The following is a 54,494-nucleotide window of genomic DNA, read 5'->3' as shown; positions in this document are numbered from 1 at the left end:
GTGGGCAGACTTCAGCGCGGCAAACACGGTGTGGTTGGGGTTCAGTTCCAGCACCTTGGTGCTTTCCACGCCCTCGCCGTTGGGCATACGGCGCAGCACCTTTTCCATCTCCATCGAGATGCCGCCCTCGCTGGACAGCGTAACGGGATGCTCCTTCAGCGTCGGGTTGACCTTGACATCCTTGATCTTGCCCTTCAGCGCCGTCTTGATTTCCTCAAACAGATCCTTGTTCTCGGTGGCGGTCTCCTCGGCGGCCTTCTTTTCGTCCTCGGTTTCCAGACCCAGATCGCCGGAGTTGATGTTCTTGAATTCCTTTTCCTTGTAGTTCTGCATCATCTGCAGGCAAAATTCATCCACGTCCTCGGTGCAAAGCAGCAGGTCGTAGCCCTTGCTCAACACCAGCTGGGCGTTGGGCAGCTTGCCCAGGCGGTCGGTGTCGTCACCGGCGGCAAAGTAGATGCACTTCTGATCTTCGGGCATCTTCTCGATATATTCGTCCAGCGTGACCAGCTTCTGCTCCTTGGCAGAGAAGAACATCAGCAAATCGCCCAGCAGATCCTTGTGCATACCGTAATCGCCGTAGATGCCGAACTTGATCTGGCGACCAAAGCTCTTCCAGAAGGTTTCGTACTTTTCACGGTCATTGACCAGCATGGCGTGCAGCTCGTTCTTGATCTTCTTTTCCAGAGAGTTGCGGATCAGCTTGAGCTGGCTGTCCTTCTGCAGGGTTTCACGGCTGATGTTCAGGCTCAGATCCTCGCTGTCCACAACGCCCTTGATAAAGCTGAAATAGTCCGGCAGCAGGTCGGCGCATTTTTCCATGATCATAACGCCGGAGGCATACAGCGCCAGACCCTTCTCGTACTCCTTGGTGTAGTAGTCGTAGGGGGTGCGGCCGGGTACAAACAGCAGGGCGGTGTAGGTTGCGGTACCCTCGGTGCGGCTGGTGATGACGCGCAGCGGGTCGGAGTAATCCATAAACTTATTCTTGTAGAACTCGTTGTAGTCCTCGTCCTTGACCTCGCTCTTGGCGCGCTTCCAGATAGGCACCATGCTGTTCAGGGTCTCCAGCTCGGTGTAGGTCTCGTATTCGGGCTTGTAGTCGTCGCCGGCGTCCTCAGGCTTGGGCTTCTGGCGGGATTTTTCACGGTACATCGTGATGGGGAAGCGGATATAGTCGCTGTATTTCTTGACAAGGTTTGCCAGCGTGTAGTCGTCCAGATACTCGCTGTAATTCTCGGTGTCGGTGTCGTCCTTGAGCACCAGCGTGATTTCCGTGCCGACGTCCTCCTTGTCGGCGGCGGTCAGGGTGTAGCCCTCTACACCCTTGGATTCCCACTGCCAGGCCTCGTCAGCGCCCTGTGCGCGGGAAATAACAGTGACTTTTTGGGCAACCATAAAGGCAGAGTAGAAGCCCACGCCGAACTGACCGATGATGTCGATGTTGTCGCTCTGGTTTTCGGTCTTGAAATCCAGCGAGCCGGACCTGGCGATGGTGCCAAGGTTCTTTTCCAGCTCATCCTTGGTCATGCCGATGCCGTTATCGGTGATGGTCAGGGTGCGGGCGTCCTTGTCGACGGACAGGTGGATGTTCAGATCTGCCTTGGTGATGCCCATCTCGGTATCGGTCAGGCTCTTGAAATAGCGCTTGTCGCAGGCATCGGACGCATTGGAAATCAGCTCACGCAGGAAAATCTCACGGTTGGTATAGATGGAGTTGATCATTAAGTCCATCAGTTTTTTGCTTTCGGCTTTGAATTGACGCATTGCCATAGAATATGACCTCGCTTTTATTGTAATGTTAGCACTCTGTTATTTTAACTGCTAATTGTAGTTTAGCACTCTTTGCAGCAAAGTGCAACTGTTTCGGCACATTTTAACAAAAAATTAAAAAAGCCTTTTCCTTAGCATCGCTTTGTGGTATGATGACAATATTACAAGGCACGGCATGCCGCCCGATCGTGTGCTATAACGCGGCATCGTCCAGAGAAACGAAGGGAATCACATGTCTATCTATGGCGACAAAGCCTACGAAACCTTTTTTAAGGGCTACAACTGCGCCCAGTGTGTGGCGATAGCCTTTGCCCCCGTTATGCATATGACCGAATCCCAGGCCGCGCGGATGTCCTCCGGCTTCGGCGGCGGATTCGGACGCCTACGGGAGGTCTGCGGTGCGTTTTCCGGCATCACGTTTGTGCTAAGCACCCTGTATGGCAGCGATGACCCCGCCCAAAAGACCGCCACCTACACCGAGGTGCAGGCCCTTGCCGCCGAATATCGCCGCCGCAACGGCAAAAACACCATCGTCTGCCGCGAGCTGCTGGGGCTGCAAAAGGCCGAGGGCAGCCCCGTGGCCAGCCCCCGCACCGCCGAATACTATAAAAAGCGCCCCTGCCCGGAGCTGGTGCGCATGGCCGCTGACATTATGGCAGAGTACATCGAAACGCACCCTCTGCCCCCAACCAACGAGGTATAACCTATGGAAATTTTGCATGAAACCTTGTCCACCGGCGCAAAGCTGGTCGGCTACCTGCGCGAGCCTGCCGCCGAAATGCCCGCCTTCATAACCCGCCCCGCCATGCTGATTTTCCCCGGCGGCGGCTACGGCTATTGCAGCAAGCGCGAGGCTGACCCCGTCGCCATGCAGTTTTTGCAGGCGGGCTACCAGACCTTTATTTTGTACTACCACTGTGCCGACGAAAACCCGGTGCCTCTGCAATATCAGCCGCTGCTGGACGCCGTCGCTGCTGTTTTGTATCTGCGCCGCAACGCCGATGCCCTGCATCTGGACCCCGAAAAAATCGCCGTCTGCGGGTTTTCCGCCGGCGGGCATCTGGCGGCCTCGTCTGCCGTTTTGGCGCACACGCCCGCCGTGCAAAAGGCGCTGGGCATCACGGGCGACGAAGCCCGCCCCAACGCCGTGGTTTTGGGCTACCCCGTTGTGACCACCTCCACATTGGGCCACCAAGGCTCCACCGAGAACCTGTGCGGCAGCGACGCCGCACTGCGCGCCGAAATGAGCCTGGAAAATCAAATTCAGCCGGGCCTGCCGCCGTTTTTCGTCTGGCATACTGTCACTGATGAATCCGTGCCCGTGCAGAACTCGCTGCTGCTGGCAAACGCGCTGGAGGAGTGCGATGTTCCGTATGAGCTGCATCTCTTTGCCAAGGGTCAGCACGGCATGAGTACCTGCACCAATGAGGTCAACACCCCCAGCGCTGAAAACAGCGCATGGGTGCAGCTTTGCACCCGCTGGCTTGCCAACGTGCTGGACTTCCGCCTGTGAAAGGAGTGCCCGCTATGACACCCGAACCGGGCCGTATGACCGAAACATGGGGCGACTGCCGGACCCTTGCCGCAGGGGAGAGCTTCGCCTTTGTCTGTGCAGGTTGCGGGGATTGCTGCCGTGAACGGCGCGACTTGGTTCTGTCGGGCTATGATTTATACCGTATTGCCCGGCGGCTGAGCCTTTCGCCCCGCATTGTGGCGGGTGCCTTCTGCAAAAGCTATGTTGCACCGCAAAGCTGCCTGCCCACGCTGCGGCTTACGCCCGACCCCAAAACAGGCAACTGCCGCTTTTTTGAAGGCTCTGCCTGTGCCATCCACGCGGCGCGTCCGCTGGCGTGTGCGCTCTACCCGCTGGGGCAGAGCATTGACACCGTGACCGCCCAAACCGCCTATTTTGCCCAGCTGCCCCTGTGCGGGGCAAGCGCCGGGGCAGGGCAGACGCTGCAGGACTACCTGCAAAATTCCGGTGTGCAGGAACGTGCCGGTGCCGATGCCCGCTGGGCAATCGTCTGTACACAAATTTCGGAACAGCTGTTGGCCGCCGGTGGGGCAGAACACCCGCATTTTGCGGCAGCCGTCAAGCGCATCGAACGCGCACTGTACTACGATTACGCGCTGGGTGATGAATTTTACCCCCAGTTCCAACAAAACATTGCCGTATTGCAGCCCATTTTGGACAGGCTGCTGGCATAAAAAACGGAGTGGCTCCCCATACGGGAGTCACTCCGTTTTTTGCAATAAAATCAGAACAGACCTGTGATCTTGCCCTCGCCGTCCACGTCAATGTCCATGGCGGCGGGGTGCTTGGGCAGACCCGGCATCGTCATAATGTTGCCGCAGATGACCACCACGAACCCGGCACCGGCGCTCAGGCGAACCTCGCGCACGTTCATGGCAAAGCCCTCGGGTGCGCCGATCAGCTTGGCGTCATCGCTGAAGGAATACTGCGTCTTGGCAATGCAAACGGGCAGATTGCCGTAGCCCAGCGCCGTCAGCTCGTCCAGCGTCTTTTTGGCGGCGGCGGTGTAGTTTACCCCGTCGGCGCGGTAGATCTTCTTGGCAACGGCTTCGATCTTCTCGGTCAGAGAAGCCTCCGGCGGGTAGGTGTACTGCACGCGGGCGGTGTCGTCCATAATGGAAAGCACCGTTTCCGCCAGTGCCTTGCCGCCCTCGCCGCCCTTGGCAAAGACCTCGCTCAGGGCGCAGGGGACGCCGACCTTGGCGCAGATTTCGTGAATGACCTCCATTTCCTCCGCCGTGTCGGTGGGGAAGGCGTTGATCGCCACGCAAACCGGCAAGCCGAAGCCCTGCAGGTTCTCGATATGGCGGGTCAGGTTGGCGGCACCGGCGCGCACAGCCGCCGCATTGGGCTTATTCAGGTCAGCCTTTGCCACGCCGCCGTGGGATTTCAGCGCGCGCACGGTGGCAACCAGCACCACGGCAGCGGGGTTCAGCCCCGCATAGCGGCACTTGATGTCCAAGAACTTTTCCGCGCCCAAATCCGCGCCGAAGCCCGCCTCGGTCACAACATAGTCTGCCAGTTTCAGGCTCAGCTTGGTGGCAATGGCGCTGTTGCAGCCGTGGGCAATGTTGGCAAAGGGACCGCCGTGGATGATGGCGGGGTTGTTTTCCAGCGTCTGCACAAGGTTCGGGTCCAGCGCGTCCTTCAGCAGGGCGGTCATCGCGCCGGCGGCGCCGATCTGCCCGGCGGTAACGGGCTTGCCGTCGTAGGTGTAGGCGCAGACAATGCGGGACAGGCGCTCTTTCAGATCCGTCAAGTCCTTGGCAAGGCAGAACACCGCCATAATCTCGCTGGCCACGGTAATGTCAAAGCCGTCCTCGCGGGGGGTGCCGTTGATCTTGCCGCCCAGACCGTCCACAATAAAGCGCAGCTGGCGGTCGTTCATATCCATGCAGCGCTTCCAGGTGATGCGGCGGGCATCAATGTTCAGGGGGTTGCCCTGCTGGATGGAGTTGTCGATCATCGCCGCCAGCAGGTTGTTGGCAGCGCCGATGGCGTGGATATCGCCGGTAAAATGCAGGTTGATATCCTCCATCGGCACGACCTGCGCATAGCCGCCGCCGGCTGCGCCGCCCTTAATGCCGAACACAGGCCCCAGGGACGGCTCGCGCAGGCAGAGCATCGTCTTTTTGCCCATGGCGTTCATGGCATCCGCCAGGCCCACGCTGGTGGTGGTCTTGCCCTCACCGGCGGGGGTGGGGCTGATGGCTGTGACCAAAATCAGCTTGCCCTCGGGGCGGTCACTTTTGGCCAGCAGATGGTTCAGCTTTGCCTTGTAGTGGCCGTAGGGGATAACATCCTGCCCCTGCAGACCCAGCTCGGCGGCAATTTCGGTGATGGGACGCATCTTGGCGGCCTGTGCAATTTGGATATCACTCAGCATGGTACAATTCCTCCGTTTTTGTAAAAACAATAAAGGGCCGCACACACTGGCGTGTGTGCAGCCCAGACGGTCGGCTTAAAACAAGGTTTTGCCCGCCTCCCCTGTGGTGTACCCCACATAATTCCGTCGGTCAGCGGCCTCGTATAGTGTTACTGTACCACACCGTCACCGGGTTTGTCAAGTCTGACTTTTTTATTGCAGCGGCAGCGTGACGGCACGGCTTTCGTCCGCATGGTATCCGCCGTCGAACAGATACCGGAACTCGCTGATCTTCGCCACCTGCGCGGGGTCAGCGGTGTAGTAGTCGATGCGGCAGCTGATGATGCCGGTGGTCGGGTCCACCGTGCTGCTGCGCAAAGCATAGGAATTGGTGTTTGTGTCGATATATTCTTCATCCTGCGGCATCAGCTCAGTATTCTGCACAAAGCCGTAGGGGATCATCTGCCACGTCAGCGCCTGCCCCTGCACGGCAAAGTTCTGCAGGGTGTAGCCGCCCGCATCGCTGGTAGCAATTTTTACGCCCTGCTGCATTTCCTCCACGGTCACGGTGCGTTCCTCGTGTTCGTACACACCGCTGTAGTACACAGGGGTAAAGGTGATGCTTTGGGCGTTTTCGTCCGGCACGGTATAGGCAACAGCATCCACGGATACGCCGTGGGGGTAGCTGGGCAGAAGCTCGCGCCCCGTATCGTCGGTCAGGATCATTCCGCCGTTGAAGATCACGGGGTTGTCCGCATCCTCGCCGCGCAGCTTCTTTTCCTCATCCTCGCTTACCACACCATTGGGATGCGTTTCGGCGAATTTTTCGGACGCCTCGGAATGTTTCACAAGGCTGCCGCTGCCGGTGCCGAAGCACAGGCTGTCCAGCGTGATGGGGTTATCGCCCAGCAGGGCATCGGCAATGCCGAAATCCAGCACCGTCGGCGCAATGCGGCGCGCACCGGCGCGCACCTGCTCGCCGTTCAGCTCCATCGTGTAGCTAAGCCCCGGTTCGCCCACTGCCGCGTAGGGGTCGAGCAGGCGCAGCATAACGGTATCGCCCTGCGGCTCCTCCGGCAGCTGATAGTGCAGCCACAGCCGGAAGGTATCGTCGCCCTGCCGGTAAAAATCGCTTTGCATCTTGTAAATTTCCTCGCCCCCGTTGATTTGCGCCGCTATCCACGGCGTATTGCTGCTGAGCTGATCCCATTCGGGGTAGATGCTGTCGGCGTCCAGGAATTTCGACACCACATTTTCGCCGCTTACGGTAAAGAAGCAATCCAGCGTAGCGGCGTCCATGGACACGGTGTCCAGCGTGTAGTTGACGCCGTCCAGCGTCTGCGTCTGGCCGATTTCGGTATTGTGGCCTTCCGTATCGGTCTGCTGCCCGCCGTACTCGCCGCGCGGAGCATCCAGCACGTTCTGCACCTGCGCCTGCGATTTGGCGTCGGTGAAAAAGCCGATTTTCCCGCCGGTCAGCTCCTTGATATACGGCGCCGCCGCAATGCCCACCGAAAGCACACAGGTTGCCGCCACGGCAGCGGCCACGCACACGGGTACACGGCGGTGCCTTTTCAGCTTAGGCGGCGTATAGCTGCCCGCCTTCTCTATTTTTTTCAGCGCCATGTCATAGATGCGCTTTTCTTCCTGCTTGCTCAGCGGTTCGGTTTTTGTGGGATACTGTTCCAGCAAAGAATCCGTGGTGTCTGTATAGTTACGCATAAGTTGCAGCCCCCTTTTTTAATAAGTATTGCGCAGTGCGGTAAACTGCTTGCGCAGCTTTTCGCGCCCGCGGGAAAGTCGTACATTGACGGTATGTTCCTGCATTTGCAGCCTGCGCCCGATTTCGCGGCAGGACTCCCTGTAATAATAGCGGCGGAAAAATATCTCCCTGTCCGGCTCCGGTAGTTCGGTCAGCAGCTGGGCAATCAGCTCCTCCGCCTCGGTGGAACGGCGCTCGGTCATCCAATCCTGCGCCAGTTCGTCGTTCAGCTCACATTCCTGTTGTCGGGGCCGCAGCGCCCTCCAACGGTCGATAGCCGCATTGCGCGCCGTCACGCACAGCCAGGCGCGCAGCGGACGGTTTTGGTGCCGCAACTCGGCGGCGTGCTTCCATGCCGCCACCAGCACGTCCGCAGCACATTCCTCGGCATCCTGCGGGTTGTTGGGCAAAATACGGCAAATGACGGTATGGATCAGCCCGCCGTACTGTGTCAGCAAAAACTGCAGCCCCGTTTCCGGCTCTGCCAGCAGGGCATCTATGATTTTGTTATCCTCCATAGCGTTGTGTTTTCCTTTCTGATTCAAGGCCTTGTACCCACTAAACGGTCAAACCGCAGGAAAAGTCACAAAAGCCGCATAAAAAGCTGCAGCCACCCGCAAAACGGGTGGCTGCACAGTTTTCCTTTGTTTTGCAGGGTTAGCATCAAACCTTGCCTTTGCCGCAGCCCCACTTTTTGAAATACCGCCCCATGCTGACCAGCTGCATTTTGAACTTTCCCGCGTCACGCATCGGCGCGCGGTGCCAGGCATGGATGGCGGTAAACTGCGGGGCCAGCCAGACCGTGCCCTCGCGCAGAACCTTTTGGGTCAGGTCGGCATCCTCCACATACATAAAATATGCGGGGTCAAAGCCGCCGATTTTTTTGTACACATCGGTGCGCACCGCCATAAAGCTGCCTGTGCAGAATTCGATTTTACGCGGCCGGGTCAGGTCTTCGTCCTGCATGGTGTAGTGGTCGTCCGCCTTGCGGAACACACCGCCGAATTTCGGTGCCAGCTGGCGTGCCAGCAGCAGCCACGGCGTGGGCTTGCGGCGGGGCAGGTGCTGCAGTTTTCCGTCCGGGTAGCGCAGCTGCGGCGTTGCCATGGCAGCGCCCGGCGTGGCCAGCAGCCAGTCTGCCATGGCAGGCAGGATGTCCTGCGTCAGCAAAATATCGGGGTTCAGGATAAAATGCACGTCGCTGTGCAGTTTATCCAGCACATAGTTATGCCCCTTGCCAAAGCCCAGGTTTTCGGGCAGGCAGAGGATCTGCACCCGCGCATCGCCGAAATTCGTTTCCGCCAGCTGCTTTCCGCAGCCGTCGGGGCTGGCGTTATCCACGACATACAGCACAAAATCGGCGGTTTGGGTGTAGTGCAGGATGCTGCGCACGGCGGCGCAGACTTCCTCGTAATCACAGTACGCTACGATGCAGGCACTGATTTTTGCCATAATTATTTCTCCAATGCTTCCAGATGTGTCAGGTCGTAGGGGGTGTCCTGGTAGACGTAGTAGTTCAGCCAGTTGGTATACAGCAGGTATCCGTGGGCGCGCCAGCGGAACAACGGGTCCCGCGCGGGGTCGTCGTCGGGGTAGTAGTTGCAGGGGACATGGATGGGCTTGCCCGCGCCGATATCCCGCTTGTACTCCTTGTCCAGCGTATACTTGTCGTATTCAGGATGGCCGATGACAAAGATCTGCCGTCCCGATTCGGTCGAAAGCAGCATCGGCCCCGCGACATCGCTTTCCGCCAAAATGCGCAGATCATCGCAGGCGTCGATAGCTTGGCGGTCCAGCCCTGCCCAACGGCTGTGGGGGGCGTAAAAACGCTCGTCAAAGCCGCGCACCAGCGGATTGGAGGGGCGGGTCACGCGGTGCTCAAACACGCCGAACATCTTTTGCTCCAGATGCACCTTGGGGATGCCGAAATGATAGTACAGCCCCGCCAGTGCACCCCAGCACAGGTGAATGGTCGAGTAGACGTTTTCTTTTGTGTAATCCATAATGGTGCACAGCTCGTCCCAATAATCCACCTGCTCATACGCCATATCCTCCAGCGGCGCACCCGTTATGATCATGCCGTCAAAGCGCTCGTTTTTGATTTCGTCAAAGGTCTTGTAAAACGCCTTCATGTGCTCGGGCGCGGTGTGGGTGGTGTTGTGGGTGGCCGTCTGCAAAAAGGTCACCTGCACCTGCAGCGGGCTGTTGGCCAGAAGTCGCGCCAGCTGGGTCTCTGTGACGATCTTGGTGGGCATCAGATTCAAAATCAGGATGCGCAGCGGGCGAATATGCTGGCTGCGTGCGCGTTCCCGATGCATAACAAACACATTTTCTTGCGAAAGCTCGTCATACGCGGGCAGCTCGCGGGGGATAATCAATGGCATAGGAACCTCTCCTTACATCTGCATTTCAAATTACCAGGCCACCGTTCTGGCCGATGACCTGCCCGGTGATATAGCCGCTTTGCTCGTCGGCCAAAAACACCATCGTGCGGGCAATTTCCTGCGCGGTACCCAGGCGGCAGACGGGGGTTTCCTCTGCCAGGGCGGCACGATCCTCTGCGGTAAAACTTGCCATCATATCGGTGTCAATGACACCGGGCGCGATAACATTTACCGTGATGCCGCTGGGGCCTTCCTCCTTGGCAAGCGCCTTGCCAAGGCCGATCAGCCCTGCCTTGGCGGCACTGTACGCCACCTCACAGCTGCCGCCGGTCTGCCCCCACATGCTGCTGACCAGCAAAATGCGGCCGTATTTTTGGTGTATCATACCGGGCAAAACCGCGCGGCTGGCGTAAAACGCACCGTCCAGGTCAACGGCCATCAGCCGACGCCAGTCCTCGTCGGTGGTGTCGGTAAACAGCTTTTGCTGCGCAATGCCCGCATTGCAGACAAGCACCTGCAGGCTGCCCAGTTCATACTCCGCCTTGCTTACAGCGGTCTTGACCTGTGCGGCATTCCCGGCATCGGCTTGTATGGCAACCACGCGGCGGCTCGGTGCCGCACAGCTTGCCGCCTGCACCACGGCATGGGCAGCAGCCTCACTGCTGTGCCAGGTGAACGCCACATTATATCCGGCTTTTGCAAACGCCAGCACAGCCGCCGCGCCGATGCCTCGGCTGCCGCCGGTAATCAGAACATTTTGTTCCATATCATTTCTTCTTTCTTTTTTCCCGCAGACGGGCAAAAAATTCCTGCATCAGCTGCTGGCTTTCCGCCTCCAAAAGTCCCTGCTCCATCACGGGGTGATGGTTGAAGGGCAAAGCAAACAGGTCGGTCATACCGCCGCAGCAGCCCGCCTTGGGGTCCCCGGCACCGTACACAACGCGCTTTATCCGGCTGTTGATGATAGCGCCGCTGCACATCGGGCATGGCTCCAGCGTCACAAACAGCTCGCACTGCCACAGCCGCCAGCCGCCCAGTGCCTTGCAGGCCGCATCAATGGCCAGCATCTCGGCGTGGTATACGGCGTTTTTGCCGGTTTCCCGCAGATTGTGCGCGCGGGAAATGATCTCGCCGTCCTTGGCAACGACCGCCCCCACAGGCACTTCACCCAATTCGGCGGCTATGCGTGCCTCGTCCAAGGCGGCGCGCATCAGTTCTTCATCGGTCATACATTCTCCCTTACACCAGTGCGGCATAGGCCACCAAAAAAAGGACCGTTGCCGAATACGCCGGGCTGGTGAACACATTCAGCGCGTCCACACCGGGGCGCAGCCCTGCCGAAAAGCGGAACCCCTGCCCGCGGGCATGCCGAATCAGCCATGCCGCAAACACAGGGAAAAACAGCAAAATGAACAGTTCCACCGCCGCGGCTGCCGCAGCCGGGGCATACAAGCGCAGGTACAGCGTCAGAAATGCCAGCGTATTGTTGATAAAATGTAAGAGCATACCCGGCAGAATACTGCCCGAACGCTCGGCCAGCCACCCCAGAAACACCGCGCAGATAAACGCCGTAAGCCCCTGCGCCAGGTCCAGATGCAGCAGCCCAAACAGCAGCGCCGTGCCGAAAATTGCCGCCGCACTGCCGCTGGGGCGCAAAAGCCCCTGCAGCGCCCCGCGGAAAAACAGTTCCTCCGTCACGGCGGGCACCAGGCACAGCGACAAAAACTGGACAAACAGCTCCATACCGCCGGCGGCCAGCAGGGCACCGGGCTGCTCGATGCCGAAAACGCGGCACAAAAGCCCGCCCAGCAGGTTGCCGAAGTTTGCCAGCCCCAAAAATACCGGCAGACAGAATCCGGGGCTCCACGCCGTGGGGATCATGATGCGCATGTCCTTGGTCTGCAATCGCGTGGTGCACAGCAGCCACCACAGCGGCAGCACCAGCGCGCCGATGCCCACCAGCGTCTGCAGCAAAACCACACTTACCTCGCCAAAACCCGCCGCATGGGCCAGGCTGGCGCCGGGCTGCAGCAGCCCCATTATGCCGCTGACCAGCAGTGTCAACACACTTCTTGCCAGCAAATACAATATCGCCGCCAGCGCACACACCCCGGCGGCACCGCGCACCCCGCGAACCCTTGCCATAGCCTTCCATCCTTAATTTGTAAACTTTCTTATCATCATACCACAAGCTGCGAATTTTCGCAATAAAAAAAGCCCCGCCGTTGTGCGCCGGCAGGGCCATAGAGGGAAAAGAGGGAGGTCATGTACACTTGCAATGTGCGTTGCAAGCATTGACTTTCTGTCTAAATCATAGTACATTATGGATAAGAAGTAAAGCTTAACTTTTTCACACAGATGATGAACTCAATTCATCATGAAGGAGCATCCCATGACACTTACCGATTGCCAGATTTTTTCCATGGTGGCGCAACTGGGCACCTTTGCCGCCGCTGCCGAGCAGCTGCACCTGACCCCCTCCGCCATCAGCCATGCGGTCTCCGGTATGGAGGCCGAGTGCGGCTTTCTGTTGTTCACCCGCACCAAAAGCGGCGTCAAGATGACCGCCGCCGGCGAGGCGATTTTGCCTGCCATCCGCCAGATGACCGCCAGCAGCGAATCGCTGAACCAGTCCATTGCGCAGGTCAACGGCACCCACAAGGGCGTTTTGCGGGTAGGCGTGTTCAATTCGGCCTGTGTCACCTGGATGCCCCAGCTGCTGCCGCCCTTCCGCAAGGAATTTTCCGGCATTGATGTGCAGATCTACCAAGGCTCCTACGCCGACATTGCCAACTGGCTCAAGACCGGCGCGGTCGAGATGGGCTTTTTGTCCAATTCCAGCGCCATCGGCTTTGACTTTGAACCGCTGTACGATGACACGCTGATCTGCTTAGCCCCCGCCGACTACCAACCCAAACGTCCCGGCTGCATCCACGCAAACGAGCTGCAGGGTCAGCCCTTTGTCAGCCAGCTTTCGGACGTGGACGCCGATATACAAAGCTACTTCCGCATCAACGCCTTGCAGGTCAACAGCCGCTGCTACATTGCCGACGACCAAAGCATGATCTCCATGGTTTCCTGCGGGCAGGGGCTGGCCATCATGCCGGAATTGATGTTCAAGCACGGTGCCGACTACTGCGGCTGCCAGGTGCTGCGCCTGGAGCCTGTGGCCAAGCGCAGCATCGGTGTGGCTTGCCTTGCAAAAAGCGGGCTGTCCCCGGCGGGCAAGCAGTTTTTGAACCACCTGCGCCGCTATTCCAAAACCATGGCCATGGTCGAATAAATACCCTTTTCAAATTCCCTGATTTGTGGTATAATAAATAATTTGAAAGGGGAGTTTGCCATGCGCGGTGATCTGCACACCCATACCATATATTCGGACGGTTCGACACCTGTGGAAAAGCTGCCGTTCCTTGCCCGATGCGCGGGTCTTGACTGGCTCGCTATATCCGACCACGACAGCATCCGCAGTGTGCGGTATGCCTACGACCACCCGCAGCAGGAGGGGGTAAACCTCATTCCCGCCACCGAGCTGACCGCCTATGACTTTGCCCGCGAGCATCGGGTACATCTCTTGTGCTACTACCCTGATGACTGCAAAGAGCTGGCGGATTTTTCCGCCATGATGGCTGCCCGGCGCAGGCAGGCGGTTTTGCAAAGCTGCGCTGAGCTGGAGCAGCTTTGCCCGCAGTTCCGCACCGAGGAGGCGCTGGCGCTTTGTAAAAACAGCGACACCTTATATAAGACCCACGTCATGCAGGTGCTTTTGCAGTATGCGTTGGCCGACAGCATGTACGGCGACACCTACCGTGCGCTGTTCGGCCTGAAACCCGTGCGCGGCAAAATTTTGCACAACCCCGCCTACGAGTCCGTCGACACCGTACTGGCGCTTGCCAAGCAATGCCGCGCTGTTGTCGTGCTGGCGCACCCCAGTGTTTACCACAGCATGGAACTGGCTGAGGAGCTTATCAAAGCAGGGCGCATCGACGGTGTGGAGATCGACCACCCGCGCAACACGCCGGAGGACAAGGCCCGGCTTACCGCCTGGGCGCAGCAGTATAATTTGATCGTCACCGGCGGCACCGACTACCACGGCATGAACAGCGCCCATCCCCGCCCGGTGGGCACCTGCACCACAGCAGAGGAACAAATTTTGCGCATCCGTGATTTGGCGCAGAAACGTAAACAATAAAGGAGACACAACCATGACTTTCACCTACCAGAACAAGGGCGTCTGCTCCCGCAGCACCGAAATCGAACTGAATCCCGACCACACCATCGCTTCCGTCAAGGTGGAGGGCGGCTGCAACGGCAACCTCAAGGGCATTTCCCGGTTGCTCGTCGGCATGAAGGCCGAGGACGCCATTGCCCGTATGCAGGGCACCGTGTGCGGCAGCAAGCCCACCAGCTGCCCCGACCAGATCGCCCGCGCCCTGCAGGCCGCCCTGGAGCAGATGTAAAAAAGGGGAGGGCACCATGGATTGTTTCCACTATCCCTTGGACACCGAAACCCTGCTGCGCAAAAAGCGCCGCCTGCGCCGCGAGCTGCTGGCGCAGAACCCCCACGCACTGCACAAGAAAATTGCCATTTTGGGCGGCTCCACCACCAATGAGGTAGCCGACCAGCTGGGTCTTTTTTTGCTGCAATACGGCATTGAGGCCGAATTTTACCAAAGCGAATACGGTCAGTATTGGCAGGATGCCATGTTCGGCAGCCCCGAACTGGACGAGTTCCACCCGGATATCATTTATATCCACACCACCTGGCGCAACCTGACCGACCTGCCCACCACCGCAGACAGCGCCGCCGACATCGACGCGATGCTGGACGCCCAGTACAGCCACTTTGAAACGATGTGGCAGGCACTGGCGCAAAAGTTCGGCTGTCCTGTTATCCAAAACAACTTTGACCGTCCCAACTACCGCCTGATGGGCAACCGCGATATCTGGGATATCCACGGCCGCTCCAACTTTATCAGCCGCCTGAACCAGCGGTTCTACGCCTACGCCGCCACGCACGAGAATTTCTATATCAACGATATTGACTACCTGTCCGCCGATTACGGCCTGACCGCCTGGGGCGATGCTTTCTTCTGGCACATGTACAAATATGCCATGTGTCTCGACGCTATTCCCTCGCTGGCCAACAGCGTGGCCAACATTGTCAAATCCATCTACGGCCGCAACAAAAAGGCGCTGGTGCTCGATCTGGACAACACCCTGTGGGGCGGCATCGTGGGCGACGACGGTGTGGACGGCCTGGCCATCGGCCCCGAAGTTCCCGAGGGGCAGGTCTATGCCGAATTCCAAAGCTATTGCAAGGCGCTGAAATCCATCGGCGTGATTCTGGCTGTCGACTCCAAAAACGATGAAGAAAACGCGCTGGCGGGCCTCAACCATCCGGACGGCGTACTGCGTCCCGACGACTTTGTTGCCATCAAGGCCAACTGGGAGCCGAAGGACCGCAACCTGCTGGCGATGGCGTCCGAGCTGAGCCTTGGCGCCGACAGCTTTGTCTTTGCGGACGACAACCCCGCCGAGCGCGCCATTGTGGCCGCGCAGGTACCCGGCGCTGCCGTGCCTGCCATGGACGGTGCCGAAAATTACATCAAGACGTTGGATCACGGCGGCTATTTTGAGGTGACCGCCCTGTCGAAAGAGGACCTTAAAAAAACCGAGCTGTACCACCAGAATGCCGAGCGCGCCAAGGCGCAGGCAGCCTTTGCCGACTACGGCCAGTATCTGGACAGCCTGGAAATGACCGCAACGATCCAGGGCTTTGCCCCGCTGTACATCCAGCGTATTGCCCAGCTGACCAACAAGTCCAACCAGTTCAACCTGACCACGCTGCGCTGCTCCGAGGACGACATCCGCACCATGGCTGAGGACGCCGACCATCTGTGCCTGTGCGGCAAGCTGGTGGATAAATTCGGTGACAACGGCATTGTCACCGTTGTGGCGGGGCAGCAGCAGGGAAGTGCGCTGCATATGCGCCTTTGGCTGATGAGCTGCCGCGTGCTCAAGCGCGGTATGGAGGATGCCATGATGGACACCCTGATGCGCCATGCCGCCGCCCGCGGGGTGGAAAAGGTGGTCGGTTACTATTATCCCACCGCCAAAAACGCCATGGTACGCGAATTTTACGCGCAGTTCGGCTTTGCCAAAACGCAGGAGTCCGAGGAGGGCACGGTTTGGGAGCTGAACGTTGCCGATTATGTTCCCCGCAACCCCCATATGAAAATCGAGGAAGCGTAAAGCCCCGATAAAACAGCAACCGCCCTGCCGCAAAAATGCGGCAGGGCGGTTTTTTGTGTTATGCGGTTCAGGCTTTCTTAAAGCCGACGCTGTTCATAAAGCGTACAAAGGCTTCCTGACCGTCCTTGTCCTGCTTAAAGACACCGGCATTCTCCAAAACGTGGCTGAACACAACGCCGATTTCCTCCTTGACGACCTTGTTGGCCTCGCTCTCGGACAGAGCGGTGCCGTACTTGGCGATCAGGCTGTCGATCCAGTCGGCGTGAACTGCCAGATCCGAGCCTTCGCTGCGGCTGGTGTTGGCGGCCTTGCCGCACAGGATATCGGCAATCTCCGCGCCCTGGGTCTTGAGGCGTGCGGGCAGGATCGCCAGACCCATGACCTCGATCAGGCCGATGTTTTCTTTCTTGATATTGTGGTATTCCTTGTGCGGGTGGAAGATACCGTCGGGAAATTCCTCGCTGGTGCGGTTGTTGCGCAGCGCCAGGTCCAGAATAAAGCCGTCCTTCTCGTCATAATGCAGGATGGGTGTCACGGTGTTGTGGGGGGTGTCGCCGGTGCGGGCAAGGATGCCCACGCTCTCGTCGCTGTAGTTGCGCCATGCGGTCAGGATGTTGTTGGCAACATTCTGCAGTTGCTGGCTGCTGCGGCCCACCAGACGCACCGCGGAAACCGGCCAGTTCAGGATACCGGCGCGCACACCGGGGTAACGCACATCGGTCATAGGCACGGCGACGTCGGCCTTCTGCATGGGGAATACATACCGACCGCCCTGGAAGTGGCTGTGGCTCAGGATGCTGCCGCCGACAATGGGCAGGTCTGCGTTGGAGCCGCAGGTGTAGTGGGGGAACTGCGCCACAAAGTCAAAGATTTCTGCCAGCGTCTGGCGATCCATCTCCATGGGCTTGTGGCTTTCATGCAGCATAATGCAATGCTCGTGGAAGTAAGCGTAGGGGCTGTACTGCAAATAGAACTGCTGGCCTGCCAGATTGACAGGCACAATGCGGTGGGTCTGGCGGGCAGGGAAGTTGATACGCCCGGCGTAGCCGATGTTTTCCTTGCACAGCATGCAGGCAGGGTAACCACTCTTGGGCTGCAGACGCTCCAGCGCAATGGTCTTGGGGTCTTTTTCGGGCTTGGTCAGGTTGATGGTGATCTCCAGCTCGCCGTAGGGGGTATCGGTGTTCCACTGGATGTTTTTGGCGATCTGCGCCGTGCGGATATAGTTGGTCACTACGCACAGGTCATAGAACCAGTCGGTAGCCGCCTTGGCGCCCTTTTTGTCGTACAGCTTCTTAAACTTTTTGCAGACCTCGCTCTCGCGCGGCATCAGGGCACCCATCAGGCGGGTCTCAAAGTTGATGCGGTACTGATCCACGCTGCCGTCCAAAAGTCCCTTTTGCGCAGAAAGCTCGACCATCTCGTCCAGCAGGGCGGCCGGGGTTTCGGGGTTTTCCTTGGGCAGCTTTTCCTCACTGGGTGCGGGCAGAGCCAGCAGGTCCAGCAGCGTATTGCGCGCCACGATCTCATCCAGCTCCTTGATGAGCTTGTGCTTGCGGCCAAAACGCAGCAAGCGTTCTACGTCCAACGCCAGGCGGGCATCACGCTGTTCCGGGGTCAATGCAGTAACATCCATAAGTAGCCTCCTATAACGGTGAGTAGTTGTATGTGTTGTCTTAACCATACCGCAAAACCTCATTGTTTTCCATAGCATAGTGTGCCAAACTTTTGCAGTTTTAGACCACCGCATATAATGCCTTTGTTACTGCTATTGTCGCATTTTGTCGTAGGTTTGTCAATGTTTATTTATTAGCGTTTGTCGTTGTGGTTGTACAACCAGTAAAAATCGTACACACTCTTGGCGATTGCCACGGCGGCAAAGCCACCCAGCAAAATCCAGCCGTCGGCAGAGTTCAGCATTCCCTGCGAACCCAACCGCAACCCAATCACCAAAAGCAGCAAAATTCCGGGCAGTGCCTTGTGCAGGCTGCGCTGCAAACAGCGGCGGGGGGCAGGCACGGCGGCGTCCGCCTCGCTTGCGCCCACCATTTGGCAGGATATATGCGCCGTAGGCACCCGCATCACGGGGGTGTAGACCACCCGCGCCGTGTACTCGGCGCCGTTCAGGGTAAAGCGCGGGGTCATACTTTCGTGCGTGATGACAATATCCAGATTCTGCTGCTCGGCATAGGCAAACAGCGCCGCGCTGACCTGCTGCGGTGTGCGCACCTCGCTGTCCGGCGTAAAGGAAAACTGTTCCTTGGCAAGCGCGGACGCCACCTTGGCGTAATCCTGCACCCAGCCGGTAAACCAGCCCGCTTGGGCAGGGGCTTCCATCCGGGTCAGGCAGGCATCCACATCCAGCGCATCGGCGCTGCAGCAGTTTTCGTTCAGCTCGCCGCAAAAATCGGCGGCAGCTTTTAAGGTCTCCATGCGATTTTGCAGACGCTGCTTTTGCGCCAGCGCCGCATCTGCCAGCGCGGTCTTGCCCTGCAGAACGTCGCGGATATCCTCCACGGGCATATCCACACTGCGCAAAATGCGGATCAGTTTCAGGGTGCGCATGTTTTCTTCGGTGTATTGGCGGTAGTCGTTCTCCGGGTTTCGGGCGGGGGTAATCAGCCCCGCTTGCTCATAATAGCGGATGTTCCGTTCCGAAATGCCGGATTTTTGTGCTGCTTGTTTGATATTCATAGTGCAGGCACCTCCTTACAGCTTCACTGTACACCCTCCAGCCACTGGAAGGTCAAGCTTTTTTCAAAATAATCATACCATCTTCCTTAAAAATGTGCTATACTGAAGTAAACTATCTATGTAAAGAGGGAAAATGTACTATGTATCAACTTGGTGACAGCAAACTGGAAGTCCGCGAACTGCTGGTAAAGGCGTTCGCCTCCGCCTGGGAGGGCACTGACAAATCCGTAGACCGCGACACTTATATCAACAGCAGCATCCATGTGATCGACTCTCTGCAGGTCGGCCCCGAAATGATTTACGGCGAGGAAGGCCAGGGCCTTTTGGACAGTGAGCTGGATCACCTGCCCGATTTGCTGCGTGCCGACGGCGCCTGGGTCTACTATGAAGTCCCCGCCGAGAATTTCTTTATCCTGACCTGGATGGCCGACCCCGAAAAGGCCAAGGAAAAAATCGAGGTCCTGCGCAAAGAGGAAGCCGACTGCGTAGCCTGTGTAGTCGATCTTGCCCAACAGTGGCAGATCCGATAATCCTACCCCAAAACTTTGACAAAGGAGGTGCAGAATGAACCGCTACCCTGTGTACATCCCGCGGGACGCCGTCCGCCTGCTGCAAACGCTGCGCAATGCCGGGCATACCGCCTATGTTGTGGGCGGCTGTGTGCGGGACAGCCTTTTGGGCCGCACCCCCGGCGACTGGGACATCTGCACCTCTGCCAAGCCGGAGGAAATGCGCCGCCTTTTTGCCGATAAGCAGTTGATTTTGACCGGCGAAAAGCACGGCACCGTGGCAGTCGTGCTGCATGGCAAGCCCTACGAAATGACCACCTACCGGCTGGACGGCGACTACCGCGACCACCGCCACCCCGAAAAGGTGCAGTTTGTGGACGAGCTTTCCCTGGATTTGGCCCGGCGGGACTTTACCATCAACGCCATGGCCTACGCGCCCGGCGGGGAAGTGGTCGATCTATACGGCGGGCAGACTGACCTGAACAACCGTATCATTCGCTGTGTGGGCGACCCGAACGCCCGCTTTGCCGAGGACGCGCTGCGCATTTTGCGCGCCCTGCGCTTTGCCGCACGGTTGGATTTTGTGTTGGACCCCGCCACCGCCGCCGCTGCACTGGCAGCGCGGGATACCCTGCAAACCGTCAGCGCCGAGCGACTGTATACCGAAATCGACGGCCTGTTAAGCGCCCCTTGTGCAGGCAAGGTTTTGGCGCAGTACGGTGAAATTTTAGCCGGGGCCGTGCCGGAGATCCTGCCCTGCATCGGCTGCACGCAGCCCGGAAAATGGCATTGCTGCGATGTCTGGCAGCACTCTGCCCTGGCAGTACAGGCGTTGGATACCCGCGGGCAGGACACCCGCGGTGCCCGCATTTTGTGCTGGGCCGCCTTTTTGCACGACATTGCCAAGCCGCTGTGCCGCAGCGTGGACGCAGACGGTGCCGCACATTTTCGCGGGCATAACCAACGCGGCGGCCTTATGGCCCGCACGATACTGCGCCGCCTGAAAGCCCCCACCTACCTGATAGAGGGTGTCACCGGGCTGGTAGCGATACACGATGCGCCGCTGCCCACCGCCGACCCCGAAATTCTGCGCTGGCTGAACCGCTACGGTGCCGAGTTCTTGCGCCGCCTCTGTGCCTTGAAATACGCCGACCTGGACGCCCACGCCCACACGCCGGATGTAAAAAAAAGGCGTTCGGACGTGCAGATTTTTGAACAGCGTATGCTGCAGCTTTCCAAAAGCGGCTGCTATACCATACGGCAGCTTGCGGTAAACGGCGGGGATTTAATGCAAGCCGGTATGCCCGCCGGGCCGGCCGTTGGCGAAACGCTGAACACCTTATTAAAAGAAGTTATGGACGGGCATCTGCCCAACGAGCGCGAGGCGCTTTTGCAGGCTGTACGCACACAAGCAGGGGGTACGCGATGATTTTTGGCATCGGCATTGATTTGTGCGCCGTGGAACGCATCGAAAAAAGCCTGCAAAAGCCGACGTTTGTCGCCCATGTGTTTGCCCCGCAGGAGCAGGCTCTTTTGCAGGCTCTGCCGCCCAGGCACCGCGCCGAATCCGCCGCTGCCGCCTTTGCCGCCAAGGAGGCCTTTCTCAAGGCGGTGGGGACCGGCCTTGGGGGATTTGCACTCAAAGATTTGGCCGTGCTGCGCAAAACAAGCGGTGCACCGTATTTTGCTTTTTCGGGCACTGCTGCGCACTTTATCGCGCAAAACGGTCTGACGGCACACCTCAGCCTTACCCACGAAAGCGGCCTTGCCGCCGCCTATGTAATTTTAGAGCAAACTTCTGCAGGAACCTGCGATTAAACGCGCCTTCTCTTGCTTATACTAGAGTTGTAAGCGAGAGGAGGCTTTTGTTATGGAAGTTCACCGCGGAGAAGTTTTTTACGCCGACCTCAGCCCGGTGGTCGGTTCCGAGCAGGGCGGCATACGGCCGGTACTTATCATCCAGAACGAGGTCGGCAACCGCCACAGCCCCACCGTGATCGCCGCCGCCATCACCAGCCGCCAGGACAAGAACCGCCTGCCCACGCATATCAGTGTGCGGGCTGACCGCTGCGGCCTTGCCAAGGACAGCATCATTCTGACCGAGCAGATACGCACCCTGGACAAGCGCCGCCTGCGCGAGCGTGCCGGGCGTATCTCGCCGGAGGATATGCGCCGCGTGGACGAAGCGTTGGGCGTTTCGATGGGGCTGGATGCACAGGCTATACACAAAGACAGCGGATATTTCTAAAGCCCTTGTAGGATATTGCCCTTGCATTTTACCGCGGTAAAGTGCATAATTAAGGCAGAACCGAACAATTCTGAAAAAAGGAAGTTCTTATGCCGAACCGCATCAATTACCAGTTGGAAATGGAAAAGGCCATCCGTGCGCTTGACCCCGCGCAGCCCAAGCCGCGCTTGCTGCTGCACGCCTGCTGCGCGCCCTGCTCCAGCGCCACATTGGAACGTCTTATCGAGCATTTTTCCGTAACCGTTTTGTACTACAACCCCAACATCTACCCCCCGCAGGAGTATCACCGCCGTGAGCAGGAGTTAGAGCGCTTTGTAGCACAGGCGGGGTACTTATGCCCTGTGGTCGAACTGCCCTACGACCCGCAGGAATTCTATACAGCCGTAAAGGGGCTGGAGCAGGAGCCGGAAAAAGGGGAGCGCTGCACCGTCTGCTACCGCCTGCGGCTGGAACAGGCAGCGCGCTACGCCGCCGAAAACGGCTTTGACTGGTACTGCTCAACCCTTTCCATCTCCCCAATGAAGGACCCCGTGCGGCTGAATACCATCGGCGCCGAATTGGGCAGGCAGTACGGTGTGCCGTATCTGCCCAGCGAGTTCCGCAAAAAGGACGGCTACAAGCGCAGCTTGCAGCTCAGTGACGAGTACGGCCTGTACCGGCAGGATTACTGCGGCTGCGTTTTCAGCAAGCAGGCGCGCGGTGTCTGACTGCCACGCTTGCCTGACAGTGCTGTTTCTGCTATACTAGAAAGATACCCCGTTTTTACCCGCGCATGTTCCCACACGGGTCTGCGCCATGATGTCAAAGGCAGCACCGCGCATCCGGCGGTATTGCCCCCAAGGAGAATCGTATGGACGTTTATTCGGTCGTATTTCTGTTTTTTGCCTACTCCTTTTTAGGCTGGCTGGGCGAGGTTCTGTACACAGCGGTTGTACACCGCAAATATCAGGATCGCGGCGTTCTCAACGGCCCCTTGTGCATTTTGTACGGCATCGGCGGTTTGCTGGTCACCTTTGCCCTGCACGATCTGCGCGGCGGGTGGTTTTTCAGCCTTGTGTTCGGTGCCGTGTACGCCACCGTCATTGAGTGGATCGCCGGACATATTCTGGAATACGCCAGTAAGACACGCTGGTGGGATTACAGCGACATGCCCTTCAACCTGGACGGTTACGTCTGCCTTGGCGTTTCCGTCTTTTGGGGCATTTTAAGCGTTATCACGCTGAAATGGGGCAACCCGCTGCTGCTGCGCCTGTTCGGGCTGCTGCCGCGCGGTGCGGCCGTCGTCACCCTATGGGTGCTGCTGGTGCTGCTGGCGATCGATGCGGTGGGCACCTTGCTGGCCATGTGCGGTCTGCAATACCGCTGGAAAGCCGGCCGTCGCATCGAAAGCGACCTTGCCAACCTGACCGTCAACGCGGGCATGTGGATTTTGGACAAGGTCGAAAGCCGTATGGCGGGTGCGCACCCCGCACTGAGCTTTCGCCATGTTCAGCGGCAGAAAAGCACCGCCTTTGCCAAGGGCTGCAGCCCGTACAAGATCATTCTGCTGTTTTTTGTGGGCGCGTTTCTGGGCGATATCACCGAGACCATCTTCTGCCGCATCACCGCCGGTTACTGGATGAGCCGTTCCAGCGTGGTCTGGGGGCCGTTTTCCATCGTGTGGGGTCTGGCCATTGCGCTGGTCACTCAGCTTTTGTACCGCTATAAGGATAAGCCCGCCAGCTGGCTGTTTGCGGCGGGTACCCTGCTGGGCGGCGCTTACGAATACCTTTGCAGCGTTTTTACCGAGGTGGTTTTCGGCGCCGTGTTCTGGGATTACAGCGCCATTCCGTTCAACCTGGGCGGGCGCATCAATTTGCTGTACTGCTTTTTCTGGGGCTTTGCCGCCATCGCGTGGTTCAAAATTCTGTACCCACCCATCTCCGCCTGTATTGAACGTTTGCCCCGCCGCTTCGGTACGCTGCTGACCTGGGGGCTGTGCCTGTTTATGGCCGCCGATATGATCGTCAGCTCGGCAGCGCTGGTACGCTACAATGCCCGCCTGCAGGGTGTACCTGCCCAAAACAGCGTGGAAGCCTACTTAGATATCCATTACGACAACGACCGTATGTTTAAGGTGTATCCCAAAGCGGAGCACGTCAACACCTGAAAGGAGCCGATCGCCTATGACCCATGCCGATGCCATGGAGGAATATACAAAAGCCCTGCGAATGGGCCAGCGGGATTACCGCGAAAAGATCCTGCGGGGGCAGTCGCCCTATCTGCCGGTGCTGGATAACATCCTGCAGGGTGCTGCCGGTGTTGACAGCCAGATGCCTCTGGGGTTGGTGGACATACCGATGGATCTGCTCGTCGGCACCAAGACCGAGGGGCGTACAGGGGCCTTTGCCTCCAACTTTATGCCCCTGCTGGATATGAAGTCCGAGTTTGGCACCAAATGGATCAACCTCTGCATCGCCCATGTGGAGGAGGGGATCCGCGACCCCATCCGCTGCTATGAATATATGGGACGTTTCTATGTGCAGGAGGGCAACAAGCGCGTCAGCGTGCTGAAATATTTCGGCGCAGGCAACGTGCCCGGCGTCGTCACCCGTATCCTGCCGCCGTACAGCGATGCCCCTGAAATTCGCCTTTACTACGAGTTTGTGCAGTATTATCCCATCATCAAGACCTACCTTTTGCAGTTTACCAAACCCGGCAGCTTTGCGCGGCTGCAAAAGGCCCTCGGCAAACAGCCCGACGAAGTCTGGAGCGATGACGACCGCGCCGAGATGCTCTCCCTGTACAACTGGGTAGGCAAGGCGTTTGCGGCACACGGCGGTGACCGCCTGCACTGCACCTTGGGCGACGTGCTTTTGCTGCTGCTGCGCGTTTACCCCAAGAAGGAATTGCAGGACAGCACCCCCGCGCAGCTGACCGAAAAACTGGACGCTTTGTGGGACGACGTGCTGGCGCTGCAAAATGATGACCCCGTCACCGTCAGCGATAAGCCCGCCGAACCCGCACCCCAGCAGAACGGACTTTTAAGCCGTCTGCTGCCGGGCATCCGTCCCGCCGGGCCAAGCCACCTCAAGGTCGCCTTTGTGCATGAGCGCACACCCGAAGTCAGCGCCTGGACCAGCCAGCACGAGTTTGGCCGCACCCAGCTGGACACCGTGTTTCCGGGCAAGGTCGAGACGGTGGCCTACTTCAACGCCGTCCCCGGCGAAAACGCCGACGAAATTGTCGAACAGGCCATTGCCGAGGGCGCCGATATGGTATTCACCACCAGCCCCAAGCTGGTGGGGGCATCGCTGCGCAGTGCCGTCAAGCATCCGCAGGTGCGCATCCTCAACTGCTCGATGGAGATGCCCTACGCCAGCATCCGCACCTACTACACCCGCGTGTATGAGGCTAAGTTCATCACGGGTGCCATCGCCGGTGCCATGACTGTGGGGGACCGCATCGGCTATGTGGCCGATTACCCCAGCTTCGGTGTGCCCGCCAACATCAACGCTTTTGCGCTGGGCGCCCGCATGGCGAACCCCCGCGCTAAAATTCAGCTGGAATGGACCTGCCTGCCCGACGCCGAGGAGCCTCTTGTCAAATTTTCCCGAAACGGCATCACGGTCGTTTCCGGGCGCGACGCCCCCATGCCGGGCCGCCCCCAACACGAGTTCGGCACCTTCCTGGTACGCCCCGGCGGCATTTTGCAGGATCTTGCCACGCCGTTCTGGCATTGGGGCCAGTTCTACGAAAACGTTGTGCGCAGCGTGCTGGACGGCGGCTGGCAGCGCGACAAATCCGGCACCGACGGCCGTGCCGTAAACTACTGGTGGGGCATGAACAGCGGCGTTATGGATGTACTGCTCAGCCGCGAGCTGCCGCCCGATGTACAGCATCTGGCGCAGATCCTGCGCACGGGCGTAAGTTCCGGCGTCGTAGATCCCTTTGCCTGCCGCATTACGGCACAGGACGGCACCGTCAAAAACAGCGGCCGCACAGGGCTGGATCTGGAACAGATTGTCCACATGGACTGGTTGTGTGACGCCGTTGAGGGGCATATCCCCGAATATGACGAGCTGGCCGAGGTTTCCCGCCCGATGTACCGTATGCAGGGCATCCACCGCGACCGCCTTCCCGTGGAGAAGGAGGCCGTGGTGCTATGAAGATCCTTGCCATTTCCGACGAAGAATGTAAGGCACTGTGGGACTATATGACCCTCGACAAGATCGCCGGGGTGGAATTGGTGATAGCCTGCGGCGATTTAAGCCGCGCGTATCTTGAATACATAGCCACCATGGTGCCCGCACCTGTGATTTATGTGCACGGCAACCACGACGAAAGCTACGACTTTAACCCGCCGCAGGGGGTCATCTGCATTGATGATGACGTCTATGTCTACCACGGTCTGCGCATTGCGGGGCTGGGCGGCTCCTGCCGATACCGCACCGGTGCATGGCAGTTTACTGAGGCCGAAATGCGCAAGCGGGTCAACCGTCTGCGCGGCAAAATCGACCGCCACGGCGGGCTGGATATCCTTGTGACCCATGCCCCGCTGCACGGCTACGGCGATTTAGGCGACCTGCCCCACCGTGGGTTTACCGTGTTTCATGAGCTGCTGGATCGCTACCAGCCCACTTACATGCTGCATGGGCATGTGCATTTGAACTACGGCAGCATCCCGCGGGAGCACCTATACAACACCACCCGCATCATCAACTGCTACGAGCGCGTCTATCTGGACGTCGAGGAGCCGCAGGTGCGCCCTGCGGTGCGCCATGGCCTGTTTGCGGGCCTGTGGCAGAAATCCGCCAAATAAGGAGATTCCAAATGACCAAAATCGCTGTATTCGGAGCCGGCACCTGGGGCATTGCCCTGGCACGGCTGCTGGCCGCCAACGGCCGCGACGTAACGGTGTGGAGTGCCATTCCCGCCGAGTTGAAGTCCCTGGCAGAGACCCGCCGCCACCCCAACCTGCCCGGCATGGAGCTGCCCGCCGGTATGCACTATACCGCCGATATCGCTGAAGCCTGCACGGGGCGGGACATCCTGCTGTTTGCGGTGCCTTCGCCTTTTGTGCGTGCCACCGCCAAAAAAGCTGCCCCCCACATTGCCGAAGGGCAGATCATTGTGGATGTCGCCAAGGGTGTTGAGGATAAGACCCTGATGACCATGAGCGAGATCATAGAGGACGAGCTGGCCAAGGTGCACCGCACCGCCCGCGTGGTGGCACTGTCCGGCCCCACCCACGCGGAGGAAGTCGCCCGCGACATGCCCACCCTGATCGTGGCAGCCTGCAGCGATACGGACGCTGCCAAAACCGTGCAAAAGGTGTTCAACACCCCCAACTTCCGCGTCTACACCAACACCGACCGCCGCGGCACCGAACTGGGCGGCGCCGTCAAAAACATCATTGCGCTGGCCGTCGGCATCGCGCTGGGGCTTGGCTACGGCGACAACGCCAAGGCAGCCCTGATCACCCGCGGCAACGCCGAGCTGACCCGTCTGGGCCTTGCCATGGGCTGCCGCCCCGAAACCTTTGCCGGGCTGTCCGGCATGGGCGATTTGATCGTAACCTGCACCAGTATGCACAGCCGCAACCTGCACGCGGGTATGTTGATCGGCCGCGGCATGGACCCTGAGGACGCCAAAAAGGAGGTCGGCCAGGTTGTCGAGGGCATCAACGCCCTGCCTGCCGCTTGCCGTTTGGCTGCGCTCTACAAGGTGGAAATGCCCATCGTGCAGAGCGTTGCCTGTATCCTGGACGGCAAACTGGCCGCCCGCGACGCCTTGAACGCCCTGATGAACCGCGACTTAAAACACGAATAACCGCAGAATTATGCCTTGCCGCATAATTCGGTTTCCCCCTGCGTACACTGTGCGCAGGGGGATTTTTATGCGTTCTTATCTTGCGGCGCTGCGCCGCCGTCTGCGCAGCCAGCCCTGTCTAGACCTGCCGTTTTTATGTATTCTGCTGATGCTTTTGTGCCTTGGGCTTTTGATGCTGTTTTCAGCCGGGTATGCGGTGGCACTCTACCGACGGGGCGATGCCTACACTTACATTCGCCCCCAGCTGCTGTTTGCCGCCTTGGGGCTGGCAGCCATGTACGCCGCCAGTCTGGTGGATTACCACATCTGGCACAAGCTGGCTTGGCCTGTCATGGGGCTGTCGCTGCTGCTGTTGGTCGTCGTGCTGTTTATGCCGGAATATAACGGCTGCAAGCGGTGGATCGTATTGCCGGGGCTTGGCACCCTGCAGCCCAGCGAGATCGCCAAATTTGCCGTGGTGCTGGTGTTTTCGCACATCATATCGTTAAATCACGACCGGATGCAGGGCTTTGCGGCGGGCGTTCTGCCCTTTGGCATCCTTTTGGGGTTGGTGGCGGTGCTGATGCTGCTGGAGCCGCATCTTTCGGGTACGCTGCTGATTTTATCCATCGGCGCTGTGCTGATGTTTGTCGGCGGCACGGGTCTGCGCTGGTTCGCCTTGGCGGGCGGGCTGGGGCTGGGAACGATCTTTGCGGCGGTGCTGGCACTGCCGCAGCTGGTGCCCTATGCCGCAGACAGACTTTCCACCTGGCGTGACCCCTTTGCTGACCCCTTGGGGGAGGGGCACCAGACGATACAAAGCCTGTATGCCATTGCCAGCGGCGGCGTGGCAGGGCTTGGCCTTGGCAACAGCCGCCAAAAATACCTGTATGTGCCGGAGCCGCAAAACGACTTTATCTTTTCCATCCTGTGCGAGGAACTTGGCTTCATCGGTGCCGCCCTTGTGATCTTTCTGTTTTTGCTGCTGCTTTTGCGCGGCATTACGCTGGCGGTGCGCGCGCGGGATAAATTCGGCGCGCTGCTGGTGGTGGGCTTTGTTGTGCAGGTGGTATTGCAGGCGATTCTGAACATCGCCGTAGTCACCAACACCATCCCCAACACCGGCATCAGCCTGCCGTTTTTTTCCTCCGGCGGCACCAGCTTGCTGATGCTATTGGGGGAGATGGGCATTGTGCTTTCGGTATCGCGCCAAACGGACACGGTATAGCAGCAATTTTATATGCACGATGTATCGTCCTAAATTCAAATTTCTATAAAAATTTCGCAAAAACCGTTGACAAACCGTGCCCGCTGTGGTATAAATGCTTTAAACCAATGAAGTGAAAGTAAAGCTCCAAGCGCAGTCACAGAGAGCCCCCTTTGCTGGGAACGGGGTACAAAGCGGTGCAGCATAATGGTTCACGGAGGGCACGGGGAAACAGGCGCAAGCCTTGAGTATCCGTTGACGGGTCGCTCCCGTTACAGGGCAGGGGAATGTTGGTTCCCTACAAAGTGGCTGTGCTGTAATGGCACGGCAAGCAAGGTGGCACCACAGATTTTTATCTGCCCTTGCACAGAGGTATTTCTGTGCAAGGGCAGTTTTGTTTTTGCACGCGATATTGAGGGGAGCAAGTATCCATGAAAAATCTGCTGTTAAAGGAACGATGGCAACGCTTTTTTATAAAACACACCGACCGACCACCCGAAACTGATTAAAAAACAAGGAGATTGTTATTATGAAAAAGTTTGTTGCTGTTATGTCCGCCGCCGCTATGCTCGCTTCTTTGACCGCCTGCGGTTCTGCCGATTCCACCGCCGTTTCCTCCGCTGCCGCTTCCTCTGCACCCGCCGCCTCGTCGGAAGCCGCCGACCCCGCCGCCAAGAGCTACCGCATCGCCGTGGTTCAGCAGCTGGATCACGCCAGCCTTGACCAGATCCGCACCGCCATCGAGGCAGAGCTGGACGCCAAGGCCGCCGAGAAGGGCATTACCATTGAATACAAGGACTTTAACGGCCAGAACGACGCCACCACGCTGAACCAGATTGGCACGCAGGTCGTTTCCGATAAGTACGACGCCGTCATTCCCATTGCCACCCTGGCAGCCCAGTGCATGGCCACCGCCTGCGCCGACAGCAAGACCCCCGTCATCTACGCCGCCATCTCTGACCCCGCCGCTGCCGATCTGACCGATATTGACTACGTCACCGGCACCTCCGATGCGCTGAACACCGAGTCTATCATGAACATGATGTTCGCGGTCAACCCCGACATCAAGACCGTCGGTCTTTTGTACTCCAACTCCGAGGCAAACTCCCAGACCCCCATTGCCGAAGCAAAAGCCTATCTGGACAGCAAGGGCATTGCCTACGTTGAAAAGACCGGCAACACCAACGACGAAATCATGACTGCCGCCGCCAGCCTGGTCGGGCAGGTCGACGCCGTCTTTACCCCCACCGACAACGTAGTCATGGCTGCCGCTGCCGCTGTCTCCGACACGCTGACCAAGGGCGGCATCCCGTTCTACACCGGGGCTGACAGCTTCGTGACCGCCGGTGCCTTTGCCACCTGCGGCGTCAACTACACCGACCTTGGCACCTACACCGCCGATATGGCGCTCGACATTCTGGAAACCGACACCGTGCCCGCCTACCACGTCATGGACGGCGGCATCATCACCGTCAACACCGAAACCGCCGCCGCCCTGGGCGTTGACTACGCCGCCTTCAACGATCTGGCCGGTCAGGTCGTAGAGGTCACCACCGCCGAATAACCCCGCCGACAGATAAGGGGCATCTGCCCCTTATCTGTTTGTCGTATCACACCATAGGAAGGATGTCCCTGTATGTTTACCGCTGCCACAGTCCTCAGCGCGCTGGAGCTGGGTTTTATCTACGCTTTGGTCGCCATGGCGTTGTTTTTGAGCTTTCGCATCCTCAACATCGCCGATATGACTACCGACGGAGCCTTCACCTTAGGCTGCGCCGTTTCCGCCACTGCCGCCGTGGCAGGGCACCCCTTTTTGGGGCTGCCGCTGGCTATGCTAGCCGGCGCTGCCGCCGGTTTTGTCACTGCCTTTTTGCAGACCAGGCTGGGCGTACCCTCCATTCTGGCGGGCATTGTGACCAACACCGGGCTGTACACCGTAAACCTTGCCGTCATGGGATTTTCCTCCAACGTTCCTATGCTGAAAACCCAAACCGTTTTCACCGCCGTGCAGGCGCTGGCAGGGGAGGGCTTTCCCTACAAACTGGTCGTCGCAGCGTGCATTACCGTGGTCGTTTGCGCCCTGCTGATTTTCTTCCTTGGCACGCGGCTGGGGCTTTCCATCCGCGCCACAGGCGACAACCCCGATATGGTGCGCGCCTCCTCCATCAACACGGCATTCACCATCACCGTGGGGCTGTGCATTGCCAACGCCATGACTGCGCTTTCCGGTGCAGTGCTGGCACAGTACCAGCGCTCGGCAGACATCAATTTAGGCACCGGTATGGTGGTCATCGGCCTTGCCTCGCTGATCATCGGTGAGACACTGTTCAGCCGCGGCAGCATGTGGACCAAGGCGCTGGCGGCTGTGGCGGGCAGCGTCATCTACCGCTTTATCATCGCTTTAGCGCTGCGTGCCAACGTCCCGTCCGAGTGCTTAAAGCTGATTTCCGCCATCATCGTGGCCTTGGCCATTGCCGCCCCGGCGCTGCGCAGCAAGGCAGCCCTGAACCGCCGCCGCGCCAAAAACCGCAAGGAGGATGCCCGCCATGCTTGAGCTGCAAAACGTAAGCAAGACCTTTAACCCCGGCACCGTCAACGAAAAGCTGGCGCTGGATCACGTCGATCTGCACTTGGAGCCGGGCGATTTTGCCACCATCGTCGGCTCCAACGGCGCAGGCAAATCCACGCTGTTCAACGCCATCGCGGGCGAATTTATCGCTGATTCCGGGCACATCACGCTGGACGGGCAGGACATCACCTTTTTGCCGGATTACCGCCGTTCCAAGCAGGTGGGGCGTATGTTCCAGGACCCTCTGCGCGGCACCGCGCCCCACATGACCATTGAGGAAAATCTGGCGCTTGCCTACCTTCGCGCCTCGCACCGCAGCGGCACGTTTTCCCGCATTTCCCGCGCCGACCGCCAGCTTTTTGCCGAAAAGCTGTCGGCTCTGGGCCTTGGGTTGGAGGATCGCATGAAACAGCCTGTCGGGCTACTTTCGGGCGGGCAGCGTCAGGCGCTGACCCTTTTGATGGCCACGCTGGTCACCCCCAAGCTGCTGCTTCTGGACGAGCACACCGCCGCACTGGACCCCGCCACCGCCGACAAGGTGCTGGAGCTTACGAAAAAGATCGTGGCGGAAAACCACATCACCTGCCTGATGATCACCCACAACATGCACGACGCGCTGACCTTAGGCAACCGCACCCTGATGATGGACCATGGCCGCATTGTGCTGGATATTGCGGGGCAGGAGCGCGAGCACACCACCGTGGACGGCCTTTTGCAGCGCTTTGCCGAAAACGTCGGCCGCGCACTCGACAATGACCGCATCCTGCTAAGCACCGAAACGCAATAAAAAAAGAGCCGGGAACCTTGCCAAAAGGTTCCCGGCTTTTCTTATTGCGCGTTCTTTCCCGTCCAACCGCTGCTTTGCCGCAGCGTACCGTCCGCGTACATCCAAAGCGCCCCCATGGTGTCGGCGTGTTGTTCCGCCAAAGCTTCGCTTTGCTCGGTCGGCAGGCAGAACAGCGCCGTGGACCAGGCATCGCCCCAGCCGGTATCGGGGTGCGTGTACACCGCCGTGCTGCTGTAATAGGTCGCCGGCCAGCCGGTGGTCAGGTCGATCAAGTGCGCATACCGCACGCCGTTGTAGGTGAAATACCGCTGGTAATCTCCGCTGACGATCAGCGAATCCCCCTTGTGCAGTTCGACCGTTTGCAGGTACTGCGGGCTGTCGCCCCACGGGTTTTCCACACCCACGCGCCAGGCGCTGCCGTCGGGCTTATCCCCGATACTATACACATTGCCGCCGACATTCAGCAGGGCATTCTGCATACCGCGCTGCGCGGCCTCTTGCCCGACCTGTACGGCGGCATAGCCCTTTGCCACCGCGCCCACGTCCAGCTGCATCGCCGCATCGGCAAAATATACCGTGTGGTTTTCGGCATCCAGCAAGAGATTTCCGGCATCGCAGTGCTGCAGGGCTTCGTCAATGGCAGACTGCGCGGGCGGGGCAGGGGAGTCACTCTCGCGGGCGTCGTGCCACAGGCGCAGCACCGCACCGGCGGCGGGGTTCACCGCGCCATTTGTGGCGGTGTACACATCCTTGCACGCCCACTGCAAAAAGTCGAACAGCTCCGGCTCCACCTGCACAGGGGCATCGGCGGCGCAGCGGTTGACGGTATACAGGTTGGTCAGCCCGTCATAAGCGTTGTAGATATCCAGCTGTTCGTGCAGGTGCAAAAGGTCCGCGTGCAGGGCATCCGCCTGTTCGTTCCATTCCTGCTCGCTTACCGCATAGCCCTGAACGGTAGTCACGGTATCAAATACATCAAACCACGTTGCCGTGTACATTTTTTGCCGCGGGGCACAGGCGGTCAGCGGCAGTAGGGTCAGGGCCAAACCGCCCGCCAACAGCTTGCGGGTCATTGTACAGCCTTTCCGTTTACGGCATCATGCTCGCGCGCAAGCTCCGTCAGCAGCTCGGCCAGTGTCCAGTTTTTGTTGGTGGGGGTCACCATGCAGCGCACGGGCACGGCAAAGCCTGCCGTTTTCAAGGTATCCAGAAAGGCAGAAAGTTCGCCGTTGTCGTGGCGCAGCCCGCTGATGACCATCGTCGGGGTGTCGGGCACGGCAATCAGCGGCGCGGCGTCGGGGGCAGGGCGTCCCGCGCATAAATTTCCCACAAGGCCGCCCAAATCGCCGTCTGCCACGCAGCGCAGCTTGACCTTATTGGCACGGGCGATGCGCTGCAGGGCGTCATAGCCGGGGGTATCAGTTCCCACGCGCCACAATAAAATGCAGCGTGGGTCGCGTACAATATGTGCTTTCATTCAAAAAACCTCTTTGCAAAAAGCGCCGCCTGTTTGGGCGGCGCTTTGGGTGTTTTACAGGTCAGGGTGATATTCTTTGCAGGTGCATTTCTTCCACTTCAGACCGCTGCCGCAGGGGCAGGGGTCATTGCGTCCGATCTTGGTCACGCGCACGGGGGCGGCACCCTTAGCACCGGGCTGGGTGGGGGCACCCTCACCGGTGGGCTTGGCCACCTGCTCGCGCTTAGGCTCAGCGTTCTGCTGGCGAACCTCAATGGTCAGCAGCATGTGGACGGCGTCCTCGCGGATGGAGTCGATCATCTCGTCAAACATGGCAAAGCCTTCCAGGCGGTATTCCACCACGGGATCATGCTGGCCGTAGCCGCGCAGACCCATGCCCTGCTTGAGCTGATCCATGTTGTCGATATGTTCCATCCACTTGGAGTCCACGTTGCGCAGCAGGCAGATGCGTTCCAGCTCGCGCATGGTGGCAGCACCGTACTTGGCCTCTTTGGCGGTCAAAATTTCCATGCCGCGCTTGTACAGTTCGTCGGCAATGCCCTCACGGGTGACATCGTTCAGCTGCTCAGTGGTGTAGTTAAAGTCGCTGGGCAGGCACAGCCAGTTCATAAAGTGGCGGCGCAGACCGGCAAAATCCCAATCGTCGGGGGTCTCGCCGTTCAGGTAGTTGCCGCAGGCATCGTCAATGGACTGGCGCATCATCTCGTGCAGCTTGCCGCTGATATCCTCGCCGTCCAGCACCATCTGGCGCTGCTTGTAGATGATCTCGCGCTGCTGGTTCATAACATCGTCGTACTGCAGCACCTGTTTACGGATGGCAAAGTTGGAGGCTTCCAGCTTTTTCTGGGCGCTCTCGATGGTGTTGGTGATCAGCTTGTTTTCAATGGGCATGTCTTCTTCCAGGCCCAGGGTATCCATCAGGCCCTGCACACGCTCACCGCCGAAAATGCGCATCAGATCGTCCTCCAGGCTCAGGAAGAAGCGGGAAGCACCGGGATCGCCCTGACGTCCGGCACGGCCGCGCAGCTGGTTGTCGATACGGCGGCTCTCGTGGCGCTCGGTACCGATGATAAACAAACCGCCCGCCTCACGCACGGCAGCAGCCTCGCGCTTGACCTCCGGCTCATATTCGGCGCACAGCGCATCAAAACGGCTGCGGGCATGCAGAATTTCCTTGTCCTCGGTGTCGGCGTGGCCGTCGCACTCGGCAAGCAGGCGCTCCAGCTTGGACTCCATATCCAGCTCCGGCGGGGTGGGCAGCTCGGTGCCGGCAGCCTTGGCGCGCGCCTTGGCGTGTTCGTATTCGTCCTTGACGGCGGCAAATTCCTGCGTCAGGTCGTGCGCCAATTCCTTGCGCAGCGCCGCCTTGGCCATATAGGAAACATTGCCGCCCAGCATGATATCGGTACCACGGCCTGCCATATTAGTGGCAATGGTCACAGCGCCCTGCTTGCCGGCCTGCGCCACGATCTCCGCCTCGCGCTCATGCTGCTTGGCGTTCAGCACATTATGCTCAATGCCGCGCTTTTTCAGCAGCTTGGACAACGCCTCGCTCTTTTCCACGCTGACGGTGCCGACCAGCACCGGTTGCCCCTTGGCATGGCACTCGGCCACCTGTTCAATGACGGCGTTGTACTTGCCGTTCACGGTTTTATACACGCTGTCGGGCAGGTCCTTGCGCGCCTTGGGCTTGTTGGTGGGGATGCTGACGATCTGCAAGCCGTAAATCTCGCTGAATTCGTCCGCCTCGGTGGACGCCGTACCGGTCATGCCGGACAGCTTGTCGTACATACGGAAATAATTCTGGAAGGTAACGGTCGCCAGCGTCTTGCTTTCGGCGGCAACGGTCACGCCCTCTTTTGCTTCAATCGCCTGATGCAGACCCTCGTTGAAGCGGCGGCCGTACATCAAGCGGCCGGTAAACTCATCCACGATGATGACCTCGCCGTCCTTGACGATGTAGTCAATATCGCGGTGCATAACGCCGCGCGCCTTGATAGCGCCGTCAATATAATGGCGCAGCGACATATTGTCGGCATCGGCCAGGTTTTCGACACCGAAGAACGCTTCCGCCTTCTGCACGCCGCTCTCGGTCAGGGTGGCAGTCTTGCGCTTTTCGTCCACAACATAGTCGCCGTCGACCTGCTCCTCGGCAGAGACCTTGTCGTCCAGCTCTACGATAACGCTCTTTTTCAGGGTCTTGGCAAAGTCATCCGCGCGCTTGTACATAGCGCTGGAATCCTCGCCCTTGCCGCTGATGATCAAGGGGGTGCGCGCCTCGTCGATCAGGATGGAGTCCACCTCGTCCACGATGGCAAAGGCGTGGCCGCGCTGCACCATATTGGCCTTGTACACCACCATATTGTCGCGCAGGTAGTCAAAGCCGAACTCGTTGTTGGTGCCGTAGGTGACATCCGCCTCATACGCCTTTTTGCGGTCGGTGGATTCAACACCGTGCACCACCAGACCCACGCTCAGCCCCAGAAAACGGTACACCTTGCCCATCCATTCGCTGTCGCGGCGGGCCAGATAGTCGTTGACGGTGACAACGTGCACACCGCGTCCGGTCAGGGCGTTCAGGTAGACGGGCATGGTGGCCACCAGCGTCTTGCCTTCACCTGTCTGCATTTCGGCAATGCAGGCGCGGTGCAGCACAATGCCGCCGATGATCTGCACGGGGTAGGGCTTCATGCCCAGCACGCGCCAGTCGGCCTCACGGCAAACGGCAAAAGCCTCCGGCAGCAGGTCGTCCAGCGTTTCGCCCTTGGCCAGACGCTCCTTGAACTCGGCAGTCTTGGCTTTCAGCTCGTCGTCGGACAGCTTCTGCATCTCAGGCTCCAAAGCCAAAACCTTGTCCTTCAACGGGGCAATGCGTTTCAGCTCCTTGTCGGAAAAGGTACCAAACAGTTTTTCAAAAAAAGACATAAGTGATCCCCTGTATTTTCCGCCGCCCGTTTCCGGGGGCTTGATTTACACACTTGCATATTATAATAATACACCCGCACGGGGTATGCTGTCAAATCCTGTGCGGGTGTAATGTGAAATTTCTTTCTATTTTCCCTGTAAAATTCGGTCGGCAGCCTGGCGCAGCCCCGGAAAAACCGGCGCGCCGGTGGTTTGCAGCGTTTCGGGCGGTTGGTGACCCGCGCTTTGCAGCACACACTGCACGCCCAACGCCTGCGCCACCTCAAAGTCATGCACCGAATCCCCGATCATCACGGTCTTGGCGGCATCGATGCCGCTTTCTCGCATAAACGCAAGGCCGACCTCGACCTTGCTCTTGGCGTAAATATCGCCCAGCCCCAGCAGGCGGTCAAAATAGGGCAGAACCCCACGCTCGCGCACCTGCCGTTCCAGCGTGGTCACCGGGCTGGCGGACAAGATCACCTGCCGCACCCCCGCGGCGCGAAACGCCTCCAGCGCATACAGGGCGCCGTCCGCCAAGGGGCAGCTTTCGCTGGCGGGGATGTAGTCCTGCATATAGCTTTCGGCCAGTTCGGCAAAGCTGTGGCGGGCAAAATCAAACCCGGCACGGCGGTAATAGTCCTCGATCGGAAAACCAAAAACCGCCCGGTACTGCTCGCGGGTGTACTGCTGCGGATAGCCGAACCTTGCCAAAAGACGGTTGAGCGCGTCCTGGCACAGGGCCACATCATCCAGCAAAGTACCGTTCCAATCCCACAAAATCAGTTCCGGGCGCATAGAAGTAACCTCTTATTTTTCTGTAAAGATGCGTTTTAAGCCTTCGTTGGATTCCACCAGCTTGACCAGAGCAACGCCCACGACCGTGCAGCTTATGATCTCCCCGATGCCCACTGCCACGGCATTGAAGGCAGCCAGCGCCACAGTGGGCGCCGCATCGGAGAAGAAGAAGGTGATCTCAAACGCACCGACGATCAGCATATTAAAAACAACAGGCGGCAGCGAGGCCGGGATCGCCAGCCCCTTCACGCGCACATCGCGCAGCTTGTAGGTGACAAGGCATGCCAGCAGGGTCGCCAGCGTGCCAAACACCACGTCAATGACCGTGGAGCCCAGCAAGTTTGCCAAAAAGCAGCCCAGCGTCACGCCGACGATATACTCGGCGCCAAAGACGGGCAGCAGGCAAAGGGCTTCGGCAATGCGCACCTGCACAGCACCATAACTGAACGGCGCCAAAGCCAGACACAGCACGACATACACAGCAGCAATTACGGCGCAGCGCACCAGCCGCATGACGGACAGTTTGTTTGTTTTCATACAATACTCCGGCGGAATAGATTTTGACCGCACGCAAGACCGCCAGCCTCGCGTCGGTTTGCGCCGCACCCAAAGCGCGGCGGAGCCTAAAATCCTAAGTTGCTCAACAAATTCTTATTATAACAAAAGCAGCGTCCCCGTGCAAGAGGGCGCTGCAAACTTTTTTGCTGTTTTACGGCAGGGAAGGGGTATAAGCCTCCAGATGGCGGGGATGTCCTTCAAAGACGATGGCAACAGCGTCCGGCCCTGTATTGGCGCTGACAACGCCGCCCAGCTGGAACACGAACATTGGCGGGTGGCCAAAGGTCTTTCTGCACAGCTTGACCAGTTCGTCCCGCTTGGCGGTGCCGGAGGTGTACGCCACCATATAGGGCATATCCTTGACGTTGTCCACGCGCCCCTGCACCCACTTGACCATAGCGGCAGGCACGGCGGCATCGCCGCGCACCTTGCTTTCCACCTTGGAAACGCCGTCATTCAGGCTGATAATGGGGCGGATGCCCAGCAAATCGCCCACCACGGCAGCCGCCGCGCTGACACGCCCGGACTTTTTCATCTGGCGCAGGCTGTACGCAGCCAGACAAATTTCCACACAGTCCAGCTTGCGCAGCAATTCGTCCACACAGGCGTTCAGCTCGCCGCCGTTGCGCACCTTGCGGGCGCACTCGCAGAAATACCAGCCGTAGGGCATCGAATAGGTGTGGCTGTCCAGCACGCGCACACGCAAGGTGTGGCCGGGACATTCCTCGTCAAACATCTCGACTGCTTTCAGAGCGTTATTATAGGTGCTGGAGCCGCCGCCGTTCATCACCAGATGCACAAGGTCGGTGTAGCCTTCGGCTTCATAGCGCTGGTAAATTTCACACCATTGCAGCTGCGTGATGGCAGCCGTGGTGGGTACCGCGTCCGAATTGCGCATCATCTCGTAAAATTCATTGTTGGTCATATCGCGGCGCTCGATATATTCCTTACCGTCCAGGTTGATGGGGAACCCAACGACCTCAATGCCGTATTTGTCCGCCAGTTCCTGCGGTATATCAGAACAGGAATCCGTCAAAAAACCGATCTTACTCATTGTACTTTCTCACTCCAGTTGTAACGGGTCAGTTGTCCATGGGTTTCCAGATCCGCAAAGTCCCACTGGCGCAGCACCTCATACACGCCGACAGCTACCGCGTTGGAAAGATTCAGGCAGCGTTCGCCGCGGCGCATGGGCATACGCACACAATCTGCCTCATGGGCAGCCAGCAGTTCTTCGGGCAGACCTGCGTCCTCGCGTCCAAATACAAGGTACGCGCCGTCAGGGTAGCTTACATCCACATGGCGGCGGGGCCCTTTGGAGGTAAAGTAGAAAAACGGTCCCTCATTCTTGGCAAAAAAGTCTGCAAGGTCTTTATAATATGTTATATCAAGCTGGTGCCAATAGTCAAGCCCGGCGCGCTTTAATTTTTTGTCGTCAATGGTAAAGCCCATTGGCCCCACCATGTGCAGGCGTGCGCCGGTAACCGCGCAGGTGCGCGCAATATTGCCGGAGTTTTGGGGAATCTGCGGTTCCACCAGTACGATATTGACCGTTGCCATATTCAAACATCCTCTGCATTTTGTACAAATTTTATTGGGGCATCAATTTGGGCAAAGCGGCCTCCAGCCACACACCCAGCCGTTCGTCCGCGCCCTCCGGCGTCTGGCGGATGCACTCGGCCACAAAGGCGGCTGCCGCCTGCACGGCTGCCTGCGGCACGTTGCCCTGCAGCATACGCCCCACCAACACAGCGCCGAAAATATCCCCCGTGCCATGGTACATCCGCGGGATCATCGGCGTTTTTACGCAGTAGCCCTCGCCGCCGCGCCCGGCGCCCACACAGCCGATGCACCGCCCGTCCGAAAGCCCCGTCACCCCGGTCACGACAACCTGGGGTGCCAGTTTGACCAGCCTTGCCGCCTGTCGTGCCGCCTGTTCTGCGCCCTGTACGCCGGGCAGTTCATCCCCCAGCAGCAGGGCGGCCTCGGTCATGTTGGGCACAATGACATCCGCACGGGCGCACAGCGTTTGCATAGCCTGCACCAGATCGGCGCTCAGCCCCCGATACATCTGCCCGCCGTCGCCCATGACCGGGTCAACGACCTTCAGCGCGTTGGGCCACAGGGTGAACGCCTGTTCTACCAAGTGCGCCTGGGCGCTGTCCGCAAGATACCCCGAGTAGATACAGTCAAATTGCAGCCCCAGCCGTTTATAATGGTCCAGCGCCGCCGGCCCGTATCCGGGGTTGGAGAGCTTGGCGGGTGTACCCAGCCCGCCTGTATGGGTGGAAAGCACTGCCGTGGGCAGGGCCACCGCCTGTACCCCCAGGGCAGACAGCACCGGCACGATAACCGCCAGTGCTGCTCGGCCAAAGCCGGGCAAATCATGAATGGCTAATACTGTTTTTGGTGCATTGGACATACGCACAGACCCTTTTCCTGTTAATTTTGTTGCCTTTGATTTCGCTGTCATCGTACCACAAAATCCCCCACAAAAAAGGGCGGAATCGGGCGAAGCAAAAACTTTATTTGCGCTTTTGCGAATAATTGCATCGCATCTGCAGAAAATAGTTCCATCTCAAATCAAGAAAGGAGCGTTCCTGCGATGAATCTTTCCACTATGTTTGCTGCCGTGGCAGGCGTTGCCGTCGGCTCGGCAACTGTCTGCCTTGCCACAAAGGATCGGCGCGAGATGCGCCGCACCGTGCACAAGCTGGCCAAAGGCGCCGAAAAGACCCTGGCCGATCTTGACAAGGCTGTGCAGCATATGCGCTGACATTTTAGTATAGCATACTTTGCCAAAATTCGCAAACCATCGCCGCAAAAAATCCCTGCCGCAAAATGCGGCAGGGATTTTGCCTGTTACAGGATTCGTACACGGATGGCGGCGTCAATGCCGCGCAGCTCCTCAGCCAGTGTATCGGTCACATCGCCGGTAACGTCCAGCATCGTGTAGGCCACGTCCTTTTTCCCCTTGTTGACCATGTTTTCGATATTCAACCGCGCCTGCGTCAAAATGCCGGTGATGGCGGAAATTGCGCCCGGCTCATTTTTATGGATAATGCAGATGCGCTTACCGTGGATGCGGGGCTGGCTGACGTCCGGCAGATTGACACTGTGGGTAATGTTGCCATTTTTCAGGTAGTCGCTCAACTCGGCCGCCGCCATAACTGCACAGTTGGTCTCGCTTTCGGGGGTGCTGGCACCCAGATGCGGCGTGCAGGCCACGCCCTTGACGCCCAGCAGCTCCTCGCTGGGAAAATCACAGAAGTACCGCGCCACCTTGCCGCTGTTCAAAGCATCCAGCAGGGCCGCATTGTCCACCAGCTCCCCGCGCGCAAAGTTCAGCACCTGTACGCCCTCCTTGCACATAGCCAGCGTCTGGGCATTGATGGTGTGGCGGGTCGTGGGCAGGTAGGGAACATGGATGGTCAGGTAATCGCAGCGGGGCAGCATATCGCTCAGGGTGACGCAGTGCTGCACACTGCGCGAAAGGCTCCATGCCGCATCAATAGAAATGTACGGGTCGTAACCCAGCACCTCCATGCCCAGCGCCACAGCGGCGTTGGCCACGCGGGCGCCGATGGCTCCCAGACCAATAACGCCCAGCGTCTTACCGCGCAGTTCCGGCCCGACAAACTGCTTTTTGCCTTTTTCCACATCTTTGGCGATGGTGTCGCGCCCTTTCAGGGTCTGCGCCCAGTTCACGGCGTCCACCATGTTGCGGCTGCCCGCCACCAATGCACCGACGACCAGCTCTGCCACGGCGTTTGCGTTGGCACCGGGCGTGTTGAACACCACAATACCCGCCGCTGTGCAGGCATCTACGGGGATATTGTTGGTACCCGCACCCGCGCGGGCGATCGCCAGAAGGCTGTCCGGCAGGGGCATATCGTGCATGTCGGCACTGCGCACCAAAATGCCGTCCAGTGCATCGGAATCATTGTTGACCTCAAACTGGTTGGCGGGCAGCTTGCTCAGCCCCGCAGGGGAGATCGCGTTCAGCGTTTTGATCGTATACATAGAATATACCCTCTCTTATTCATGCTCCTTGCGGAACTTCTCCATAAAATCGACCAGCTTGGCAACGCCCTCCGGCGGCATGGCGTTGTAGATGGACGCACGCATACCGCCCACCAGGCGATGTCCCTTCAGGTTCACGAAGCCTGCCTCGGTCGCCGCGGCGCAGAATGCCTTGTCGGTGTCGGCGTCGGGGCTGGTAAAGGTGACGTTCATCAGGCTGCGGTATTCCTTCTGCACGGGATTTTTGTAGAAATCCTGCCCGTCCAGATACTCGTACAGCACATTCGCCTTCGCCTCGTTGATTTTCTTCATCTCGGCAAGACCGCCGATTTCCTTTTCCAGATACTGCATGACAAGACCCGTCATATAAATGCACCAGCAGGGCGGGGTATTGTACATGCTGTCGGCGTTCAGCAGGGTGGTGTAGTTCATCATTGTCGGAATCTGCGCAGGCTCCATTCCTTTGGCAGCCTTGCCCAGCAGGTCCTCGCGTACGATGGCGACCGCCATACCGGCGGGGGCAATGTTTTTCTGTACGCCGAAGTAGATGACGCCGTATTTGCTGACATCCACCGGCTCAGAGCAGATCATCGAGCTCATATCCGCCACCAGCGGCACGCCCTCCACCTGCGGCACTTCCTTATATTTGGTGCCGAAAATGGTGTTGTTCTGGCAGATATGGATATAGCTGGCATTCGGGTCGTAGTCAATGGCGTTCACATCGGGGATATAGGTAAAATTCTTATCCTTGCTGCTGGCGGCAATGCGGGCCGTGCCGAACTTAGCGGCCTCCTCGGCTGCCTTTTTGCTGAAATTGCCGGTCACAAGGTAATCTGCCGTACCGGTGGTCATAAAGTTCAGCGGCACCATGGCAAACTGCTGGGTCGCACCGCCCTGGAAAAAGCCCACTTTATAATTGTCAGGGATATTCAATACCCGCCGCATGGAGGCCTCGGTGTTTTCCAGAATTTTCTCAAACCACTTGCTGCGGTGGCTCATCTCCATAACGCTCATGCCGGAACCGCGGTAATCCAACAGCTCCGCCTGTGCGGTTTTCAAAACACTCTCCGGCAGCATCGAAGGCCCTGCACTGAAATTATATACTCTGGCCATTTTCCATTCCTCCCTAATATAAAACGGGCAGCACCCTCGGATGCTGCCCATCGCGCATCGTTGCGTCTATGTATATAGTATAGTGAGGGAAACGGAACATAGCAAGTTGGCAACATTCCGAAAACATGCTCGCAGCAGCGGTTTGTTTTTGCAGAATAGCTAAATGTCCGTTTATTGCGCACACTTTATTTTACATTTGTAAAACAAAGTGTCTTTCCGTGGCGGAAAATCACCTAAAAATTTTGCAGCACAAGACTCTTGCATTTTATCTCCCACAGATGTAAAATATAATTACAGCATCTTTTACATCTGTAAAAAAGGAGATTCCTATGCAGACTCTATCACACAGTGAGGAACAGGTCATGGCAGCGCTGTGGGCGTGCCGCGCGCCCGCCACACGGCGCGATATCGCGACCCATCTTCCGGCAGAATGCCGCTGGGCAGATTCGACCCTGTTGAATTTTCTGCTGCGGCTGGAAAAAAAGTCCTTTGTCCGCAGCGAAAAAGAAAAAAGCAAAAACGTCTATTTCCCGCTTGTGCGCCACACCACCTACTGTGCCGCCGTCAGCCAGCAGCATCTGCAAACGCTGTATGGCGGCGATCTGCGTGCCATGGTGCGGGTGTTGGCCGACACAGGGCGCATTTCCTACGCCGACGTCGAGCGCCTTTTGCGCTTTTTGGGCGAATATCAGGCCGAAAATCCGGAATATGACTACGATTAAGCCGCCTTTTTACGGCTGTAAAATATCTTTTCGCATTTCCGGCATATCCTGCCGATAGCGCAGGGGGACATGCTGCGTCTGCAGTTTTTCGTTGCGGCGTTCTTCAATGGTCAACGCCTTAAAAAAGCGTTTCCACAATCCCTGCCACGCCAACTCGTCAGCCCCTTCGGCGTGCTCATAACGCTCCATGCGCATGTATTGCACCTGGCCGTTCTGCCGAAACAAAGCCTCCTTGTGGGTGGCATCGTAAATCAGGAAATCCTCATCGGGCAGGCGGCTGCAAAAGTGGGCTTGCAGCATGGGCAGCACACGGTTTTGCGGGTGGATTTGCGCACCCAGCATACCATCCTTTTCCTCAAAGCGCAAAAGCTCGATCATACGGCAAATTTCATTGTTTACCGTGCGTTCCAGCGCAAAGGCGTCCGCCACCTGCGTATGTCCCAGCATCTGTGCCGTCTGTCCACCCTGCGCAAAGCACAGGCGGATAAACCGCAGCAAAACCAAATCCTTTTCCTCTGCGCACGACAAAAAGCCCACTCTTACGCGATCCTCGACCGATGCACCCAACCGTTTCAGCCCGACCGCTACGCGTCGGGCTTTTTCCTTTTCGGTGGAGATATTGCGCATCTCAAACAGCATAGGTTGCTCTGTTTCCGGTGTTACAATTTCCGACGGGATTTCTTTTCGGGTATAGCTTTCAAACACGCAGCACAAAAAGCCGGCAAAACTGCCGTCGTAGCGATAGATAATGTCCCTTACATCCGCCCGGTAACGCATTGCAGAGCCTCCTCCTTCAGCAGACGGGCCGCCTTACCCGCCGCCATACCGTTGTCCGTCAGCATGTGCAGTTCCGGGGCGGCAAAAGGCAGGGGCTTTGTCACAAAATCATCCAGGCTCATCTGCTGCACCCCCACCGAAAACGCCTTGGGATCCAGCAACGCCGCCGCAATTTCCGCCCGCGTGCCGTGAGATGGTGCGCGTCCGCTGCAGGTAATAAAATACTGAGCGCGCTTCAGGACCACGCCGATGCGCTTCAACTCCGACATTCCCAGGTGCTGCACACGCCGCGCCTGCAGGATACGGTCGGCGCTCTTGGGGCCTATGCCCGGCACACGCAGCAGCGCCGCGCGCTCGGCCGTATTGACTTCCACGGGGAAAAAAGCCGGGTGGCGCAGCGCCCAGGTACATTTGGGGTCAAGATACGGGTCAAAGTTCGGTTCTTCCTCCGTCAACAGCTCCCGCGCGGAAAAATGATAATACCGCAGCAGCCAGTCCGCCTGGTACAGCCGATGTTCGCGCAAAAGCGGCGGTTTGGTCTGCAGGGCAGGCAGGCGGCTGTCCTCGACCACAGGCAGATAGGCCGAATAAAACACGCGTTTCAGCGAGTATTTTTTGTAAAGTGCCTCGGTCAGATCCATAATATGCAGGTCATTTTCCGGCGTAGCACCGATAATCATCTGGGTGCTTTGTCCTGCCGGCGCAAAAGCCGGGGCATGGCGATACACCGTCATTTCCTGTTTACTCTGCACATTTTGCACGGCGATTTGCTTCATAGGCCGCAAAATGGAGGTTTTCTTTTTGTCAGGCGCCAGCCGATTCAGGCTGACTTCGCTCGGCAGTTCAATATTGACCGACAGTCTGTCTGCCAAAAATCCCAACTGCTGCACCAGCAGGGGGTCGGCTCCCGGTATCGTCTTGGCATGGATATAGCCGTTAAAACGGTATTCGTTGCGCAAAATACGCAGCGCTTCGATCATCAGTTCCATGGTGTGGTCGGGGGATTTGATTACCGCGCTGGACAAAAACAGCCCCTCAATATAATTGCGCTTATAAAACCCAATAGTCAAGTCAGCCAGTTCCTTGGGGGTAAAGGTCGCCCGCGGACGATCGTTGCTGCGGCGGTTGACGCAGTAGCTGCAATCGTAGCAGCATGCGTTAGAGTACAGTACCTTCAAAAGGGAGACACACCTTCCGTCCGGCGTAAAGGCGTGGCAGATCCCGGCCGCCCTGCAGCTGCCCAGCTTGCCATGCTGCCCGGCTCTGTCCACACCGCTGGACGTGCAGGCCACGTCATATTTGGCGCTGTCGGCAAGAATTTCCAGTTTTTCTTCCAGATTCATAGGGTATGCTCCTAAAAAAGGGTATAAAAAATACAGCCCGCCGCAAACGCCGGATTTCTCGGCTTGCCGCGGGCAGCATTTTTTGTTTGTGTTTTCTGTTGTAAGTCCAAATTATAGGACTTTTCGCGTGCTAGAATAAGATTGTAAGGAAATTACAGGCTCACTTACCACTTAGCCTTGGTTTCCACCACCTTGCCGGCGATATACAGGTGGTCAAGTTCCTCCCCTTTAATAACCAGTTCCTCATAGTTGGGATTAAAGGGCTGCAGAACCACGGCGTTGCCGCGCTGGATATATTTCTTCAGCGTTCCCTCACCGTCCAGGCCGTACACCAGAACGCCCAGGTCGCCGTTGTCCAGCGTGTTTTGGCGGTGTACCAGGGCCAGGTCCCCGTCCGAGATACGCGGTTCCATACTGTCACCCTTGACTACCAGATAAAAGTAGTTGCTGGGATCCTTCACGCTGGCATACTCCTTGCCGTAATCCTCCTCAAACGCCAAGGCACCGTAGCCTGCGCGAACCGTGCCGATAACAGGTATCTCGCACTGTGTATAGCGGCTGAAGGCGTTGCGGCCTACGACAGGGGAGTTTTCGGCATCCTGCTGCAGCCCCAGCAGCACATCGGCTGTGGTGCCCAGAATTTCAGCCAAACGCGCGATCGTCTGGGGATCCGGGGTGGAACGGCCGGTTTCCCATTTGCCGACAGCCTGCTGCGTCACACCCAAAAGTTGTGAAATCTCTGCCTGGCTGTACCGTTTGGACTTGCGAGCCTGCTTCAAGCGTTCTGCAAACATACCAATAACTCCTTTTATGTGGTAAGCAGCCATCGACTGCGACACTTCTATTTGTCATCATTATACAACCACTTGTAGTTTTTGTAAAGGGGATTCTCGAAAATAAATCAAAAATAAGTTGTAAATTCCTATTGACAACAACTGTTGGTTGTTGTACTATAAATTTACAACAACTGCGGAATCAAAATGTATCTTATAAGAAACCGTATTTGCGGTATGGTTTCTATTTTTAAGGAGGAGCAATTATGAACACCGGCAAAATCAAAAAAGAGCTTTGCAAAGTAGTGGGTTGCGCGGCTGCTCTGGTTTTAGTGATGCTGATTTCCGGCGCTATTGAAGGCACGATCTCTTTTGTGGCAGCTGTCGTCATTGGGGCCGGCTGCGTATATGCGCTGAACACCGTCTGCGGCATCCTGCTTTTGCCCGAAACACAAGTCACCGATGCTCACACCGTACAGCGACCCGTTTCGGTGCCTCTGCGGGTGGTGCGCGGCGGCCGCGCCGCCTGATTACTTGCCCATTGCGTCTGCCTGTGCTACAATAGATAATTACTAAGCAGGAAGGACGTGGACACTATGGCAAAGGTATTGGAAGTATGCGTTGACAGCCTGGCCTCGGCACAGGCCGCCGTGCAGGGCGGAGCAGACCGTCTGGAGTTTTGCAGCGCGCTGGCGCTTGGCGGGCTGAGCCCGTATGCGGAATTGCTTGTAGAAATCAAGCGCCGCTGGGATATTCCCGTTCGCTGTCTGATGCGGCCGCGCGCAGGGGATTTTCTCTACACCCCCGATGAAATTGCGCTGATGTGTGCACAAATCAAAACCTTGCGGCAATGCGGTGCCGACGGGTTTGTCATCGGTGCGCTTACGTCCGACGGCGAGTTGGATGTCTCGGCCTTGCAGCCCATGATAGACGTATGTGGCAATTTACCGCGCACGCTGCACCGCTGCATAGATGTTTCGCGCGACCCTCTGTCCGCCTACCGCCGCGCTGCCGCATTGGGCTTTGATACCGTACTGACCAGCGGCAGCGCCGCAGTATGCACAGAGGGGACTGCGGTTTTACAACAGCTTTTGCATCTGCGCGATGCCGAGGGCGGCCCGGAGGTTTTGATTGGAGCGGGGGTCAACGCCGCCGTCATCACCCGTCTGCGGCAGGAGCTTCCCCGTGCAGCCGCCTTCCACATGAGCGGCAAAGCATTGCTGGAAAGCGGCATGCGGTTTCGGCGGGCTGATGTTCCCATGGGGCTGCCCGGCCTGGACGAATGGCACATTCAGCAAACGGACGAAGATGCCGTCCGTGCCGCCGTCCATGCTTTATACAAGGCATAAAAAAAGAGCCGCAACGCGGCTCTTTTTTCTTTGTAGTTTATCATTTTTGCACAGCCAACACAGCCTTTTCAAAGCTGTCCGGAATCAATTCCAGCTCATCCAGCAGGTTCTGCATTGCCTCGCAGTCGCGCGGCACATCGGTCATGCTGGTACCGTAGTGGCAAAATAACACCTTGCCGTTTTTGTCCAATATCAGCGTCAAAGGCATCTGCTGCTCCTTGCCCTTGGCGGTGTGGTACCCCTGCTTTTTGGCCTGCCGGAAAATTTGCAATGCCTCCAGCGAATAGGCCATCCACGCACTGCTGCGTGTGGGAATGTCCAGAAGTTCATATAGAACGCCGTCGGCATCGCACATCAGCGGAAAGGGCAGGGCATCCTGCGCCAGACTGCCGGCCAGCTTATCCGCGCGGGAGCGCACCACCATCGCAAAGCCGCCGCTGTACAGCTTGTCAAAGGTTTCGGCATAACGGCTCGCAAAGGTTCGGGTCACAGGGTTGCCAAAGTTGGCCATAAACACCAACACCAACGGCGCCTGCGCCGCCAACAGATCCCGAAAGCGGTTTTGTGCCCGATACGGCGTGTCATATAAAAACATGGGCAGCTTATCGCCCGTCTTGATTTTTGCCGCCATAATTCTCTCCGTCAAAAAATATATGCAAAAAATCCGGACAGGGAATACCCGCCCGGACATAATTTCTGAAAAACCCCCGCACAGCCGTCTGCAACCAATCAAAACCTACCGGTATTGGCAGGTGGGTGCCCTGCAAAGGCATTCATGCTCCCTTCTTCCGCCTTGGGCGGGAGGTCTGCAATCCCGCATCTGACGCGGGCTCCCAAAATTTGATTAGTAGGATTCTATAAAGGCCGCAACAAATCGAACTGCGCAGGGGGAATTACACCTTAGAATCAGTCCAATTCGGAATCGTCGATGTCATACATGGCGCGCAGACGTTCTTCGAAAACTTTGCCGACGGTAATCAGCTCTTCGTCGTCGTCCACGATATCCATATACTCGCCCTGATCATCGGTACCGATGCGCATCAGGATCAGCTCGGCTTCCTCCTGCAGGCTTTCAGGATCCTCCTGGTAAGGAATCACAGCCAGATAGCGGGTGCCGTTTACTTCGGTAGCGTCGATCACCTCAAAGGTAACTTCCTTGCCGTCCTCATCTTCCAAGGTCAGCAAATCGGGGGTAGCTTCTTCCAGCATTTCCGGGCTCAGTTCATCAGACATAAGTGACCTCCTATGGTCGGTTGAATTTCTTGCTTATAGTTTACCGTTTTTTTTCTGAAACGTCAAGGGTGTTCAACACAAAGATTCTGTGATATAATAGAAGAACTTAGACTTTTCAGCAGCTTTGTATGCTTCGTATCGGCCGCACAGGCTATGTTTTGGCGTCGGAGCGAACTATATGGGCTGCTCATATGCGGAGGTCCATCATGAAAAAATTTCTCTGCCTGGTATCTGCCATACTGTTGCTGACGCTGTGTGCCTGCGGCGGCAGCATCGGCACACCCAAGCGCACGGCCGTCACCAGTACCGAGCGCCAGTTTGCGTCCCCCGCAGAAGGGGATACCATCGCCATCTTCACGACCACCCAGGGCGAAATTCGCGCTGTGCTGTACCCCGACGCCGCGCCCATGGCTGTGTACAACTTTGCAGGGCTGGCGCGCCTCGGCTACTATGACGACACGGTTTTTTGGCGCACCCAATACGGCTTTGCCGTGCAGGGAGGCGACGCCACCGGCACAGGCACAGGCGGCTCTACGATTTGGAGCAACAATCCCTACCCGGCAGAGATCGACCCCGCCTTAAAGCACTACGCCGGCGCGCTGTGCGCAGCCATTGCCACAGGCGGCGAAAAAACCGGAGGCAACAGCCAGTTCTATTTTGTGCAGGCACTGCCCGACAGTGTAGACTCCGCGCAGCAGCAGGAGCTTGCCCAAAACGGATATACGCAGGAACAAATCGACGCCTACGCCGCCGCAGGCGGCCTGCCGTATCTTGACAATACCGACACGGTATTCGGCCAGGTGTATGAAGGGCTGAGCGTTGTGGACAAGCTGGCAAGCGTAAAAACCATTGAATCCGAGGACGGCTCCGACACCTGCCGTCCCTTTGACAGCGGCGATGTAACGATTGAGCATATCACAATTGCCGCCTACCCCGGCCCCACCGCCGAGGAGCTGGCTGCCCAATGGGCCGCCGATAGCACGGACAACAACGCCGTGGGCTGATGATGTACAAAACGAGGGCTGCCCGATTTTTTCAGGCAGCCCTCGTTTGCGTTTACTTTTTGGTGTTGCCGCCCATACGGCGGTCGCGGTGGTTGTATTCCTCCAGCGCTTTGTCAAAGCACTGCTTATTGAAGTCGGGGAACAATACCGGCGTGAAGTAAAATTCGGCGTAGGCACACTGCCACAGCAGGAAGTTGGACAGACGCTCCTCACCGCTGGTGCGGATCATCAGATCCACGGGGGGCAGGTCGCGGTACAGGTGGCTCTCGATGGTTTTTTCGTCGATCTGCTCCGGCGTCAGTGTACCCTTTTGCACCTCGTCGGCAATAGCCCGCACGGCATCGGTCAGTTCGGCGCGGCTGCCGTAGTTCAGGCAGAAATTGACGATTCCCTTTTTATTATCCTTCGTCAGATCCATCATATAGTCCATAGCATCCAGCACACGCTGCTGCAGACCCTCGCGTCGGCCGCTGAACAGCACCTGACAGCCGCGCTCGTTCATTTCCTCGGCGATGGTGCGGAAGTTGTTGGCAAACAAATCCATCAGATAGCCGACTTCCTTGGCATCGCGGGAGAAATTCTCGGTAGAGAACACATACAGCGACAGCACCTTGACGCCGCGGTCACCCACAGCATAGCGGGTGATTTCCTGCAAGCGGTCAAAGCCGGCCTTGTGGCCGACACTGGCGGGCATCAGGCGCTGGCGGGCCCAGCGGCGGTTGCCGTCCACAATAATGGCGACATGTTGGGGAATACGCAGTTCTTCGTTTGGCATAGTTTGCTCCTTTTTATTGTTCCTGCGGTTGGGGCAGAAGCTGTTCGGGTGCGGTCTCGTCGGGGTGATGGGCGCGCCAATTCAGAAAGCTCTCAAGAATAACGGCAGCGGAGACCGAATCCAGCTTTTCCTTGCGCTTTTGTCCAAAGGTATCGTTGTCCGCCAGAATGGCTGCGGCGGACACCGTTGTGCGGCGCTCGTCCCACATGACGACGGGCATACCGGCCATGTTGGCCAGACGTTGGGCAAAACGGCGGCTCTTTTCGGCGCGCTTGCCCTCGGTGCCGTCCATATTCTTGGGTAAACCGCAGACAAGCCCGGCAGCGCTGCGGGCGCGGGCCGCCTCGACCACGGCAGCGGCCACCTTGTTCATACTTTTTCCCTCAATTTGCGGGGTGATAGGGGAGGTTACGGTCTCGCTCTCATCGCAGCCGGCCAAGCCGGTGCGGCTGTCGCCGTAATCCACAGCCAACCATTTCATAGGGTATCGCTCCTTTATCGTATTGCACCCAGTATACCACCAAAAGGTCCGAAACGCAAACAAAAAAGGAAGAGTCGAAGCTCTCTGCTGGTAAGACAGTAAAATCAAATTTCTTGGAACAGGCATGATTGCGGTCATGCCTGTTCCGCTTTTAGCAGCTCATCCACGGGAACCTGCACTGATTTTCACACCAGTCTTTGATACCGCAGAGCTGGGGAGAACAGATATGCAGTCCAGTTTCCTCCAGCACCTCACGAATCACGGCATCCGTAAAGGATTCTCCCGGCTCTATATGACCTCCGGGGAATGTGATGCCCGGCCAGTCCCGTTTTTTCCGGTCGATCACAACAACTCGGCTGCCATCACAGATCATGCACATATTTGTAAATTCAACCGTTTCGGTTCTTGCCATTATGTTAAAACTCCTTCATCAAAAAAGTAAAACGGATTTACAATGCTCTCCACACCAAAAACTTTTGTAGCCATTCGATACATTGCCTTGGCGTGAATGCGGTCATGCCAAATAAATCGACGAAGCACCTTACGGAGAGACCAATCTTCTCCATAGCTACCTGCGACGACTACATTTTCAAGAAAATCTCCCTTTGCTTCCAGCGCCTCAAATCCGCGTTTGCGGCACGCATAGATGCTTCCGTCATTGTCGGCATCAACATGAATCTCCGAAAAATAGTATTCGTTTACATTTTTCGTATGCGCATACATTTCATCAGCTGAGCGCGGGACTTTGCCGTAAAAGGTCTTGCGTTCGGGCGCAGCCGTTGCATTCTTATCGGGAACAGAATCATACAAGGCAAGAAAATCCTGCGCTGATTTCAGCGCAAGCGCCTTTAACTTTTTATATTCTTCTGCTGTCAGCGGTGCTTTTTCACTTTCAAAAAGCACATCAGAGTCCGCGTCGCAGATCGCAAGCTCGGAAACCTTTTCTTCGATGATGGCGATATCCATGCTTGTTACTGCTTTTTTGCCGCACCATTTGAGATAAGAGCATATTTCTGCTTGCATTTTCCGGACAGCGGCTTCCAATGTTTCTCCGCGGGTGTATGCACCTACAAAATCCACCGCATAAAGCAAGGTGTCTCTGCCGTTATGCTCCCATACACAGTTGATCGTCATATGGTATCTCTCCAATCGTCTGCTTCATGATAATAATTGAGCCTGATCTAAAGGCTGATATTCCGTGACCACTTCGAGATGCGCCTTTGAATCGCCATTCAAAACGATGACGGCATACGTCAGCAGGTCATTGTAGATCAGATCGTCAAACGTGCCCACTCGTTCGTGTGTACACACAGCATAACACAGCAATCATTCTATTTTCAATAGGCGCGACGGAAGTTATCGCCATTTAGCAATATTATTTTGTGCTAAAATCTGATTTTTCGATTCTTACAGTGTCAATCATACTCTGCATCGAAATACCTATCTATCGACTTTACGGTTTTGAGGGGTATTTTGCTTGACCGCAAATATACGCACTTCCCAGCGAACGGTATCCGCTATGCAGCGTTTCGCTGTTTCACAAAAGAACCGCGCAAAGGCGATAACTATTTCACCCTTTTCGCTATCCTTGCTTTTCAGCGCAAAAAACAGGTGATTCTCAACCCTTAGATGTAAAAACAGGCGACACCCAACCGAAGTTGAGTGCCGCCTGTTTTGTTGTCCAATCCTGCTTGGCAGATGCCGATTTTGTAGTTTTCTCAAATTACTGTCTTATCGGCACACGCCTGAAGCCCTTCCTTTCTCTTATGCCAAAACTTCTTTGGGCAGACGTTTGTCCAGCTGCACAGTCAGCAGCACCGCCAGCGCGATTTTGATAACATCGCCCGGCAGGTAGGGGATAACACACCAGCCCAGTGCGGTCATCAGCGGGGTGGCGGTCAGCGCCATAAACCAGATGGTACCCAGCAGGTAGCAGGCAGCGCAGCCCAGCACCATGCCCAGCACCATAGCCCAGGGCTTGCGCTGCAGGGCGTTTGCCACGGCAGGGGCGATGGCTGCCGCCAGAACATAGCCCACAACATAACCGCCGGTCTTGCCCAGAATAGCCGAAAGTCCGCCGTTGAAGCCCGCCAGAACCGGCACACCCACAGCCGCCAGCAGGATGAATACCACCTGGCTGGCTGCGCCCCAAATGGGGCCGAGCATCATGCCGGCCATATACACGCCGAACAGCGCCAGGTTGACGGGCACACCCCACGGGGTAGGCACAGCCAGCTGGCTGCATACCACCGTCACAGCGGTGAACAACGCGCAGAGAACCATCTTGCGGACACGATTTGCCGAATTTTCCATGTTTGTTTCAAAACTCCTCTATTTATTTTACCCGGTTTCCCGCACGCGGGCTTCGCCCGACGAAAGTGCAGTTACCGCAGTTTCTCCCTCAAAGCGTACACACAGGCGGCACTCATCGTCCACGCCCAGCGCCAATGCCGAGCGCGGCTCGCAGCCCGGACGCATGACCTCGATCTGCTTTCCCGGCAGAATTTGCAACTGCCGATATTCCTTTAAAAAGCTGCCGTGGCCGCGAGCCGTGTACATTGTCCAGAACTCGTTCAGCACCGCCGCCGCCAACGCCGCGCGGGTTCCTCCCGGCGGGATCGTTTCATACAGCGCGCCTGCTACTGCGGCCAGTTCCTGCGGCCAGCCGCCCGGCGGGGTCACCACGTTGAGACCCAGCCCCAGCACGGCATAGTCCAGCATACCGGATTCCAGATCCAGTGACGCCTCGGTCAGAATACCGCAGACCTTTTTGCCGCCGTACAGCAGGTCGTTGACCCATTTGACCTGTACCTGCACGCCGCACACCGTCCGGATAGCCCGCGCCGCCGCTACGGCCGCCATGGCGGTAATTTGCACGGCCTGCCGCGCTGCCATTTCGGGGCGCAAAAGCAGGCTCATGTACAGCCCGCCCGGCGGCGAGTAGAAGCTGCGCCCCTGCCGCCCGCGTCCGGCGGATTGCGCCTGTGCAATCAGCACCAGCCCCTCGGGTTCACCATCGGCCGCCCGGCGGCGCAGGGCAGCATTGGTGCCGGGCAGCCGCTGCACGACCTCGACCTGCAGACCGGCAGCATCACCCTTCAGCAAGGCGCAGACTGCGTCGGCGTCCAGCAGGTCGGTGTCCTTGTGCAGGATATAACCCCGATTGGTCACCGCCTCGATGGGGGTTCCGTCGGCGCGCAAGGCCGTGACAGCCTTCCAGACAGCCGTGCGGCTTACGCCCAGCTGCTGTGCCAACTCCTGCCCCGATATATACCTTCCTCTGGCGG

58 protein-coding genes, 1 other RNA gene and 2 riboswitches (2 of these 61 cut by a window edge) are annotated in these 54,494 nt (G+C 57.9%); of the genes, 25 read left to right on the top strand and 34 right to left on the bottom strand.

What is annotated here, in order from left to right; translation table 11 throughout:
- Positions 1-1,773, bottom strand: the 5' portion of a protein-coding gene (gene htpG, locus Q0I19_RS02225; protein ID WP_294758406.1) for a molecular chaperone HtpG. It extends 129 nt beyond the left edge of the window; only the first 1,773 of its 1,902 coding nucleotides appear in the window; it begins with the start codon at positions 1,771-1,773; its stop codon lies beyond the left edge, outside the window.
- Between the two features lie 232 nt (positions 1,774-2,005).
- On the opposite strand from htpG, the gene Q0I19_RS02220 reads away from it, so the two are divergent.
- The 3 genes from Q0I19_RS02220 to Q0I19_RS02210 are packed head-to-tail and all read left to right on the top strand — an operon-like array spanning position 2,006 to position 3,981.
- Complete coding sequence (locus Q0I19_RS02220) at positions 2,006-2,476, top strand: C-GCAxxG-C-C family protein (protein ID WP_294758407.1); 471 nt, start codon at positions 2,006-2,008, stop codon at positions 2,474-2,476.
- Positions 2,477-2,479: 3 nt separating this feature from the next.
- Positions 2,480-3,286 carry an alpha/beta hydrolase gene (locus tag Q0I19_RS02215; protein ID WP_294758408.1) on the top strand — a complete coding sequence of 269 codons (807 nt, stop codon included), beginning with the start codon at positions 2,480-2,482 and terminating at the stop codon, positions 3,284-3,286.
- A 14-nt stretch (positions 3,287-3,300) separates the two neighbouring features.
- Positions 3,301-3,981 carry a YkgJ family cysteine cluster protein gene (locus Q0I19_RS02210; RefSeq protein ID WP_294758409.1) on the top strand — a complete coding sequence of 227 codons (681 nt, stop codon included), beginning with the start codon at positions 3,301-3,303 and terminating at the stop codon, positions 3,979-3,981.
- Positions 3,982-4,031: 50 nt separating this feature from the next.
- Here the strand turns inward: Q0I19_RS02210 and Q0I19_RS02205 are convergent, their stop codons facing one another.
- The 8 genes from Q0I19_RS02205 to Q0I19_RS02170 all read right to left on the bottom strand — a co-directional run bounded on the left by Q0I19_RS02205 (position 4,032) and on the right by Q0I19_RS02170 (position 11,963).
- On the bottom strand, positions 4,032-5,693 hold the full coding sequence (locus Q0I19_RS02205) for a formate--tetrahydrofolate ligase (protein WP_294758410.1): 1,662 nt from the start codon (positions 5,691-5,693) through the stop codon (positions 4,032-4,034).
- Between the two features lie 53 nt (positions 5,694-5,746).
- Positions 5,747-5,837: riboswitch (ZMP/ZTP riboswitch) on the bottom strand.
- 48 nt (positions 5,838-5,885) lie between these two features.
- Complete coding sequence (locus tag Q0I19_RS02200) at positions 5,886-7,394, bottom strand: hypothetical protein (protein ID WP_294758411.1); 1,509 nt, start codon at positions 7,392-7,394, stop codon at positions 5,886-5,888.
- 18 nt (positions 7,395-7,412) lie between these two features.
- Positions 7,413-7,952: a sigma-70 family RNA polymerase sigma factor gene (locus tag Q0I19_RS02195; RefSeq protein WP_294758413.1), complete on the bottom strand. Its 540-nt coding sequence runs from the start codon at positions 7,950-7,952 to the stop codon at positions 7,413-7,415.
- A gap of 145 nt (positions 7,953-8,097) precedes the next feature.
- Positions 8,098-8,886, bottom strand: coding sequence for a glycosyltransferase family 2 protein (locus Q0I19_RS02190; protein WP_294758414.1), 789 nt, complete (start codon positions 8,884-8,886; stop codon positions 8,098-8,100).
- A 2-nt stretch (positions 8,887-8,888) separates the two neighbouring features.
- Positions 8,889-9,818 carry a homoserine O-succinyltransferase gene (gene metA / locus Q0I19_RS02185; protein WP_294758415.1) on the bottom strand — a complete coding sequence of 310 codons (930 nt, stop codon included), beginning with the start codon at positions 9,816-9,818 and terminating at the stop codon, positions 8,889-8,891.
- A gap of 25 nt (positions 9,819-9,843) precedes the next feature.
- Positions 9,844-10,584 carry a 3-oxoacyl-ACP reductase FabG gene (gene fabG / locus Q0I19_RS02180; RefSeq protein WP_294758417.1) on the bottom strand — a complete coding sequence of 247 codons (741 nt, stop codon included), beginning with the start codon at positions 10,582-10,584 and terminating at the stop codon, positions 9,844-9,846.
- A gap of 1 nt (position 10,585) precedes the next feature.
- On the bottom strand, positions 10,586-11,047 hold the full coding sequence (locus tag Q0I19_RS02175; RefSeq protein WP_294758419.1) for a nucleoside deaminase: 462 nt from the start codon (positions 11,045-11,047) through the stop codon (positions 10,586-10,588).
- A 10-nt stretch (positions 11,048-11,057) separates the two neighbouring features.
- Positions 11,058-11,963 carry a CPBP family intramembrane glutamic endopeptidase gene (locus tag Q0I19_RS02170; protein WP_294758420.1) on the bottom strand — a complete coding sequence of 302 codons (906 nt, stop codon included), beginning with the start codon at positions 11,961-11,963 and terminating at the stop codon, positions 11,058-11,060.
- 247 nt (positions 11,964-12,210) lie between these two features.
- Between Q0I19_RS02170 and Q0I19_RS02165 the strand changes: the two genes are divergently transcribed.
- Genes Q0I19_RS02165 through Q0I19_RS02150 form a run of 4 tightly spaced genes read left to right on the top strand, consistent with a single transcriptional unit; the run spans position 12,211 to position 16,073 of the window.
- Positions 12,211-13,101 carry a LysR family transcriptional regulator gene (locus Q0I19_RS02165; RefSeq protein WP_294758421.1) on the top strand — a complete coding sequence of 297 codons (891 nt, stop codon included), beginning with the start codon at positions 12,211-12,213 and terminating at the stop codon, positions 13,099-13,101.
- A gap of 60 nt (positions 13,102-13,161) precedes the next feature.
- Positions 13,162-14,010: a PHP domain-containing protein gene (locus Q0I19_RS02160; protein WP_294758423.1), complete on the top strand. Its 849-nt coding sequence runs from the start codon at positions 13,162-13,164 to the stop codon at positions 14,008-14,010.
- A 13-nt stretch (positions 14,011-14,023) separates the two neighbouring features.
- The gene (locus Q0I19_RS02155; protein WP_294758424.1) at positions 14,024-14,278 is read left to right on the top strand and encodes a TIGR03905 family TSCPD domain-containing protein; all 255 of its coding nucleotides are present in this window, start codon (positions 14,024-14,026) and stop codon (positions 14,276-14,278) included.
- A 16-nt stretch (positions 14,279-14,294) separates the two neighbouring features.
- Complete coding sequence (locus Q0I19_RS02150; protein WP_294758426.1) at positions 14,295-16,073, top strand: HAD-IIIC family phosphatase; 1,779 nt, start codon at positions 14,295-14,297, stop codon at positions 16,071-16,073.
- A gap of 67 nt (positions 16,074-16,140) precedes the next feature.
- Here Q0I19_RS02150 and Q0I19_RS02145 read toward each other — a convergent pair whose 3' ends face one another.
- Both Q0I19_RS02145 and Q0I19_RS02140 read right to left on the bottom strand, forming a co-directional pair.
- The gene (locus Q0I19_RS02145) at positions 16,141-17,709 is read right to left on the bottom strand and encodes a UDP-glucose--hexose-1-phosphate uridylyltransferase (RefSeq protein ID WP_294758427.1); all 1,569 of its coding nucleotides are present in this window, start codon (positions 17,707-17,709) and stop codon (positions 16,141-16,143) included.
- 173 nt (positions 17,710-17,882) lie between these two features.
- A complete protein-coding gene (locus Q0I19_RS02140) occupies positions 17,883-18,767 on the bottom strand; it encodes a MerR family transcriptional regulator (protein ID WP_294758429.1) in 885 nt (294 codons plus the stop codon).
- Between the two features lie 140 nt (positions 18,768-18,907).
- Between Q0I19_RS02140 and Q0I19_RS02135 the strand changes: the two genes are divergently transcribed.
- The 13 genes from Q0I19_RS02135 to Q0I19_RS02075 all read left to right on the top strand — a co-directional run bounded on the left by Q0I19_RS02135 (position 18,908) and on the right by Q0I19_RS02075 (position 31,877).
- Entirely contained in the window at positions 18,908-19,297 is a 390-nt protein-coding gene (locus Q0I19_RS02135; RefSeq protein ID WP_294758430.1) for a hypothetical protein, read from the top strand.
- Positions 19,298-19,331: 34 nt separating this feature from the next.
- Positions 19,332-20,705: a hypothetical protein gene (locus tag Q0I19_RS02130; protein ID WP_294758431.1), complete on the top strand. Its 1,374-nt coding sequence runs from the start codon at positions 19,332-19,334 to the stop codon at positions 20,703-20,705.
- Positions 20,702-21,094 (top strand): holo-ACP synthase, encoded by a 393-nt coding sequence (gene acpS / locus Q0I19_RS02125; protein WP_294758432.1) that lies wholly within the window; start codon positions 20,702-20,704, stop codon positions 21,092-21,094. Before Q0I19_RS02130 ends, acpS begins: the two co-directional genes overlap by 4 nt.
- Before the next feature lie 52 nt (positions 21,095-21,146).
- Positions 21,147-21,524, top strand: a complete 378-nt coding sequence (locus Q0I19_RS02120; RefSeq protein WP_294758434.1) for a type II toxin-antitoxin system PemK/MazF family toxin — start codon at positions 21,147-21,149, stop codon at positions 21,522-21,524.
- A gap of 89 nt (positions 21,525-21,613) precedes the next feature.
- A complete protein-coding gene (locus Q0I19_RS02115; protein ID WP_294758436.1) occupies positions 21,614-22,231 on the top strand; it encodes an epoxyqueuosine reductase QueH in 618 nt (205 codons plus the stop codon).
- Between the two features lie 143 nt (positions 22,232-22,374).
- Complete coding sequence (locus Q0I19_RS02110) at positions 22,375-23,673, top strand: putative ABC transporter permease (protein ID WP_294758437.1); 1,299 nt, start codon at positions 22,375-22,377, stop codon at positions 23,671-23,673.
- Positions 23,674-23,689: 16 nt separating this feature from the next.
- Positions 23,690-25,672: a BMP family ABC transporter substrate-binding protein gene (locus tag Q0I19_RS02105; RefSeq protein WP_294758439.1), complete on the top strand. Its 1,983-nt coding sequence runs from the start codon at positions 23,690-23,692 to the stop codon at positions 25,670-25,672.
- The gene (locus tag Q0I19_RS02100; RefSeq protein WP_294758441.1) at positions 25,669-26,325 is read left to right on the top strand and encodes a metallophosphoesterase family protein; all 657 of its coding nucleotides are present in this window, start codon (positions 25,669-25,671) and stop codon (positions 26,323-26,325) included. Before Q0I19_RS02105 ends, Q0I19_RS02100 begins: the two co-directional genes overlap by 4 nt.
- An 11-nt stretch (positions 26,326-26,336) precedes the next feature.
- On the top strand, positions 26,337-27,335 hold the full coding sequence (locus Q0I19_RS02095; protein WP_294758442.1) for an NAD(P)H-dependent glycerol-3-phosphate dehydrogenase: 999 nt from the start codon (positions 26,337-26,339) through the stop codon (positions 27,333-27,335).
- Positions 27,336-27,402: 67 nt separating this feature from the next.
- Positions 27,403-28,542, top strand: a complete 1,140-nt coding sequence (locus Q0I19_RS02090; protein WP_294758444.1) for an FtsW/RodA/SpoVE family cell cycle protein — start codon at positions 27,403-27,405, stop codon at positions 28,540-28,542.
- Positions 28,543-29,050: 508 nt separating this feature from the next.
- Positions 29,051-30,085 carry an ABC transporter substrate-binding protein gene (locus Q0I19_RS02085; RefSeq protein ID WP_294758445.1) on the top strand — a complete coding sequence of 345 codons (1,035 nt, stop codon included), beginning with the start codon at positions 29,051-29,053 and terminating at the stop codon, positions 30,083-30,085.
- Positions 30,086-30,157: 72 nt separating this feature from the next.
- Positions 30,158-31,075 (top strand): ABC transporter permease, encoded by a 918-nt coding sequence (locus tag Q0I19_RS02080; protein ID WP_294758447.1) that lies wholly within the window; start codon positions 30,158-30,160, stop codon positions 31,073-31,075.
- A complete protein-coding gene (locus tag Q0I19_RS02075) occupies positions 31,068-31,877 on the top strand; it encodes an ATP-binding cassette domain-containing protein (RefSeq protein WP_294758449.1) in 810 nt (269 codons plus the stop codon). The genes Q0I19_RS02080 and Q0I19_RS02075 overlap by 8 nt, the downstream gene beginning before the upstream one ends.
- Before the next feature lie 41 nt (positions 31,878-31,918).
- On the opposite strand, the gene Q0I19_RS02070 is transcribed toward Q0I19_RS02075, so the two are convergent.
- The 8 genes from Q0I19_RS02070 to Q0I19_RS02035 all read right to left on the bottom strand — a co-directional run bounded on the left by Q0I19_RS02070 (position 31,919) and on the right by Q0I19_RS02035 (position 40,036).
- Positions 31,919-32,950, bottom strand: a complete 1,032-nt coding sequence (locus Q0I19_RS02070) for an FAD:protein FMN transferase (RefSeq protein ID WP_294758451.1) — start codon at positions 32,948-32,950, stop codon at positions 31,919-31,921.
- Positions 32,947-33,354: a DUF3783 domain-containing protein gene (locus Q0I19_RS02065; RefSeq protein WP_294758453.1), complete on the bottom strand. Its 408-nt coding sequence runs from the start codon at positions 33,352-33,354 to the stop codon at positions 32,947-32,949. Before Q0I19_RS02065 ends, Q0I19_RS02070 begins: the two co-directional genes overlap by 4 nt.
- A gap of 54 nt (positions 33,355-33,408) precedes the next feature.
- Entirely contained in the window at positions 33,409-36,279 is a 2,871-nt protein-coding gene (gene secA / locus Q0I19_RS02060) for a preprotein translocase subunit SecA (RefSeq protein WP_294758454.1), read from the bottom strand.
- A gap of 126 nt (positions 36,280-36,405) precedes the next feature.
- Complete coding sequence (locus tag Q0I19_RS02055) at positions 36,406-37,056, bottom strand: HAD family hydrolase (RefSeq protein ID WP_294758456.1); 651 nt, start codon at positions 37,054-37,056, stop codon at positions 36,406-36,408.
- Positions 37,057-37,068: 12 nt separating this feature from the next.
- A complete protein-coding gene (locus Q0I19_RS02050; RefSeq protein ID WP_294758457.1) occupies positions 37,069-37,593 on the bottom strand; it encodes a QueT transporter family protein in 525 nt (174 codons plus the stop codon).
- A 6-nt stretch (positions 37,594-37,599) separates the two neighbouring features.
- A riboswitch (PreQ1-III riboswitch) is annotated at positions 37,600-37,698 on the bottom strand.
- A gap of 67 nt (positions 37,699-37,765) precedes the next feature.
- Positions 37,766-38,668, bottom strand: a complete 903-nt coding sequence (locus Q0I19_RS02045; protein ID WP_294758459.1) for a DegV family protein — start codon at positions 38,666-38,668, stop codon at positions 37,766-37,768.
- Entirely contained in the window at positions 38,665-39,174 is a 510-nt protein-coding gene (locus tag Q0I19_RS02040; RefSeq protein ID WP_294758460.1) for a tRNA (cytidine(34)-2'-O)-methyltransferase, read from the bottom strand. The genes Q0I19_RS02045 and Q0I19_RS02040 overlap by 4 nt, the downstream gene beginning before the upstream one ends.
- Positions 39,175-39,205: 31 nt before the next feature.
- Positions 39,206-40,036 (bottom strand): pyridoxamine kinase, encoded by an 831-nt coding sequence (locus Q0I19_RS02035; protein WP_294758462.1) that lies wholly within the window; start codon positions 40,034-40,036, stop codon positions 39,206-39,208.
- A 183-nt stretch (positions 40,037-40,219) separates the two neighbouring features.
- Between Q0I19_RS02035 and Q0I19_RS02030 the strand changes: the two genes are divergently transcribed.
- A complete protein-coding gene (locus Q0I19_RS02030) occupies positions 40,220-40,390 on the top strand; it encodes a hypothetical protein (RefSeq protein WP_294758463.1) in 171 nt (56 codons plus the stop codon).
- 86 nt (positions 40,391-40,476) lie between these two features.
- Here the strand turns inward: Q0I19_RS02030 and Q0I19_RS02025 are convergent, their stop codons facing one another.
- Together Q0I19_RS02025 and serC are read right to left on the bottom strand one after the other, a co-directional pair.
- On the bottom strand, positions 40,477-41,637 hold the full coding sequence (locus Q0I19_RS02025) for a phosphoglycerate dehydrogenase (protein WP_294758465.1): 1,161 nt from the start codon (positions 41,635-41,637) through the stop codon (positions 40,477-40,479).
- A gap of 15 nt (positions 41,638-41,652) precedes the next feature.
- Positions 41,653-42,750: a 3-phosphoserine/phosphohydroxythreonine transaminase gene (gene serC / locus Q0I19_RS02020; protein ID WP_294758467.1), complete on the bottom strand. Its 1,098-nt coding sequence runs from the start codon at positions 42,748-42,750 to the stop codon at positions 41,653-41,655.
- A gap of 329 nt (positions 42,751-43,079) precedes the next feature.
- On the opposite strand from serC, the gene Q0I19_RS02015 reads away from it, so the two are divergent.
- Positions 43,080-43,472, top strand: coding sequence for a BlaI/MecI/CopY family transcriptional regulator (locus Q0I19_RS02015; protein WP_294758469.1), 393 nt, complete (start codon positions 43,080-43,082; stop codon positions 43,470-43,472).
- Between the two features lie 9 nt (positions 43,473-43,481).
- On the opposite strand, the gene Q0I19_RS02010 is transcribed toward Q0I19_RS02015, so the two are convergent.
- The 3 genes from Q0I19_RS02010 to Q0I19_RS02000 form a co-directional block, all read right to left on the bottom strand.
- Positions 43,482-44,249 carry a TIGR03915 family putative DNA repair protein gene (locus Q0I19_RS02010; protein ID WP_294758471.1) on the bottom strand — a complete coding sequence of 256 codons (768 nt, stop codon included), beginning with the start codon at positions 44,247-44,249 and terminating at the stop codon, positions 43,482-43,484.
- The gene (locus Q0I19_RS02005) at positions 44,228-45,592 is read right to left on the bottom strand and encodes a putative DNA modification/repair radical SAM protein (protein WP_294758473.1); all 1,365 of its coding nucleotides are present in this window, start codon (positions 45,590-45,592) and stop codon (positions 44,228-44,230) included. Before Q0I19_RS02005 ends, Q0I19_RS02010 begins: the two co-directional genes overlap by 22 nt.
- 164 nt (positions 45,593-45,756) lie before the next feature.
- Positions 45,757-46,386 (bottom strand): XRE family transcriptional regulator, encoded by a 630-nt coding sequence (locus tag Q0I19_RS02000; protein WP_294758474.1) that lies wholly within the window; start codon positions 46,384-46,386, stop codon positions 45,757-45,759.
- 245 nt (positions 46,387-46,631) lie between these two features.
- On the opposite strand from Q0I19_RS02000, the gene Q0I19_RS01995 reads away from it, so the two are divergent.
- Both Q0I19_RS01995 and Q0I19_RS01990 read left to right on the top strand, forming a co-directional pair.
- A complete protein-coding gene (locus Q0I19_RS01995) occupies positions 46,632-46,895 on the top strand; it encodes a hypothetical protein (RefSeq protein ID WP_294758476.1) in 264 nt (87 codons plus the stop codon).
- A gap of 66 nt (positions 46,896-46,961) precedes the next feature.
- Positions 46,962-47,714, top strand: coding sequence for a copper homeostasis protein CutC (locus Q0I19_RS01990; RefSeq protein ID WP_294758478.1), 753 nt, complete (start codon positions 46,962-46,964; stop codon positions 47,712-47,714).
- A gap of 40 nt (positions 47,715-47,754) precedes the next feature.
- Here Q0I19_RS01990 and Q0I19_RS01985 read toward each other — a convergent pair whose 3' ends face one another.
- From Q0I19_RS01985 to Q0I19_RS01975, 3 genes are all read right to left on the bottom strand, one after another.
- Positions 47,755-48,345, bottom strand: coding sequence for a redoxin domain-containing protein (locus Q0I19_RS01985; protein WP_294758479.1), 591 nt, complete (start codon positions 48,343-48,345; stop codon positions 47,755-47,757).
- 69 nt (positions 48,346-48,414) lie between these two features.
- A non-coding RNA gene (gene ssrS, locus Q0I19_RS01980) (6S RNA) lies at positions 48,415-48,607 on the bottom strand.
- A 13-nt stretch (positions 48,608-48,620) separates the two neighbouring features.
- Positions 48,621-48,947 carry a DUF1292 domain-containing protein gene (locus tag Q0I19_RS01975; RefSeq protein WP_294758481.1) on the bottom strand — a complete coding sequence of 109 codons (327 nt, stop codon included), beginning with the start codon at positions 48,945-48,947 and terminating at the stop codon, positions 48,621-48,623.
- A gap of 206 nt (positions 48,948-49,153) precedes the next feature.
- Here Q0I19_RS01975 and Q0I19_RS01970 point away from each other — a divergent pair, with 206 nt between their 5' ends.
- On the top strand, positions 49,154-49,951 hold the full coding sequence (locus Q0I19_RS01970) for a peptidylprolyl isomerase (RefSeq protein ID WP_294758483.1): 798 nt from the start codon (positions 49,154-49,156) through the stop codon (positions 49,949-49,951).
- Between the two features lie 52 nt (positions 49,952-50,003).
- Here the strand turns inward: Q0I19_RS01970 and uppS are convergent, their stop codons facing one another.
- The 7 genes from uppS to Q0I19_RS01935 form a co-directional block, all read right to left on the bottom strand.
- Positions 50,004-50,726 carry a polyprenyl diphosphate synthase gene (gene uppS, locus Q0I19_RS01965; RefSeq protein WP_294758486.1) on the bottom strand — a complete coding sequence of 241 codons (723 nt, stop codon included), beginning with the start codon at positions 50,724-50,726 and terminating at the stop codon, positions 50,004-50,006.
- A 13-nt stretch (positions 50,727-50,739) separates the two neighbouring features.
- Positions 50,740-51,207 (bottom strand): Holliday junction resolvase RuvX, encoded by a 468-nt coding sequence (gene ruvX / locus Q0I19_RS01960; RefSeq protein WP_294758488.1) that lies wholly within the window; start codon positions 51,205-51,207, stop codon positions 50,740-50,742.
- A gap of 151 nt (positions 51,208-51,358) precedes the next feature.
- A complete protein-coding gene (locus tag Q0I19_RS01955) occupies positions 51,359-51,619 on the bottom strand; it encodes an NUDIX domain-containing protein (protein ID WP_294758490.1) in 261 nt (86 codons plus the stop codon).
- Positions 51,619-52,341 carry a hypothetical protein gene (locus Q0I19_RS01950; RefSeq protein ID WP_296023205.1) on the bottom strand — a complete coding sequence of 241 codons (723 nt, stop codon included), beginning with the start codon at positions 52,339-52,341 and terminating at the stop codon, positions 51,619-51,621. Before Q0I19_RS01950 ends, Q0I19_RS01955 begins: the two co-directional genes overlap by 1 nt.
- A 24-nt stretch (positions 52,342-52,365) precedes the next feature.
- The gene (locus Q0I19_RS01945) at positions 52,366-52,500 is read right to left on the bottom strand and encodes a DUF6061 family protein (RefSeq protein ID WP_294758493.1); all 135 of its coding nucleotides are present in this window, start codon (positions 52,498-52,500) and stop codon (positions 52,366-52,368) included.
- A gap of 471 nt (positions 52,501-52,971) precedes the next feature.
- Positions 52,972-53,520, bottom strand: coding sequence for a biotin transporter BioY (locus Q0I19_RS01940; protein WP_294758494.1), 549 nt, complete (start codon positions 53,518-53,520; stop codon positions 52,972-52,974).
- 27 nt (positions 53,521-53,547) lie between these two features.
- On the bottom strand, positions 53,548-54,494 hold the 3' portion of the coding sequence (locus Q0I19_RS01935) for a biotin--[acetyl-CoA-carboxylase] ligase (RefSeq protein ID WP_294758496.1). The gene runs 34 nt beyond the window's last position; 947 of the gene's 981 nt are visible here — the last part of the coding sequence; the start codon falls outside the window, past its right edge; its stop codon occupies positions 53,548-53,550.

This window comes from uncultured Gemmiger sp. (assembly GCF_934561205.1).
Classification (GTDB): Bacteria; Bacillota; Clostridia; order Oscillospirales; family Ruminococcaceae; genus Gemmiger.
This window is presented reverse-complemented; position numbering and strand designations above follow the sequence as displayed.

Excerpts from the sequence above, each read along its gene's own strand:
- Q0I19_RS02220 (WP_294758407.1), top strand. The coding sequence starts at position 2,006 with ATGTCTATCTATGGCGACAAAGCCTACGAAACCTTTTTTAAGGGCTAC.
- Q0I19_RS02215 (WP_294758408.1), top strand. The coding sequence starts at position 2,480 with ATGGAAATTTTGCATGAAACCTTGTCCACCGGCGCAAAGCTGGTCGGC.
- Q0I19_RS02210 (WP_294758409.1), top strand. The coding sequence starts at position 3,301 with ATGACACCCGAACCGGGCCGTATGACCGAAACATGGGGCGACTGCCGG.
- Q0I19_RS02205 (WP_294758410.1), bottom strand. The coding sequence starts at position 5,693 with ATGCTGAGTGATATCCAAATTGCACAGGCCGCCAAGATGCGTCCCATC.
- Q0I19_RS02200 (WP_294758411.1), bottom strand. The coding sequence starts at position 7,394 with ATGCGTAACTATACAGACACCACGGATTCTTTGCTGGAACAGTATCCC.
- Q0I19_RS02195 (WP_294758413.1), bottom strand. The coding sequence starts at position 7,952 with ATGGAGGATAACAAAATCATAGATGCCCTGCTGGCAGAGCCGGAAACG.
- Q0I19_RS02190 (WP_294758414.1), bottom strand. The coding sequence starts at position 8,886 with ATGGCAAAAATCAGTGCCTGCATCGTAGCGTACTGTGATTACGAGGAA.
- metA (WP_294758415.1), bottom strand. The coding sequence starts at position 9,818 with ATGCCATTGATTATCCCCCGCGAGCTGCCCGCGTATGACGAGCTTTCG.
- fabG (WP_294758417.1), bottom strand. The coding sequence starts at position 10,584 with ATGGAACAAAATGTTCTGATTACCGGCGGCAGCCGAGGCATCGGCGCG.
- Q0I19_RS02175 (WP_294758419.1), bottom strand. The coding sequence starts at position 11,047 with ATGACCGATGAAGAACTGATGCGCGCCGCCTTGGACGAGGCACGCATA.
- Q0I19_RS02170 (WP_294758420.1), bottom strand. The coding sequence starts at position 11,963 with ATGGCAAGGGTTCGCGGGGTGCGCGGTGCCGCCGGGGTGTGTGCGCTG.
- Q0I19_RS02165 (WP_294758421.1), top strand. The coding sequence starts at position 12,211 with ATGACACTTACCGATTGCCAGATTTTTTCCATGGTGGCGCAACTGGGC.
- Q0I19_RS02160 (WP_294758423.1), top strand. The coding sequence starts at position 13,162 with ATGCGCGGTGATCTGCACACCCATACCATATATTCGGACGGTTCGACA.
- Q0I19_RS02155 (WP_294758424.1), top strand. The coding sequence starts at position 14,024 with ATGACTTTCACCTACCAGAACAAGGGCGTCTGCTCCCGCAGCACCGAA.
- Q0I19_RS02150 (WP_294758426.1), top strand. The coding sequence starts at position 14,295 with ATGGATTGTTTCCACTATCCCTTGGACACCGAAACCCTGCTGCGCAAA.
- Q0I19_RS02145 (WP_294758427.1), bottom strand. The coding sequence starts at position 17,709 with ATGGATGTTACTGCATTGACCCCGGAACAGCGTGATGCCCGCCTGGCG.
- Q0I19_RS02140 (WP_294758429.1), bottom strand. The coding sequence starts at position 18,767 with ATGAATATCAAACAAGCAGCACAAAAATCCGGCATTTCGGAACGGAAC.
- Q0I19_RS02135 (WP_294758430.1), top strand. The coding sequence starts at position 18,908 with ATGTATCAACTTGGTGACAGCAAACTGGAAGTCCGCGAACTGCTGGTA.
- Q0I19_RS02130 (WP_294758431.1), top strand. The coding sequence starts at position 19,332 with ATGAACCGCTACCCTGTGTACATCCCGCGGGACGCCGTCCGCCTGCTG.
- acpS (WP_294758432.1), top strand. The coding sequence starts at position 20,702 with ATGATTTTTGGCATCGGCATTGATTTGTGCGCCGTGGAACGCATCGAA.
- Q0I19_RS02120 (WP_294758434.1), top strand. The coding sequence starts at position 21,147 with ATGGAAGTTCACCGCGGAGAAGTTTTTTACGCCGACCTCAGCCCGGTG.
- Q0I19_RS02115 (WP_294758436.1), top strand. The coding sequence starts at position 21,614 with ATGCCGAACCGCATCAATTACCAGTTGGAAATGGAAAAGGCCATCCGT.
- Q0I19_RS02110 (WP_294758437.1), top strand. The coding sequence starts at position 22,375 with ATGGACGTTTATTCGGTCGTATTTCTGTTTTTTGCCTACTCCTTTTTA.
- Q0I19_RS02105 (WP_294758439.1), top strand. The coding sequence starts at position 23,690 with ATGACCCATGCCGATGCCATGGAGGAATATACAAAAGCCCTGCGAATG.
- Q0I19_RS02100 (WP_294758441.1), top strand. The coding sequence starts at position 25,669 with ATGAAGATCCTTGCCATTTCCGACGAAGAATGTAAGGCACTGTGGGAC.
- Q0I19_RS02095 (WP_294758442.1), top strand. The coding sequence starts at position 26,337 with ATGACCAAAATCGCTGTATTCGGAGCCGGCACCTGGGGCATTGCCCTG.
- Q0I19_RS02090 (WP_294758444.1), top strand. The coding sequence starts at position 27,403 with ATGCGTTCTTATCTTGCGGCGCTGCGCCGCCGTCTGCGCAGCCAGCCC.
- Q0I19_RS02085 (WP_294758445.1), top strand. The coding sequence starts at position 29,051 with ATGAAAAAGTTTGTTGCTGTTATGTCCGCCGCCGCTATGCTCGCTTCT.
- Q0I19_RS02080 (WP_294758447.1), top strand. The coding sequence starts at position 30,158 with ATGTTTACCGCTGCCACAGTCCTCAGCGCGCTGGAGCTGGGTTTTATC.
- Q0I19_RS02075 (WP_294758449.1), top strand. The coding sequence starts at position 31,068 with ATGCTTGAGCTGCAAAACGTAAGCAAGACCTTTAACCCCGGCACCGTC.
- Q0I19_RS02070 (WP_294758451.1), bottom strand. The coding sequence starts at position 32,950 with ATGACCCGCAAGCTGTTGGCGGGCGGTTTGGCCCTGACCCTACTGCCG.
- Q0I19_RS02065 (WP_294758453.1), bottom strand. The coding sequence starts at position 33,354 with ATGAAAGCACATATTGTACGCGACCCACGCTGCATTTTATTGTGGCGC.
- secA (WP_294758454.1), bottom strand. The coding sequence starts at position 36,279 with ATGTCTTTTTTTGAAAAACTGTTTGGTACCTTTTCCGACAAGGAGCTG.
- Q0I19_RS02055 (WP_294758456.1), bottom strand. The coding sequence starts at position 37,056 with ATGCGCCCGGAACTGATTTTGTGGGATTGGAACGGTACTTTGCTGGAT.
- Q0I19_RS02050 (WP_294758457.1), bottom strand. The coding sequence starts at position 37,593 with ATGAAAACAAACAAACTGTCCGTCATGCGGCTGGTGCGCTGCGCCGTA.
- Q0I19_RS02045 (WP_294758459.1), bottom strand. The coding sequence starts at position 38,668 with ATGAGTAAGATCGGTTTTTTGACGGATTCCTGTTCTGATATACCGCAG.
- Q0I19_RS02040 (WP_294758460.1), bottom strand. The coding sequence starts at position 39,174 with ATGGCAACGGTCAATATCGTACTGGTGGAACCGCAGATTCCCCAAAAC.
- Q0I19_RS02035 (WP_294758462.1), bottom strand. The coding sequence starts at position 40,036 with ATGTCCAATGCACCAAAAACAGTATTAGCCATTCATGATTTGCCCGGC.
- Q0I19_RS02030 (WP_294758463.1), top strand. The coding sequence starts at position 40,220 with ATGAATCTTTCCACTATGTTTGCTGCCGTGGCAGGCGTTGCCGTCGGC.
- Q0I19_RS02025 (WP_294758465.1), bottom strand. The coding sequence starts at position 41,637 with ATGTATACGATCAAAACGCTGAACGCGATCTCCCCTGCGGGGCTGAGC.
- serC (WP_294758467.1), bottom strand. The coding sequence starts at position 42,750 with ATGGCCAGAGTATATAATTTCAGTGCAGGGCCTTCGATGCTGCCGGAG.
- Q0I19_RS02015 (WP_294758469.1), top strand. The coding sequence starts at position 43,080 with ATGCAGACTCTATCACACAGTGAGGAACAGGTCATGGCAGCGCTGTGG.
- Q0I19_RS02010 (WP_294758471.1), bottom strand. The coding sequence starts at position 44,249 with ATGCGTTACCGGGCGGATGTAAGGGACATTATCTATCGCTACGACGGC.
- Q0I19_RS02005 (WP_294758473.1), bottom strand. The coding sequence starts at position 45,592 with ATGAATCTGGAAGAAAAACTGGAAATTCTTGCCGACAGCGCCAAATAT.
- Q0I19_RS02000 (WP_294758474.1), bottom strand. The coding sequence starts at position 46,386 with ATGTTTGCAGAACGCTTGAAGCAGGCTCGCAAGTCCAAACGGTACAGC.
- Q0I19_RS01995 (WP_294758476.1), top strand. The coding sequence starts at position 46,632 with ATGAACACCGGCAAAATCAAAAAAGAGCTTTGCAAAGTAGTGGGTTGC.
- Q0I19_RS01990 (WP_294758478.1), top strand. The coding sequence starts at position 46,962 with ATGGCAAAGGTATTGGAAGTATGCGTTGACAGCCTGGCCTCGGCACAG.
- Q0I19_RS01985 (WP_294758479.1), bottom strand. The coding sequence starts at position 48,345 with ATGGCGGCAAAAATCAAGACGGGCGATAAGCTGCCCATGTTTTTATAT.
- Q0I19_RS01975 (WP_294758481.1), bottom strand. The coding sequence starts at position 48,947 with ATGTCTGATGAACTGAGCCCGGAAATGCTGGAAGAAGCTACCCCCGAT.
- Q0I19_RS01970 (WP_294758483.1), top strand. The coding sequence starts at position 49,154 with ATGAAAAAATTTCTCTGCCTGGTATCTGCCATACTGTTGCTGACGCTG.
- uppS (WP_294758486.1), bottom strand. The coding sequence starts at position 50,726 with ATGCCAAACGAAGAACTGCGTATTCCCCAACATGTCGCCATTATTGTG.
- ruvX (WP_294758488.1), bottom strand. The coding sequence starts at position 51,207 with ATGAAATGGTTGGCTGTGGATTACGGCGACAGCCGCACCGGCTTGGCC.
- Q0I19_RS01955 (WP_294758490.1), bottom strand. The coding sequence starts at position 51,619 with ATGGCAAGAACCGAAACGGTTGAATTTACAAATATGTGCATGATCTGT.
- Q0I19_RS01950 (WP_296023205.1), bottom strand. The coding sequence starts at position 52,341 with ATGACGATCAACTGTGTATGGGAGCATAACGGCAGAGACACCTTGCTT.
- Q0I19_RS01940 (WP_294758494.1), bottom strand. The coding sequence starts at position 53,520 with ATGGAAAATTCGGCAAATCGTGTCCGCAAGATGGTTCTCTGCGCGTTG.